The 50,017-nt window shown below is 31.6% G+C and carries 39 protein-coding genes; 37 read left to right on the plus strand and 2 right to left on the minus strand.

The window, feature by feature from the left end; translation table 11 throughout:
* The first annotated feature begins 196 nt into the window (after positions 1-196).
* The 15 genes from C7958_RS12595 to C7958_RS12665 all read left to right on the plus strand — a co-directional run bounded on the left by C7958_RS12595 (position 197) and on the right by C7958_RS12665 (position 14,387).
* Positions 197-1,474, plus strand: a complete 1,278-nt coding sequence (locus tag C7958_RS12595) for an ABC transporter substrate-binding protein (RefSeq protein WP_111573034.1) — start codon at positions 197-199, stop codon at positions 1,472-1,474.
* A gap of 55 nt (positions 1,475-1,529) precedes the next feature.
* Positions 1,530-2,411 (plus strand): carbohydrate ABC transporter permease, encoded by an 882-nt coding sequence (locus C7958_RS12600; protein WP_208320765.1) that lies wholly within the window; start codon positions 1,530-1,532, stop codon positions 2,409-2,411.
* 17 nt (positions 2,412-2,428) lie between these two features.
* Complete coding sequence (locus tag C7958_RS12605; protein WP_111573035.1) at positions 2,429-3,256, plus strand: carbohydrate ABC transporter permease; 828 nt, start codon at positions 2,429-2,431, stop codon at positions 3,254-3,256.
* 80 nt (positions 3,257-3,336) lie between these two features.
* Positions 3,337-4,761 (plus strand): L-fucose/L-arabinose isomerase family protein, encoded by a 1,425-nt coding sequence (locus tag C7958_RS12610; protein ID WP_111573036.1) that lies wholly within the window; start codon positions 3,337-3,339, stop codon positions 4,759-4,761.
* Positions 4,762-4,869: 108 nt separating this feature from the next.
* Positions 4,870-4,974, plus strand: coding sequence for a LacI family DNA-binding transcriptional regulator (locus C7958_RS16145; protein WP_111573037.1), 105 nt, complete (start codon positions 4,870-4,872; stop codon positions 4,972-4,974).
* A complete protein-coding gene (locus tag C7958_RS12620; RefSeq protein WP_111573038.1) occupies positions 4,967-6,259 on the plus strand; it encodes an apiosidase-like domain-containing protein in 1,293 nt (430 codons plus the stop codon). The genes C7958_RS16145 and C7958_RS12620 overlap by 8 nt, the downstream gene beginning before the upstream one ends.
* Before the next feature lie 22 nt (positions 6,260-6,281).
* Positions 6,282-7,118 (plus strand): transketolase, encoded by an 837-nt coding sequence (locus tag C7958_RS12625; protein WP_111573039.1) that lies wholly within the window; start codon positions 6,282-6,284, stop codon positions 7,116-7,118.
* Positions 7,111-8,043, plus strand: coding sequence for a transketolase family protein (locus C7958_RS12630; RefSeq protein WP_111573040.1), 933 nt, complete (start codon positions 7,111-7,113; stop codon positions 8,041-8,043). The genes C7958_RS12625 and C7958_RS12630 overlap by 8 nt, the downstream gene beginning before the upstream one ends.
* Before the next feature lie 21 nt (positions 8,044-8,064).
* Complete coding sequence (glpK, locus tag C7958_RS12635; protein WP_111573041.1) at positions 8,065-9,555, plus strand: glycerol kinase GlpK; 1,491 nt, start codon at positions 8,065-8,067, stop codon at positions 9,553-9,555.
* Between the two features lie 160 nt (positions 9,556-9,715).
* Complete coding sequence (locus tag C7958_RS12640) at positions 9,716-10,741, plus strand: LacI family DNA-binding transcriptional regulator (protein ID WP_111573042.1); 1,026 nt, start codon at positions 9,716-9,718, stop codon at positions 10,739-10,741.
* 21 nt (positions 10,742-10,762) lie between these two features.
* On the plus strand, positions 10,763-10,963 hold the full coding sequence (locus C7958_RS12645; protein WP_111573043.1) for a hypothetical protein: 201 nt from the start codon (positions 10,763-10,765) through the stop codon (positions 10,961-10,963).
* Positions 10,964-11,190: 227 nt separating this feature from the next.
* A complete protein-coding gene (locus tag C7958_RS12650) occupies positions 11,191-12,090 on the plus strand; it encodes a DUF4351 domain-containing protein (RefSeq protein WP_111573044.1) in 900 nt (299 codons plus the stop codon).
* A 347-nt stretch (positions 12,091-12,437) separates the two neighbouring features.
* On the plus strand, positions 12,438-13,517 hold the full coding sequence (locus tag C7958_RS12655) for a hypothetical protein (protein ID WP_111573045.1): 1,080 nt from the start codon (positions 12,438-12,440) through the stop codon (positions 13,515-13,517).
* Positions 13,510-14,070: a replicative helicase loader/inhibitor gene (locus tag C7958_RS12660; protein WP_111573046.1), complete on the plus strand. Its 561-nt coding sequence runs from the start codon at positions 13,510-13,512 to the stop codon at positions 14,068-14,070. The genes C7958_RS12655 and C7958_RS12660 overlap by 8 nt, the downstream gene beginning before the upstream one ends.
* Positions 14,067-14,387, plus strand: a complete 321-nt coding sequence (locus C7958_RS12665; protein WP_111573047.1) for a hypothetical protein — start codon at positions 14,067-14,069, stop codon at positions 14,385-14,387. Before C7958_RS12660 ends, C7958_RS12665 begins: the two co-directional genes overlap by 4 nt.
* A 39-nt stretch (positions 14,388-14,426) precedes the next feature.
* On the opposite strand, the gene C7958_RS12670 is transcribed toward C7958_RS12665, so the two are convergent.
* Positions 14,427-14,582: a YvrJ family protein gene (locus C7958_RS12670; RefSeq protein WP_111573048.1), complete on the minus strand. Its 156-nt coding sequence runs from the start codon at positions 14,580-14,582 to the stop codon at positions 14,427-14,429.
* 311 nt (positions 14,583-14,893) lie between these two features.
* Between C7958_RS12670 and C7958_RS12675 the strand changes: the two genes are divergently transcribed.
* From C7958_RS12675 to C7958_RS15695, 16 genes are all read left to right on the plus strand, one after another.
* Entirely contained in the window at positions 14,894-18,673 is a 3,780-nt protein-coding gene (locus C7958_RS12675; protein WP_111573049.1) for a hypothetical protein, read from the plus strand.
* A 64-nt stretch (positions 18,674-18,737) separates the two neighbouring features.
* Positions 18,738-22,301 (plus strand): YobI family P-loop NTPase, encoded by a 3,564-nt coding sequence (locus C7958_RS12680; RefSeq protein WP_111573050.1) that lies wholly within the window; start codon positions 18,738-18,740, stop codon positions 22,299-22,301.
* Between the two features lie 96 nt (positions 22,302-22,397).
* The gene (locus C7958_RS12685; RefSeq protein WP_111573051.1) at positions 22,398-22,730 is read left to right on the plus strand and encodes a nucleotide pyrophosphohydrolase; all 333 of its coding nucleotides are present in this window, start codon (positions 22,398-22,400) and stop codon (positions 22,728-22,730) included.
* Between the two features lie 26 nt (positions 22,731-22,756).
* A complete protein-coding gene (locus C7958_RS12690; protein ID WP_111573052.1) occupies positions 22,757-25,360 on the plus strand; it encodes an McrB family protein in 2,604 nt (867 codons plus the stop codon).
* An 86-nt stretch (positions 25,361-25,446) separates the two neighbouring features.
* Positions 25,447-27,915, plus strand: coding sequence for a restriction endonuclease-like protein (locus C7958_RS12695; protein ID WP_111573053.1), 2,469 nt, complete (start codon positions 25,447-25,449; stop codon positions 27,913-27,915).
* A gap of 566 nt (positions 27,916-28,481) precedes the next feature.
* A complete protein-coding gene (locus C7958_RS12700; RefSeq protein ID WP_111573054.1) occupies positions 28,482-30,074 on the plus strand; it encodes a P-loop ATPase, Sll1717 family in 1,593 nt (530 codons plus the stop codon).
* Positions 30,075-30,143: 69 nt separating this feature from the next.
* Positions 30,144-30,293 (plus strand): hypothetical protein, encoded by a 150-nt coding sequence (locus C7958_RS15690; RefSeq protein WP_166668540.1) that lies wholly within the window; start codon positions 30,144-30,146, stop codon positions 30,291-30,293.
* Positions 30,294-30,521: 228 nt separating this feature from the next.
* Positions 30,522-31,490, plus strand: a complete 969-nt coding sequence (locus C7958_RS12705; protein WP_111573055.1) for an AAA family ATPase — start codon at positions 30,522-30,524, stop codon at positions 31,488-31,490.
* 22 nt (positions 31,491-31,512) lie between these two features.
* Positions 31,513-34,089: a S8 family peptidase gene (locus C7958_RS12710; protein ID WP_111573056.1), complete on the plus strand. Its 2,577-nt coding sequence runs from the start codon at positions 31,513-31,515 to the stop codon at positions 34,087-34,089.
* A gap of 63 nt (positions 34,090-34,152) precedes the next feature.
* On the plus strand, positions 34,153-35,091 hold the full coding sequence (locus C7958_RS12715) for a DUF1848 domain-containing protein (RefSeq protein ID WP_111573057.1): 939 nt from the start codon (positions 34,153-34,155) through the stop codon (positions 35,089-35,091).
* 253 nt (positions 35,092-35,344) lie between these two features.
* The gene (locus tag C7958_RS12720) at positions 35,345-36,349 is read left to right on the plus strand and encodes a LacI family DNA-binding transcriptional regulator (RefSeq protein ID WP_111573058.1); all 1,005 of its coding nucleotides are present in this window, start codon (positions 35,345-35,347) and stop codon (positions 36,347-36,349) included.
* Positions 36,350-36,492: 143 nt separating this feature from the next.
* Complete coding sequence (locus C7958_RS12725; RefSeq protein WP_111573059.1) at positions 36,493-37,707, plus strand: ABC transporter substrate-binding protein; 1,215 nt, start codon at positions 36,493-36,495, stop codon at positions 37,705-37,707.
* 68 nt (positions 37,708-37,775) lie between these two features.
* Positions 37,776-38,651 carry a carbohydrate ABC transporter permease gene (locus tag C7958_RS12730; RefSeq protein WP_111573060.1) on the plus strand — a complete coding sequence of 292 codons (876 nt, stop codon included), beginning with the start codon at positions 37,776-37,778 and terminating at the stop codon, positions 38,649-38,651.
* 19 nt (positions 38,652-38,670) lie between these two features.
* Complete coding sequence (locus tag C7958_RS12735; protein WP_111573068.1) at positions 38,671-39,507, plus strand: carbohydrate ABC transporter permease; 837 nt, start codon at positions 38,671-38,673, stop codon at positions 39,505-39,507.
* A gap of 23 nt (positions 39,508-39,530) precedes the next feature.
* Positions 39,531-40,640, plus strand: coding sequence for a glycoside hydrolase family 172 protein (locus tag C7958_RS12740; RefSeq protein ID WP_111573061.1), 1,110 nt, complete (start codon positions 39,531-39,533; stop codon positions 40,638-40,640).
* Positions 40,641-40,781: a hypothetical protein gene (locus tag C7958_RS15695; RefSeq protein WP_166668541.1), complete on the plus strand. Its 141-nt coding sequence runs from the start codon at positions 40,641-40,643 to the stop codon at positions 40,779-40,781.
* 323 nt (positions 40,782-41,104) lie between these two features.
* On the opposite strand, the gene C7958_RS12745 is transcribed toward C7958_RS15695, so the two are convergent.
* Entirely contained in the window at positions 41,105-42,127 is a 1,023-nt protein-coding gene (locus C7958_RS12745) for a LacI family DNA-binding transcriptional regulator (RefSeq protein WP_111573062.1), read from the minus strand.
* 292 nt (positions 42,128-42,419) lie between these two features.
* On the opposite strand from C7958_RS12745, the gene C7958_RS12750 reads away from it, so the two are divergent.
* The 6 genes from C7958_RS12750 to C7958_RS12775 all read left to right on the plus strand — a co-directional run bounded on the left by C7958_RS12750 (position 42,420) and on the right by C7958_RS12775 (position 49,728).
* Complete coding sequence (locus C7958_RS12750) at positions 42,420-43,337, plus strand: glycoside hydrolase family 130 protein (protein ID WP_111573069.1); 918 nt, start codon at positions 42,420-42,422, stop codon at positions 43,335-43,337.
* Positions 43,338-43,354: 17 nt separating this feature from the next.
* On the plus strand, positions 43,355-44,293 hold the full coding sequence (locus C7958_RS12755; protein WP_111573063.1) for a DUF1861 family protein: 939 nt from the start codon (positions 43,355-43,357) through the stop codon (positions 44,291-44,293).
* A 114-nt stretch (positions 44,294-44,407) separates the two neighbouring features.
* Positions 44,408-45,667, plus strand: a complete 1,260-nt coding sequence (locus C7958_RS12760) for an extracellular solute-binding protein (protein ID WP_208320767.1) — start codon at positions 44,408-44,410, stop codon at positions 45,665-45,667.
* Between the two features lie 63 nt (positions 45,668-45,730).
* The gene (locus C7958_RS12765; RefSeq protein ID WP_111573064.1) at positions 45,731-46,606 is read left to right on the plus strand and encodes a carbohydrate ABC transporter permease; all 876 of its coding nucleotides are present in this window, start codon (positions 45,731-45,733) and stop codon (positions 46,604-46,606) included.
* Positions 46,599-47,435: a carbohydrate ABC transporter permease gene (locus tag C7958_RS12770; RefSeq protein ID WP_166668542.1), complete on the plus strand. Its 837-nt coding sequence runs from the start codon at positions 46,599-46,601 to the stop codon at positions 47,433-47,435. The genes C7958_RS12765 and C7958_RS12770 overlap by 8 nt, the downstream gene beginning before the upstream one ends.
* A 259-nt stretch (positions 47,436-47,694) precedes the next feature.
* Complete coding sequence (locus tag C7958_RS12775; RefSeq protein WP_111573066.1) at positions 47,695-49,728, plus strand: sensor domain-containing diguanylate cyclase; 2,034 nt, start codon at positions 47,695-47,697, stop codon at positions 49,726-49,728.
* Positions 49,729-50,017: the final 289 nt, after the last annotated feature.

A 50,017-nucleotide genomic window follows, 5' to 3' on the forward strand; every position in this document is an offset into this window, starting at 1 on the left:
AGCTACAGATTGACTCACAGAGAAACCATTTTTGGAAAATCTTAGGTGTAAAATCTTATTTAACGAAAAGTGTAAAATCTTATTTGACATTCACATCAGAACTTTTAATACTAAATTATATTAATAATAGAAGGGGGGATATCAGCTATTAGATAAGACTGTAGGTTTTAATACCAAAACTCAAAGGAGGAAAAAAATGTTATTAAAAGAAAGAAAATTATTATTTGTCTCAATTTTTGCTTTATTGCTGCCGGTGATTTTTTTTGCTACTAATGTGAGTGCTCAAGAAGAAGTAGAATTAAGGGTTATGACAGTATGGGGAGGAGAGCAGAAAGAATATTTAGATGATTTGTTTGCAAAGTATAGTGAAACTCATCCGAATATAACAGTAAAACATGAAGTTTCTGCTGGTTCAGGTGCTGCAACATATCAAGAAGTTTTAAAAACTGGTTTGAATTCTGGGACAGGACCTGATGTGTTTTTTGAGTGGGCAGGTACTTTATCTGGGACAATAATTGATTCTGGATATGCAGAACCGTTAGATAGATATTATGAAGAATATAATTGGGATGACCGTTTTATTGATTGGTCTGTTGGTTCTTTAACAAGAGACAAAGTGACATATGGAGTTCCCTTAACTGCTCGTGGAATGACTTTCTGGTATAATGTAGAAGTTTGGGAAAGTTTAGATTTAGAGAAACCAGAATCATATGAGGATCTTGAAGCAATTGCTAAAAAAGCTAAAGAAAATGGAATATACCCAATTGCTTTAGGTGGTAAATTTAATTGGATGACGATGAGACTGTTAGATTATCTAATTGAAGTAACTACTGGGCCAGAATTACATGACCAACTTAATAAATTAGAAACTAGCTGGGATCGACCTGAGGTAATTGAAGCTTTTAGTTTATTTAAAAAATGGGTAGATAATCAATGGATAACTCCTGGATTTTTAAATGTTGCTCCTGCTGATTCACGTATTCCTTTCTGGAATGGCCAGGCGTTAATGATTTTTGAAGGTAATTGGATGCCACCAGAAACAGAAGCAGCTGGATACGATACTGCAAATCTCAATTTCTTCTTTGGGCCTACAGGCCATGAACCATTAAGAATTACTGGTTTTCCTGAACAATTCATGATTAATTCTGATAGTGAACATAAAGATGAAGCAGCAGAGTTTATAAACTGGTTTACAAGTAGAGAAGTACAGGAAGCTAATTATGGTACTGCTATTACTGGAACAGCTGTGGAGGGTGTTACAGCTGATCCAGAAGAAAGACCACGTTCTTATCAGTTCAAAGAAGAGCTGGTAAAATTAAAAGAAGTATTCCCACCAACAGATCAGGTTTTTAAATCTGAATTGTTACATGAATTCTTTCAAGTTCAAAATGGTCTTGTAACTGGAGAGTTCACTCCAGAGTCTGGTGCAGAATATTTTCAAGAACAATCTGAAGAATGGAAAGAAAATAACTAATTAATAATTAAAGAGGCCCTTTGAAAAGGGCCTCTTACTAAAAGGGGGTAGAAGTATGGATTTTAAAAAAAGAAATATGAGCTTGAAAAGACTTTTATTTATTTTACCTGCATTACTAATTTATTTAGTATTTATGGTTTATCCAATGGTTAGGTCTTTAATAATTAGTTTACATAAATGGGATGGCTTGTCACCTGAAATGAACTTTATTGGAATAAAAAATTATATTGATTTTTTTAAAGATCCTGTTTCGTATACAGTATTAAAAAACAACTTATTATTAATGATAGTTTTATTGATAGTTCCTGTTATTTTAGGTCTTGTTCTAGCTGTTGCTTTAAATAAGAAATTACCTGGAAGAATAGTTTACAGGACAATATATTATTCTCCTTATGTTTTACCAATGGTAGCAGTAGGACTAATTTGGTCATGGATATATGATCCTATGTTTGGTGCACTTAACTCAATATTAAAAAGTGTTGGCTTAGGTCAGTACGTACAAGGATGGTTAGGACAACCCAGTACAGCTTTCCCGGCCATTCTAGTTACAATTATCTGGAGAAGTGTTGGTATGCCGATGCTCTTGTTTTTAGCAGGATTGCAGGATATCTCGCCACAACTTTATGAATCAGCAGAAATAGATGGAGCAAATAAATTTCAGCAGTTTATTTATATAACTATACCACAGTTAAAACAGTCATTTGCAATAGTAATTTCTTTATTGATTGTTGGTTCCTTAAAACAGGCTTTTGGTATTGTGTATGCAATGACTTGGGGTGGGCCTGGGAGAAGCACTCAAATTCTATCTGTCTGGATGTATTTTAATACCTTTTTATATGAAAAAGCAGGATATGGTTCTGCAATTGCCTGGATAATGACTATTATAGCTATGTTAATTATTATTCCATATATTAGGATTATGACAAAAAACACTTAATTGAAAGGAGGATTGTAATGAATAATGATAGATTAGAAAAAATATTATTATACATTTTTTTAACTGCTCTATTAATATTATGGATAGCACCATTTTTTATTGTTATTTTAACAGCTTTAAGGACGCAAAATGATCTTTTAACAAATGGTGTTTTTTCAATTCCTGAAAATATTATTTTTGATAATATTTTAAATGCTTGGAATAAGGGTAATATGAGTACTTATTACAGAAATAGTATAGTTCTTACTTTATTAAAAGTTCCAACTGGAGTTATTATAGCTTCTTTAGTTGCATTTCCACTTGCAAAATGGAAATTTAAATTTAAAGAACCTTTATTTATACTATTTTTAATTGGTCTTGCTGTTCCAATCCATGTTACTTTATTACCAAATACAATAACTTTAAGCAAATTAAATCTATTAAATACTTTACCTGGGTTGTTTTTTCCTTATATTGCTTTTGGTTTACCAATGCAGATATTAATTTTAAGAGGATTTTTTAGCACCATACCAAATGCATTTTTAGAAGCAGCTTATATAGATGGGGCAAGTGAATTTATAGTATATAGAAGAATCATGTTACCTTTAGCAAAACCTGCAATAGCTGCACTTGTTATTATGGATTTTTTGGCAACCTGGAACGAATTTACAATGGCATTAATTTTTATCCATTCAGAACAATGGAAAACTGTTCCCTTAGGATTAATGGGATTACAGGGACAGTTTAGTTCGAATTATCCTACTGTTATGGCAGCAACACTGGTTGCTATAATTCCAGTAATATTGATTTATATGTTACTACAAAGATTTTTCGTTACAGGTCTTGGTGGTGGTATAAAAGGATAAAAACATTGATTTTGAGATTATTTAATTTAGAAATTATATAGTTGAAATTCATTTTAATAAATATATATGGAGGTTAAATTATGACTGAAATGGCTATGGGAGTAATTATAGGGAATAGAGATTTTTTTGCAGATGAATTATGTGAGAAAGGGAGGAATGATCTGCTGCCAATCTTAAAGGAAATGGGTATCGAACCAATTCTTCTGGATGAAGATGAGGGTGTATACGGCAGCATCCAGGATAGAAATGATGCCAAAAAAAGTATTGAGTTATTTAAAAAGCAGAAAGACAAAATCAAAGGAATAATTGTCAGTCTACCTAATTTTGGTGATGAAAAAAGTATTGTAGAAACAATTAAAGAAAGCGATTTAGAGGTACCAGTTTTAGTTCATGCATTTCCGGATAGAATTGATGGACTTGATTATATTAACAGGCGGGACAGCTTTTGTGGGAAAATATCTGTCTGTAATAATTTAAAACAATTTGGAATTAATTTCAGTCTGACAGCAAGTCATACTTTAGCCCCAGATTCTAAAGAATTCAGGGCTGAGATAGATAAATTTATTGGTGTTTGTAATGTAATTGATAAATTAAAAGGAGCTCGAATTGGCTTAATAGGTATTAGACCTGCTGATTTTAACACCGTTCGTTTTAGTGAAAAGATTTTACAGAGAGATGATATTTCTGTGGAACCAATATCAATGCTTGATTTTGTAAATAAAGTCGAAAAATTAGATAAAGATAATAAAGAAGTAGTAAGTTCATTAGAAGAATTAAAGTCTTATATGGATACTTCGAAAGTTCCAGAATCAGCTATGATCAAAATGGCTAAGCTGAATGTTATATATAATAGATGGGTTAACGAAAACGAAATTGATGCAGTTGCTTTTCAATGCTGGGATTCTCTTCAGAACTCACTGGGGATTAATCCCTGTACTGTAATGAGTATTTTTTCAAATAGGGGAATTCCTTCAGCCTGCGAAAGTGATGTAATGGGAGCATTAAGTATGCTTGCTTTACAGGCTGCTTCCGAAAAACCAAGTGGAATTGTTGACTGGAATAATAATTATGGTGATGATCCTGATAAAGCAATTATTTTTCACTGTGGTAATTTTGCTAAAGATATTTATAGTTGTAAGGGTAATAGTTGTCCTCAGGTGAATTATCCAGAAATTTTAGGTTCAACTTTAGGACAGGAAAATACTTATGGTTCTATTGATGGTGAGATTAAACCAGATAGTATTACTTTTGCCAGAGTTCACACCAATGATAATAAGGGGGAAATCGAGGCTTATTTAGCTGAGGGAGAAATTACTGATGATTTGTTGGATACTTTTGGTTCCAGGGGAGTTGCAGAAGTAGAAGGTCTCCAGGATTTAATGAATTATATTTGCCAAAATGGTTATGAACATCATGTAGCAATCAACCTTAGTCTTGTATCCGATATCTTAGAAGAAGCAATGACAAATTATTTAGGGTGGAAAGTATATAATCACAAAAAATAATTTTGTAGTCTTAAAATCCCCTCTTGTTGATTTAGAAATAAATTTTTGTTTAGAAACTAATATTCAGTTTAATATTAGTTTTTAAAGTTCTAAAATGAGGGGATTATTATGTCGAAAATAAAATTAGATAATATAGCAAAATATACAGACGTCTCAAAAGTAACCGTCTCTAATGTTTTGAACAATAAAAGGAGTGTATTGAACTATGACTAAATTAAAAATTGCTGATAATAAAGAATATTTTTTAGATGAAAATGGAGATAAGTTTTTCTATCTAGCTGATACTGCCTGGTGTGCTTTTACCAATGCTAGTATAGAGGACTGGGAAGAATACTTAGATTACAGAGCTCAACAGGGTTTTAATGTATTACAAATAAATATTTTAAGACAGTGGGATGCAAGTGGTTCCAATCTTGAGAGAGAACCTTTTGAAGTTAAATCAGATGGAACATATGATTTTTATAATTATGATGAAAAATATTTTAATAATGCTAAGAAAATGCTTGATATGGCAAGAAACAAAGGCTTTATTCCTGCTCTTGTTGTTCTCTGGTGTGACTATGTTCCAGATACTTGGGCAGATAAAAGGGAAGTGATAGACAATCAGGTAATGCCAAAAGATGCAGTTGCTCCTTATGTTAGCTTTGCAGTTGAACAGTTTAAAGAGTTTAATCCAATTTATTTAGTTAGTGGAGATACTGATTTCCCATCAAAAAAAGCTAATGAGTATTATATGGAGGCATTTAAAGTTATAAAAGAAAAAACTCCTGAAGCTATTACAACACTTCATCTTGGAAGCAAGCCTCAAGATGTACATCAAGATTTTGTTGAATCTGATTATCTTGATTTTTACATGTATCAATCAGGTCATGGATTTAAACATATTGATTTTGAAGGTAGTTTAAGTTATGGGTTAGCAAAAAAGTTCCTTAACAAACCAATAAAAAGGCCTATTTTAAATGGAGAACCCTGTTATGAAGGTATGGGTATTGATGGTAAAAGTGGTAGATTTGACGAATACAATGTTAGAAAAACTGTCTGGCAGAGTATTCTCTCGGGTGGAAAGGCTGGGGTAACATATGGTGCTCATGGTGTGTGGAGTTGGCATACAAAAGGACAGATTTTTGCTGCAAAAGATCACTGGGGGGAACCATTTAATATAAAAGAAGCGTTTAGATTAGAGGGAAGCTGGGATGCAGCATTTGCTAAAAATATATTCGAAAAACATGATTTGTTTGAACTTAGTCCAGCAAATGAATTATTGAAAAACAAGGATTCAGAAATTAGAATATCTGCTAATAAAACTAAATTTGCTATGTACCTGCCATACAGTGTTAATATTATATTAAATAAAAATTTGAATAACTTTGATTTAACAGTAATTGATTTGAAAAATAAAAAATATATAGAGCTTGATGTTAGTTGTGAAGCAGAAAGATCTATTATTGAAATGTATCAAGCTAATAGAGATATTTTAATAATTGGAGAAGAAAACTAGTGCTAAAAGGGAGGTTAGTTAAATGAATAAATTAGTTTTTTTAGAGGAAAAAGCGACACAAATCCGTAGAGACCTACTTAAAATGATTGTTAATGCAGGAACAGGGCACACAGCTGGATCACTATCAAATACAGATATAATGACAGTTTTATTCTATGAAGTGATGGATATGAAAGTTGATGATCCAGACTGGGAAGATAGAGATAGATTTATTTTAAGTAAAGGCCACAGTGTAGAATCATATTATACTATTTTAGCTGATAAAGGTTATTTTGATAAAGAAGAGTTAAACACATTTTGTCAGTATAAATCAAGACTGATTGGTCATCCAAATAATAAAGTTCCTGGGGTAGAAATGAATACAGGTGCCTTAGGTCACGGGCTGGCAATTGCGACAGGGATTGCTAAAGCGGCTAAAATGAGCAAAAAAGATTATAAAGTTTATACTTTGATGGGAGATGGAGAACAGGCAGAAGGATCTGTCTGGGAAGCTGCAATGGCTGCTTCTCATTTTAAATTAGATAATTTAGTTGGAATAGTTGATAGAAATAATCTCCAGATTACTGATAATACAGAAAGAGTAATGACTCTGGAACCACTAGCTGAAAAGTGGAAAAGTTTTGGCTGGGAAGTAATAGAGGTTGATGGACATAATTATCAGGAACTGATTGATGCTTTTTCAGAAAGTAAAAAAAATAATGGAAAACCTACTTTAGTTCTTGCTAATACAATAAAGGGTAAGGGAGTTTCATTTATGGAAAATAAAGTAGAATGGCATCATGGATTACCGTCAGCTGAAGAATTAGCTCAAGCTTTAGAAGAACTAAGTTCCCAAAAAGAGGTGAAACAAAATGTCTAAAACTGCTAATAAAAAAGTTGTTTGTCAGAAATTAATAGAATTTGCTGAAAAAGATAGTGATATTGTGGCTTTAACCAGTGATTCAAGGGGCTCAGCTTCTATGACTGAGTTTGGTAATCAGTTACCAGATCAGCTGGTAGAGGTTGGGATTGCCGAGCAGAACATTGTGGGTATGGCAGCTGGCCTTGCTGCCGGGGGAAAGAAACCATTTATTACCTCCTATGCAGCTTTTGTTACAATGAGAGCAATTGAACAGGTTAAGGTAGATGTTGCTTATTCTAATGTAAATGTAAAAATTATTGGAATTAGTGGAGGAGTAAGTTATGGCCCACTTGGTATGTCACACCATACTTTACATGATATCGCTGTTATGCGGGCGATTCCCAATATAAAAATGGTTATGCCAGCTGATAGATATGACACTGAAAAATTGATGGAAGAATTGGTTGATTATCAAGGTCCAGTTTATGTTAGAGTCGGCAGAAATCCTGTGGAGGATGTCCATAAATCAGCTGATTATGAATTTAAAATTGGTAAGGCAGATCAGTTAAGAGATGGTAGTGATTTAACTATAATAGCTACTGGAGAACTTGTTTCTACAGCTTTAAAAGCTGCTAATTTATTAAAAAAAGATGATTTAAGCTGTAGGGTTATTAATATGCACACTTTAAAACCTCTGGATGAAAAAGCCATTATCAAAGCAGCTGAAGATACTGGTAAAATTGTAACAGTTGAAGAACATAGTATTTATGGAGGTCTGGGGTCGGCAGTCAGTCAGGTTGTGGCCGAAAATCATCCAGTGCCTGTTAAAGTTTTTGGAATTCCAGATGAGCCGGCAGTAACCGGTTATCCAGAAGATATTTTTAACGAATATGGTTTAACCCCTGCCAATATTGCGGAAAAAGCAAAAAGAATGTTCAATTAGTTAATAAAAGGGGGAAAACTGATGAGAAATAAAGAATATTTATTGGCCGTAGACCAGAGCACTTCTGGAACCAAAGCTTTAATCATAAATAAAAAAGGTAAAATTATCAAAAAAGATATGCTGGAACATCAACAATTCTATCCACAATCAGTTTGGGTGGAGCATGATCCGGAAGAAATATATCAAAATACAATTAAGGTAATAAAAAAAGTGATAAATGATTCTGAAATAGCTTCTGGACAGATAAAATCTCTTAGTATTACCAATCAGCGAGAAACAGCAGTTGTCTGGGATAAAGCCACTGGTAAACCAGTCTATAATGCGGTTGTCTGGCAGTGTCAGCGGGGCGAAAAAATCTGTAATGAATTAAAAGAAAAAGGTTATCAAAAATTATTTAGAGAAAAAACAGGACTTCTAATTGATCCTTACTTTTCTGCTACGGGAATTAAATGGATTTTAGATAATGTTAAGGGTGTTAGAGAAAAGGTAGAAAATGGGGAAGTGGTTTTTGGAACAATTGACAGCTGGTTAATTTATAAGCTGACAAATAAAAAAGTACATGCTACTGATTTTTCAAATGCATCAAGAACTATGCTATACAATATCAAAGACCTTTGCTGGGACAAAGAAATAATGAAGATCCTGGATATTCCGGAGCAGATGGCACCTGAGGTAAAATATTCTGATGAAATATTTGCCTACACTACACTGAATGACTTTTTAGATCAGCCAATACCTATTGTAGGAGTGCTGGGTGATTCTCATGCTGCTTTATTTGGTCAAAAATGTTTCGAAAAAGGAATGGCAAAAGTTACATATGGTACCGGGTCCTCGATAGCCATGAATATTGGTGATGAATATAAAATTTCTGATAAAGGAATTGTAACTTCAATAGGTTGGGGGCTTAATAATAAAATTGAATATATATACGAAGGTAATATTCACTCTACAGGAGCCACTATCAAGTGGATAGTAAAAAACTTGAAATTGATTTCAGATGAAAAAGATTCGGAAAAAATTGCTTTAGAACTTGAAAATAATGGTGGAGTGTATTTCATCCCTGCATTTGTTGGGCTGGGAGCTCCCTACTGGAAGAATGATGTTAAGGCAGGGATTGTCGGTATCACCTTTGAGACCAGAAAAGAACATATTGTTAGAGCTGCCCTGGAATCGATAGCTTATCAGATCAAAGATGTTGTTGACCTGATGACAGAAGAAGCTGAAATTGAGATTAAGGAAATTAAAGTTGATGGGGGCCCAACTCAGAATAAATTTTTAATGCAGTTTCAGTCAGATATGCTTGGGGTACCAGTTTATAAAAGTGAATTTGAAGAGCTTTCTGCAATTGGAGCTGCTTATTTAGGTGGATTAACAACAGGATTTTGGGAATCGCAGGCTGAACTTAGATTATTAAATGAAAATGCAACAGTTTATAAAAGTAATTTGAAAGACAAGCTAAAAAGCAAATATTATAAAGATTGGCAAGAAGCTTTAGCTAAATTAATTAACTAACTGTAATAGGGTTGGGCTTATATTTTATCTTGAATCTCTTTCTTTGATAAAATTTACTAAATTTACTAAAATTTTAGCTTATTTAATTGATTAATTTAGTAAATGCAGATATAATTAAAGTAATAATATAATTGCCTAGTTCAGAAAGAGAGGGTTAATAATGGGAAAAGTGAAATTAGATGATATTGCAGAAGTCGCTGGTGTTTCAAAAGCAACAGTATCAAATGCATTGAATAATAGAAAAGGTGTTGGAAAAGAAACTAAAGATAGAATTATAGAGATAGCTAATGAACTTGGATATAATAAGACAAATAGTTCTACATCAAAAGCTCCGAAATCTATCAGAATAATAATGTATAAAAAACATGGTTATGTTGTTTCGGATACACCATTCTTTTCTAATTTGCTAGAGGGTATACAAAAAGAATGCCGGGATGAAGGATATGAAATGATGATTTCTCATTTATCTAGAAATGAAGAAAATTATAAAAAAATAATAAATGATATTAGTAATGATAGTTCTTCAGGGTATTTAATATTAGCAACAGAAATGATAGAAGAAGATCTAAATGATTTTGATTTATTAAATAAACCTGTAGTATTACTTGATAGTTTCTTCAAAAATAGAGACTATGACCAGGTAGTGATTGATAATTATAGCGCTTCCTATAAAGGAACTCAAAGGCTTATAGAAAAAGGACATAAGAATATTGGTTATTTACACAGTTCTGTATATATAAATAACTTTTATTATAGAAAATTAGGATTTGAAGATGCTATAAAGGAATCAGGGATTAAGATTAATGAAGATTATCAATTCAGGTTAGAGCCTACAATTGAGGGATCATATCAACAGATGAGAGAAATTTTATTGACACAAAATCCTGAGCTGCCCACTTCTTTTTTTGCTGATAATGATATTATAGCTTTTGGTGCTGTAAAAGCACTAAAAGAATATGGTGTTAAAATACCGGAAGAAGTCTCTGTGATAGGATTTGATGATATGCCATACTGCGAAATATGTGAACCTAAAATGTCTACAGTTAAGGTGCATAAACAGTATTTAGGAGAAGTAGCAGTAAAAAGATTAATTGAAAAGATAGAACTAGATGACTGGGTAAATCAGAAAATAGAAATAAGTACAGAACTTGTTGAAAGAAATAGTATAAAAAATATTAATACTTAAAAATAAATAAAGGTGGTTAAATTGAATTATAGTATTCCAGATAAAAAGAAAGCAAGAGTAATTGTTAATACTGATGCCAAAAATGAAGTAGATGATCAAGATATGAATTATATACATACAGGTAAAAATCGGCCTATTAGAGTCTATGAAAACCTTGACTCACATTTCATTTTAGGTGATTTTTATGCTAAACTGGCTCATTTTAATAAAAATCGGGGCTAGGAGTACAATTTAATAGAAAGTTTAAAGCCGGGATCCTTCCACAGGATCCCGGCTTTTTTGAAACTATTAGAAAGATGGCTGGACTCAATAATCACTGCATTTCTGCTGCAAAAGTTATTAAGAAAGTAATTATATTGGTTATTCAAAACTATAATATCTAACTTTATTTCCAAATTATTCTATGATATACTTTATATAGTATAAATATTAGAAATGGAGGAAAATTAATGCAGCATTTTGATGTGACGGCTCACAACTATGATTTTGTGTTTAAAGACTCTTTTAATCTCTTTAAAAATGATATTGCTGATTTTTTAAAGGTCGAGATGCCTGGAATTGCTTCCTATCTGGAAACTGAGTTTACAGAAGTGGAAACAAATACAGAAAGGATGGATTTAAATTTCAAGCTGGAAGATGGGTCAATCCTGCATTTAGAAGAAGAAATTGAGGTTTCTGTTGACGATCTGATTCGTTTTGCTTCCTATGACTTAAAGTTGTATAATAGATATAGAGATAGGATTCGGACTATAATTTTATGTATTAAGGGATATCCCGCTTCAGAGGCAGCTTTTAATGCCGGCAGTCTGGGATATAATACAACTGTTGTTAACATGTCTGATAAAGATGGTAAAGAAAAGCTGAAAGAATTAAAAGATAAAATAGAAAAGAAGGAAAAGATAAATTATCTTGACTTAATATTTCTTCCGCTGATGAAGAGTGACCAGAAGATGGTTAAGAGGGTTAAAGAAACTATTGAACTGGAAGATAAGCTGGATGCCGATCAAAAATTTAAGAATAATCTAGCTGCACTAACTATTGTTTTATGTGACAAATTTTTAAGCAGTGAAAATATGATAGAACTATGGAGGGATCGCAAAATGGTTAAATTTTTTAAATATGTAGAAGAGCAGGGCAAGAAAAAAGGAAAAGAAGAAGGCAAAATTGAAGGGAAACAGGAAGAAGCACGATTAATCCTGATGAGGCAAATCAAGGCTAAATTTGGTGATACAGATAATGAAATTATTAAGTTAATTAATAGGGCTGAGCTGAGTAAAATTGAAGATTTAAGCGAGAAAATAATAACTTCAGATTCAACAGAAGATATAATAGACTTTTTGAAACATTAATAGAAGCAAGTAAACAAACCGGCCGGGATTAAAACCTCAGCCGGTTTTATTTATAGAAAGTAATAGTTGAATTTTGAGAATTTTTAATAGAATACTGCAGAAATTTCAGGGCCAGGATCTTATCATAAGATCCCGGCTTTTTTAGGTTAATAAAATATTTTAGGAGATTTTAAAGAAATTAAATTAATATTTATAAAAATAAGTAAAAATTTGCAATATTTTGACTTGAAATAATATACTAATAATGGTATAATACCATAAATTAACATAGTAATAGTTTTTTAACAAATAAAGATTAGAAAGGAGGTTTATTTTAGTCGACTGGCAAACCAAACAGGAGGTAGCAAATGAAGTTTAATAAGGTAGATACGAGTTTCTGGATTGACGAGAAAGTAAGAGCCTGGGATGATAAAACTAAATTTCTGGCACTATATATTTTAACTAATCAACATAGATATTCTGAAGGTTTATATAGATTACCAAAACATTATATTGCCGGAGATCTGTCAATTTCGATTGAAGAAGTTGATCAACTGCTAAATAATTTGATTGGTAATGAATTTATAGCTTATGATGAAAAAAATTCAATAATTTTAATTAAAAGAGCTTTAAAATATTCTCCCCTCATAAACAAGAATCATCAAAAAGCTGCTCTAAAAAAATTAACTGAACTGCCTAAATCATATTTGTTTAACGAATTCTTAAAGCTGGCTGAAAAACATAATAATACTTTTGCAAAATACTTAAAGAAAGAACTGGCGGAGTATTTTATTGATCAAGATCCTGATGTGACGGGCGATTCCGATGCTATCAGTAATGGTATTGCAGATGGCATTGATGATGCCGTTAATGATGGCATGGGTGATTCTCTAGAACTAGAACTAGCTCCAGCTCTAACTCCAACTCTAGAACTAGCTCAATTTAATAAAACATTCGATTCGGATTCAGAAATGGAAATCATATTTATTGAAAATAATTTTGATGGAGATAATACTTCAAACTTGAATAATGATTCAGCAGCTGCAGCAGAACAGACTAATTTTGAAGCAGAGAAACTTACCAAAAAATTAATAGACTTAATCTTATCCAATAATTCCAGAGCCAGGGTGCCGGAGAAGAACATAGAGAATAAACTTTTTAGAAAGTGGTTAGATTCTATTGAAAAACTAAATCGACTGGGTCCTGTAGGGGCTAAAGAAGAAGAAAATAAGGGTTACAGCTGGCAGGAAATTGATGAGATTATTGAATTTAGTCAGCAGAATGACTTCTGGAAAAGTAATATTTTAAGTGCACAAAAGTTACGAAAACAGGTGATAGTTCTGGAAAATCAGATGCAGAGAAATGGATATCAGGATCAGGCGGAAGCTAAAATGGATATGCTGGCAGAATTATATGCAGAGGCAAAAGGGGATGATTTGGATGGATAAAAAAGAAATTATTAAACTGCTTACTTATTTAAATCACTGTTATCCCGGGAAATTTAAATTTCCTAAAAAAGCAAAAAGAGAAAATGAAATGCTGATCGAAGTCTGGTATGATCTGCTCAAATTTTATGATAATCAGTGTGTGATCACTGTTTTAAAAAAATTAATAATCAACAATGGGCACTGGCCGCCTTCGGTTGGAGAGATCGTAAAAGAAGTTGAAAGCTTAAAACTGCCGGCTGAAGCCAGAATTACTGCGGGTGAGGCCTGGAGTCTGGTTTTGAGGTCTGTCAGGAGATATGGTTATTATCGAGCGGGAGAGGCAATGAAGTCCTTACCGCCTAAAGTTAGAGAGACTGTGGAACATTTTGGTGGTTTTACAGCAATCTGTCATAGTGACTGCAATAATAATTATGTACGCAGTCATTTTATGAAGCTTTATCAGGAAGTTAACCGCCACAATGAGGAATTAATGTATTTACCTGCTGCAGTTAGAGATGAGCTGCTTGAGGCAGCTTCTAAAAATGAAAATCAAAATAAGGAGTGGTTGCTGTGAGACGTGAGGAATTGGTTAAACTATTTGAGGAAAAAGTCAAAACAGAAAGAAAAATTCCTACTGCCAGAGATATAGATCAAGATCAGAAATTTCCTTCTTATAGGAAATTCAAGAAAAGTTTCGGCAGCCAGAGAATCAGGCAGGCAGAAGAACTGAGGAAAATAGTTGAGCGTTATAAGTTAAAGTTTAAAATAGATGAGCTGTTCTGTGAGGACTGTAAATTCAACAAATTTGAGTGTGGTAATAATATTGAAGACTGCAAAAGTAAGGGTGAATTATATATTAGAATCTTAAAACAAGAATTAAAAAGTCATTAAGCCGTCTCCGGTCTCTGTGTAAAAGCAGGGGCCGTTTTTTTAGTGTTTAAAGTGTTGATCATTGTCGTTAAGCATGATCAAGGTGTCGATTGATTCCTTTAATTCTTTAATTAAAGGTTCAAACCTGACTAAAAGATAAATTGATAAAACCATTGGAAATCCATAAGAACTGATTAAGTTGAATATTTCTTTCATGAGAGCCTCCCTTCTAAGCTTTTCATCTAAACTAATTATATCATAAAAAGTGAGCAGCTGAGTTGGAATATGGCAGAATTTGTCGACTTGTGAATAAAGGAAAAACAGTATATTTCAAGAAGTATGTAGTTAGATGTAAAAAATTAATTTAAACAAATTATATATGGGGGAGATAATAAAACCTTTGATTATGGCAGGGGAAGACACCAAGATCTAGAATAATATTTTAAGAAATCGTTAAGCTTTTAGGAAGGTGCTCTGTTTTTAACAGAAGACTAGGTAATTATTTTTTAATTCTGTGAGGTTATAAAATGATTGAAATAACTGGAAATGATATAAAAAAATTAAATGATACAGATCTCAGAACTTTAATTGGATTATTATGTGAAGAAGAATTAGAAAGAAGTAATATTTCACGTAAAGGTGTTACCTGGGGTGGACATCAGAATGCCAGAGATGGTGGTGTAGATGTTAGAGTTAAAGTAAGTTCTGAAATTAATCAAGATAGTTTTATACCAGCCGGAAACACTATCTTTCAAGTTAAAGCTACTGATATGCCTGCTAAAGAAATAATAAAGGAAATGTGTCCTAAAGGTAGATTACGAAAAACTATCAAAAAATTATCAGATGACAATGGTGCTTATGTAATTGTCAGCAGCAAAGGCTCAGTAGCAGAACCTGCTCTTGAAAATAGACGTGAAGCTATTAATAGTGTTTTATTAGATTTCAAGAAAGGTCATAATATTAAATATGATTTTTATGATAGAAACCGAATTGCAAGTTGGGTTAGAAGTTATCCCGCTTTGATTTTTTGGCTTAGAGATAAAATTTCAGCCCCAGTGAATGGATGGCAGGGGTACGAAGGCTGGATAAATTTGTCTGGTAATAAATATATTGTTGATGAGAAAGTTCGTTTGTTTAATAATACTAAATCAAGTTCAGACAGACTTCCAATAGTTGATGGGATTAATCTTATAAGAGAAAAGATGCAGCAAAATGGTCTTGCAATTAGATTAGTTGGGCTTTCCGGAGTAGGGAAAACGAGTTTAGTTCAGGCTCTATTTAATGAAAAAATAGGGAAAAATCTTCTAGAAAAAACTAAAGTAATTTATACTGATTATAGTGACAAACCAGAACCACCACCTAAAATATTTGCTCAGCAATTAATTGCCTTAAATGAAAAAGTTTATTTAATTATAGATAATTGCCCCCCTGATATTCATAGAAAATTAACAGAAATTTGCTCAAACAGTTTAATAAGTCTTTTAACTGTTGAATATGATGTTAAAGAAGATCTTCCTGAAGAAACTGAAGTCTTTTATTTAGAACCTGCTTCAGATGAATTAATAGAGAAAGTAATTCTGAATCAATATAAAGAGTTTAGAAGACTAGATGCCAGAAGAATTGCTGAATTTTCTGGTGGAAATAGCCGGATTGCTAAAGCATTAGCTAATGCTTTAAATAAAGATGAAAATATTAGTGAGTTAAAAGATGAAGTTTTATTTAATAGATTGTTTAGGCAGCGAAACGAAAAAAATAATAACTTACTTGAAGCAGCCGAAATATTGGCTTTAGTTTATTCATTTAGTATAAAAAATATGGAACGAAAAGATAGTGAACTAAAGATTTTATCATCTTTATCAGAATTTAGTTCTGTAAAATTATGTAGATATGCTAATCAGCTCCAAAAAAGAGGTTTAATTCAGGAACGTGGTCAATGGCGAGCTGTCTTACCACGTGCCATTGCAAATAGATTAGCAAAAAGAGCATTAGAATATCTACCTAAAAATATTATTTATAATAAGCTCAGTAAATCAAATCGATTATTAAGATCATTTTCCCGGAGACTATCTTATTTAAATAATACCAGAGGAGCAAAGCAGATAGCTAATTTTTGGCTGGCAAAAGGTGGTATATTGGCTGATTTAACAAGTTTAGATAAAATTGAGGTAGAGATTTTAAAAAATATTAGTCTTATAATTCCAGAGAACATTTTATTAAAATTTGAAGAGTTGTATTTTTCAGAACAAAAAAATAAATTTTTCAACAGCGAAAATGATTATGCTTATGAATATGCTCAAATTTTAATCTATATTTCTTATAAAGCAGAATATTTTAATAGAGCAGTTAAAATTTTAATATTATTTACTTTAAATGAAAAGCCAAATAAAAATTATAAATCAGTACGAAAATTATTATTTTGTCTTTTTCATATTCAATTATCAGGTACACATGCTTCACCTGAGCAAAGATTATCAGTAATTAAAGATTTAATAGAGTCTAAGTCAGATAATAAAGTTAGTTTGGGTCTTGATTTATTTAAGGAAGCTCTTAAAACCAATAATTTTATGTACTTATTTAATTTTAGTCCTTTTATAGGAAATAGAGATTATGGCTATTATCCTAAAACAAAAAAAGAAGTTGAACAGTGGTATAAAAGTCTCTTGAAGTATGCGGTTAAAATCATAAATTCCAATGACAGTCTATCTAGAAAAATTGAAGAAATTTTAGGAGATAGCTTTAGAAATCTTTGGGGAAATATCTGTTTATATGATGAATTAGAGTCTTTAACACAGGAAATTAGAAAAAATAATTTTTGGCGAAGTGGGCTAAATGGTATAAATCGGACTCTGAAATATGATCAAGAAAGAATGGATGATACTGCTATAGAAAGATTAAAAAAATTAAAAAGTTTGCTTGAACCTGATACTCTAGAAGAAGAAGTAGAACTTTTTCTGTTTTCTAGACATGGTATCGATTTATATGGAGCAGACAATGGTTTAGAAATCGCAGATAGAAGAAAGTTAGTAAATAAAAAAGCTAAAAGCCTCGGAGTGCGAACCGCCGGTAATATTGAGCTTTTAAAATCCTTGCTTTCTAAATTATTATTTGAAAGATCTATTAATGCAAATAGTTTTGGTCAGGGATTAGCTTTAGGTGCAGATGATCCCGAATTTTTATGGGCAGTTTTTAAATCTGAAATAAAAAAAGGGGAAGTTTTGAAGTGTAAGCTTCAATTGTTAAAAGGGTTTTTAAATGAACTTGCAGATATTAATTATAAATTAACTAATGAAATACTAAATAATTCTTTAGAGGATGAGGTTTTAGCAGAGATATTTCCAAATTTACAGATGAGTTATATTTTTGATAAAAAAGGAGTAACTAGATTAAAAAAATCACTGAGTTTAAGTATGGCACCAATTGAAGAGTATCAGAGTTTAACTTACAATATTGGCATTTTTAATGATAAAGATCTAGCAGAAATTATTCAAATGATCTTAAATAAAGCTGAAAATGTGCAAATTCCTATTGAGATATTTCATAGTAGATTATCTGTGCCTAATAAAAATGCTGAAATTAGTGATAATTTAATTAATACTGCTCATCAAATTCTCTTAAATTATTCTTTTGAAAATAGAAATGATCATGGATTAGACTTTCAAATTTCAGATATAATCAAGAGAGCTTTAAATAATGAATCTAGTAAAACGGTGGCTAAAATAATATGTGAAAAATTAAAGGTTAATTCTATTAATTTTAAAATTGGATTATCTGATTATAATAATGTTATTACTGCTTTAGCACAAGTACAACCCCAAACTTTTTTAAATCAGTTTATTGGAGATAGTGAAGATGAAAATCGAATAAATTATGGCTGGAGAAACTTATTATCTTTTCAAGCTAATCCTTTAGATCAAATTGATAACCAGTTAATAATTAGTTGGTGTGAAGAAAATAAAAAAGATAGATATCTAAATATCATTGGATTCATTGATTTATTTGAAAAAGATAAGGAAGATGATTCGCTGCGATTATCTGATTTAGCAAATTTAATTATCAATAATGTTCAAGATAAAATTGAAATTTTAGAAAAAATAAGCAAAAATATTATGCCAGCCACTTGGACTTGGAGTGGTTCAGAATATGTAGTTATAGAAAAGAGAATTAAGGCAATTGGTGAATTAAAATGTCATCAAAATCAGGAGATAGCAATCTGGGCTAAAAGAAAAGAAATAGAACTTACTCAGATTATAGAAAAAGAAAAGCAAAAGGAACGTGAACAAGATTTGTTGTATCCCGCTTTTGAATAAAAAATATTTTGGTATTTTATTTTAAATAAAATAATTTTAGAGAAATCAAAGGAGTATTAGACTCATGATGACTAAAAATTTTAAATATATAAACTTGGGTCCGCGAGATAATATTGAAAATATTGAATGTTTTAAAGCTATTAAATATGGGATTAATAATAAAGAAATATCTAACATAGCATTAACAGGTCCCTATGGTTCTGGTAAAAGTAGTATTTTGAAAACTTTTATAAGTGAAAATAAAAAAATAAACTTTTTGAACATATCATTAGCATCTTTTAATGAATCTGACCAAAATGATAGTAATCTAAGTAATCTGCTACAAGAAAGCATATTGAAGCAAATATTCTATCAAGTTCAATCTAAAAAAATACCATTTTCAAGATTTGAAATGATTGATAATAAAAGTTCTAAAAGTTTTATTATCGATGTATTTTTATTTTCATTATGGATTATTTCTTTTATTATTTTATTTAAACCAGAATTGGTCATTTCTGAAATAAACACTTTTTTTACCTCAGCTTTTTTAAACAAAAATATAACAAAATATTTTTTTAATATATCATTTTTTGGTTTGTCGTTTTTTTTCTTATATAAACTTTATTTCTTAATATACTCAAAAATTAAATTTATTAGAATAAAATTTTTGGATGCAGAGTTAGAATTGAATAACATGGATGATACCTCTGTTCTTAGTAGAAATTCTAATGAATTATTATACTTATTTGAGGCAACTGATTATGAAGTAGTAATAATTGAAGATTTAGATCGATTTAATAATATTGATGTGTTTACTAAATTGAGAGAACTCAATGAAATGATTAATAATTCTGCTAATATAGAGAGGAATATAAATTTTATTTATGCTTTAAGGGATGATTTATTTAATAGATTTGATGATCGCTTAAAATTCTTTGATTTAATTATTCCAGTTGTTCCAATTGTTAATTCAACTAATTCTGCAAATCAAATAAATTCAATAATTGAAAAATATGATATTGAATTAGCTAATTCTTTTATTAATAAAATTTCCTCATATATAGGTGATATGAGATTAATAAAGAATATTATGAATGAATTTAACATTTATTCAAAAAATTTAGACTCAGATTTAAATAAAGAAAAGTTATTCAGTGTGATAACTTATAAAAATAAATTTCCCAAAGATTTTTCTTCTTCTCTTAAAGGAGAAGGTCTAATTTATAACGCTTTCGATAGAAAAGAAAGACTTAGTCGAGAAGAAATTAAATCTATTAATAAAAGAATTGAATTAAAAAACAGTAAACTTAACAAGGTCAAAGATGAATCGCTAGCTAATATTAAAGAGTTAAGAATTCTTTGTGGGAATCTCATATTATCTAAAAATAATGGCAATAGAATTAATTTTAACAATACCAACAAACAGAACTCTGAATATGTACTAAATCAGTTTCAAGAAAATGCAGTATTCAAACAATTTTTAGAATCAGATCATATTTATTCTTATTCTCGTACGGGAAGAAATATTAGCTCAAAAACCAAAATTAATACTAAAGATGTACTAGATAAAATAAATTATTATGAACGCAAGGAAATAATTGAATTAAAATTAAAAGAAAAGCAGGAAGCTCTAAAAAAAGAAATATCAGTATTAAAAGCAGATAAAAAATATATTGCGGACTGTTCCTTTGTTGAATTTTATAATCAATTTTCTTCTTCAGAGTTTTTTGATGAAGATAAAATTAATAAATATAATGATTTATTAAAGTTTCTTTTAATAAATGGCTATATAAAAGAAAATACTTATGAAAATTATATTTCTTATCTTGATTCAAGTAATATGACAATTAAGGATAATAAATTTATTATGAAAGTTCTGTCAGGTCAAAGTTTGGATTTTAATTATAAATTAACCAAAGTAGATAAAATAGTTGAAAAATTAAATAGTGATCTTTTCCCCAAAAAAGAAATTTTAAATTATGATTTGCTCAATTACTTGATTAAAAATAAGAGTATAAATGATAGTTATAATAATTATTTTGATTTGATACTAAAGCAGCTGGGGGATGGAAGTGAAGTTTCTATAAATTTTATTGAAGGATTTATTAGTTATTCTAAAGAAAATATACTTAGGATTTTTATAAATAAATTGGCGCAGACCTGGGGAAATTACTGGTATTATATTATAAAAGAATCTAACTATACTTCTGAAGAAATAAATGATCACTTGGTTTGGACTGTTAAATATGTAGAAATGAATGACATAATAAATTTAAATAAAGACAATGTATTAAAAAAATATTTTGAAAAACAAAGTGATATTATTAATATTACAGTTGAAAATTCTATTATGGATAAAACAAAAGAAATTATGAATAAATTGAAGATTAAATTTGATTATATTGATTTGAACTTAACTAAAGAAAATGATAATAATAAAATCGAGTTATTCAAATATATATACAAAAATAATTTTTATAAAATTAATATTCCTATGATAACTAAAATTATTAAAAATATAACTCATGAAGAAAGTATTACAGCGGAAATCAAAACAAAAAACTATACTACTATAATAGAGTATAAATTAAAAGCTCTAAATAAATATTTAGAAAGTAACATAAATAAATATATTGAAAATGTCTTTTTGAAATTAGAAAATAATAAAGATGAGAGTCCAATAATATTAATTACATTATTAAATAATGAAGACCTTAAATTAGAAAACAAAAAGAAAATTTTAGATTTGTCAAGTAACAAAATAATTAATTTAGATGAAGTTGAGTATAGAGAAATATTTGATTGTTTACTTAAAAGTAATATGGTTGAATCAAATTGGTTGAATATTTTAGTTTATTATAAGAATATAGGGAAAGAATTAAATAATATTATTGTTAATTTTATTAACAATAATTATCAAACCTTAACTAAACTAGATCTAAAGTATAAAAAATTAAATGATCTGTTAGGGGCGGGTGAAGTGAAATTATTTATTAGAAAGTTATTTGAAAAAAATAACATTTCAATAAATGCTGTTCAAAAAATCACAAAAAATATTAATTGGTCTTATGAAGAACTTACATTTGAGAAGATAGATGGAGAAAAATTGAAATTGTTGATAGAAGAAAATGTATTGATTTTGTCACCAGCTAATTATAGTCAAATTAAATCAGTTATCAATTTAAATGATTTACATATTTTGCTTTTAGAATATAATGAAAAAGAATTTCTAAATAATATTCTAGATTATAGTTTTGAACAGGAAGATATAATTAAAATATTAAATTCAAGTGATCTGAATTTAGAAACAAAAAAGAAATTTATAAATACAATTGACTTTAATATTTTACTTAATATTAAAAATTTAAATTCAGATAATTTAGAGCAGATATTGAATTTGTTAAATGATTTGGTGCTTAAAATAAAAATATTAACTGAAAACGTCCTAGATCTTAGTTTTGATGAGATAACAAAAATGTTAAGAACTATTGGGGAAGATTATTCTGCATTGACTTTTTTAAGAAAAAGACCAGCATTAAACAATAGTAATTATAATGCAGGATTATTAAGTATCTTAGAAGAAAGAGGGTATATTTCATCATATTATAAAAGAAAGGAAAGGTTTGATGTTATTAATAGATACAAATAAATTTTAGACTAGGTGTATAATTTTATAGGGGAATCTAATAATAATTTAGACAATGATTTGAACTCATAATTTAATTATCAGATTGGAGTTAAGAAAATGAACAACAAACTATTAAAAAAAATCTTTAAATTTCGAGATGACCGTAACTGGTCTCAATTTCACAACCCAAAAGATTTAGCTATCTCTATTTCATTAGAAGCAGCTGAATTATTAGAGCTATTCCAGTGGAACAATTCTAAGGAGACAGTAGAAAATAATTATCAAGAACTACAGGATGAATTAGCAGATATATTGATTTATTGTACTTTAATGGCTGATAAATTAGATATTGATCTAGATGAAGCTGTAAAAAAGAAATTAGAAAAGAATGAAAAGAAATATCCTGTAGAAAAATCATATAACTCAAAAGAGAAATATGATCAATTATAATAAGCTTATAATTAAGGAGCATAAAAATGGCTGATAATGATAAAAGAATATATCTAATAATTGGAGAAAAAACAAATTTCAATAGAACTATCAAAAGCTCAGTTGATATCAATGAATTATATGAGAAAAATATGATTTCAGAAGCTATATATAATGATTTAATCTCGATTTATCCTGATGCTAAAATGAAATGCTGGGGATTTCCAGATAACAAGAATAAAGATAATGTCTGGGCCAGGATGAACGAAGAAGATCTTTGTCTAATGTACAATGATGACCAGATTGTAATGTCAGGTATCTTTAAATATCGTTTTCATAATCAAGAAGTAGCAAAGTATATTTGGGAGAGTGATGGAACCCCTTTTGAATATATCTTTTGTTTAGATGATGTTCACATTTTAGAAATTCCTTCAGAAAAAATATTAATAGATGAATTTGGATATAAAAAATCTTTTATCATGGGTGCCAATCCTTTGGCAAATAGCAGACTAGAAAAAGTATTAGATAAATATGGTTCAATAGATAATTTTAGAAGAGAAATAGAAAAAGACAATAGAAATAATATATTATATTCTTCTAACTCCTGGAGAATACTTGCAGAAGATGTTTTTCTTAAAATTATTGATAAATCAGTACTACATAATAATGGAACTGGAATCCCAAGGGATATAATTAAATATTTTGAAATAGAAGATATTGCAGAAGGCGGCAATAGAGAAATTATATTTAATTATAATGATGAAGAGTATTATGCTAGATTTGAACATATAAGCTTAGACCGCTATCGAATCATGTGGAGACAGGACTTTGCTAATATTTTAAAAGACAAACTATCTTTCTGGCATCAAAAATTTGAAGAAGATAGTAGTTATGGAAGTGATCAGGAAAGACCAAAACTTAAATTTCTAAAAAAAAGTAGTAATGAATATGAAATCGAATTAATTAAAGGTGAAGAGACTGATATTACATATGATAAATTTGATCCAAATGTCTGGTGGGTCAATCAAGGTCAAACTATGGAAGCGGAAAAGAATGAAGGAATACTTTGGGCCCCAATAAAAAGCAAAGGTGGTACTACTCAGTATCATTGGGAGACAATGACCGAAGTTAAGTCAGGAGATATTATTCTTCATTATGCCAATGGTTCCTTAAGGTATGTAAGTCAAGTGAAAGAAAAAGCGGTTAAATCAGAAAAACCGGCAAGTATGGAAGCAGATGACTGGAATCGAGAAGGTAGATTAATCAAAACAGATTATTATAAACTTGAACCGGAAGTTAATTTAGACCAATTCAATCAAGAAATAGTAGAATTAGAGATTGAAAAAGGACCAATTAATAAATTAGGTGGAGTTAATCAAGGCTATTTATTTTATTTTAACAAAAAAGCATTAGCAATTATTCAAAATAAAGCTAAAGAAACTAATTGGCCTGAATTTGCTCTTTTAGAGGAGGAAAAAATGCTTCCAGAAACAGATTCGTTAACTGCTAAACAAAAATTATCTCAAATCAAAAATTACATCAAAGCTCAGGGCTATACTTATCCTGATAACTTAATAAAAAACTTTTATCTTTCTTTAAAAACAAAACCCTTTGTCCTGCTGGCAGGTATCTCAGGCACAGGGAAGACCAAGTTAGTAGAACTTTTTGCTAGAGCAATTGGTTGCACATCAGATAATGATCGTTTTAAGCTGATTTCAGTTAAGCCGGACTGGAATGACAGTGCAGATCTCTTAGGTTACAGCAATATTAGAGGAGACTTTCAGCCTGGCCCGACTTTAGAAACAATTAAAAAAGCTGCTGCAGATCCAGCTAACCCCTATTTAGTCTGTCTTGATGAAATGAATCTGGCCCGGGTTGAATATTATTTTAGTGACTTTTTATCAAAAATGGAGACCCGGCACTATGATGGTGATCAGATTAAAACAGATAGATTGCTAAATGAGAATGACTTTGATCCAAATGATAAAAACAATTCTAAATCTAAATATTCTAATCTGCAGATACCGGACAACCTGTATCTTATTGGAACGGTTAATATGGATGAAACAACTCATCCGTTTAGCAAAAAGGTATTAGATAGAGCAAATACAATTGAATTTAATCAGATTGACTTAACAGCCTTTTTGAATGAAGATTATTCAGTGCAGGTTCGGAAATTAAAGGTGAATAATCAATTTCTTAAAACTGAATATCTGAATTTAAAAGATCTGCTGCCTGATAAAAAAGATGAAGTTAGAAGAATAACTGAAGAACTGGAAAGACTAAATCAGATACTTAAAAAGGGAAATCTGCAGGTCGGATACAGAATCAGAGATGAGATCAACTTCTATGTTGTTGAAGCGCTGGATAAAGAACTGCTGGCTGAGAATACTGCTTTCGATAAAGAAATATTGCAGAAGGTATTACCCAGAATTCAGGGTAGTTCAGCTGTTATTAAGGAAATTTTGCTGGAACTATTTGATTTCTTTAGTGGAGCTAATTTCAGCAAAGAAAATGGGCAGCTGTCTGCAAAAATCTGGAACTATTATCAGGCAGAGAAAGAGGATTTTAAATATCCGGAATCTGCAGAAAAAATAACCTATATGCTGAGGAAATTTGAAGAAGATGGTTTTACTTCTTACTGGTTATAGTTTGGACTGCAATACAGACAAGGAATTTAGATGAATTAAGGATATAAAAATATTGAATGAGGCAACAACTATATTAAGGTGATAAAATGGCAGTTAAAAAGATAGATCTAATCACAATTAAAAATGATAAATTTTCTCTAAATATTAAGGGGAAGCCTCTTCATCCTGACCACGAAAAGAAATTCCCGGAGAGAAATAAGGCTCAGGCTTCTTACAGCTTTAGCTCAATTTTAGAAAAAGGATTGGATTTTAAATATTACGATCCGGAAATAGATCAGCTCAAATTGAGCCAGTTTAACTCTATAAAAAGCTACCCCCTCTTTTTTGAATATCAAAACTATGATTTTCACATTGAAGCAGAAACGCCGATTGAGATCTACCATCCTAATCGGGAAATCAGAGAATCACTGTCACATCCAAATGACAAGCCCAATGTACTTTACGGCAGCATTAATTTTGGCAGTGATATCGGCTATTCTGAATTTGAGATTCGCAGTAATTCTCAGGTGATTTTAACCCTCAAACTGGAGGTTTTTCCCAGCAAGATTGACTACCAGCATGACTATAATAAGCTTTTAGAAGAGGTAAATAAGGAAGTATATAATTTAGCCTATGATTTTTTAAGAAAGACCTATCAGGAAATGAAGATATCTGAAAAGCAGAATATCACTGAAGCTGAGTTTTTTGCGATCATTGAAAATATCTTTGAAGATTTATTTAAAGCTCTAAAGAGAATAGAAGAGTCCCCTCATCATCAGATTATTAGAAAGAGAAATGTTCGACCTGCTTCCAGAGTCAAAAAAGTCGGCAGGCAGAGCCTTAAGTGGTTAAATAAAAACAGCCGTCATTATGATCAGGACCTTAAGCTGCCGGAAAAGATGCTGGCAGTAGAAAAGAAGCTGAGCTATGACAATTTTGAAAATAAATTTATCAAGTGGAGTTTTTCAGAACTGATTAAAAGGCTGAAACACTTTAAAGTAAATTACTCTAAATCCAAATCAAATCCGGATCAAAATTTTCTGGCTGAAATCGATAAAATGATCAGAAAACTTAAATTAAAACTTAAACATTCATTTCTGGCTGAAGTTGGTGAACTGCAGAAAATAGATTCCATCTCTCTAGTGCTGCAGATGGCTCCTGGTTACAAGGAATTATATAAATATTACCTAATGCTTTTAAAAGGTCTTTCTCTCAATGGAGATATCTTTCGACTTTCAATTAAGCAGCTTTGGCAGCTCTATGAATACTGGACATTTCTTAAGTTAAACAGACTGCTCCAGGATAAATATAAGTTGATTAAAAATAATATTATTGATTTAGATTACAGCGGCATCAATGTTACCCTTTCTCAGGGAGCAGCGGCTGAAGTCGAATATCAGAATCCAATTACCGGTGAGAAATTCAAATTAAGCTACAATAGATCGAGTGGAGATGGAATCACCACCAACCAGAAGCCGGATAATATTCTTTCACTTAGTAAAAATGATTCTGAGCATCAGTATAAATTCATTTTTGATGCTAAATATCGGCTCAACAACGCAGAAGAGGGAACTAGATATGGTGACAGATACGAAGGGATTCCCGGTCCGGAAGAATCAGATATCAACACCATGCACCGCTATCGAGATGCCGTAGCAGCTGAGATGGGAGAAAACTACCGGCGAACAATGGTTGGAGCTTATGTACTCTTTCCCTACCACGATCAGGAAAAATTTAAAAAGCACAAATTCTATAAGAGCATCGAACAGGTCAATATTGGAGCTTTTCCATTTCTACCTGGCAGCACAGAACTTTTAGCCGAGTTTTTAGAAAATATTATTGACGAATCAGCTCAAAGTAATTTTGACCGCAACCTGATGCCGGCTGCGGCTGATGAATTTAGACCACAGCCCGAATTTAAAGTTGATCTTCTGCTTGGATCTCTGCGCAGTAAAAAGCAGTTTGAGTATTTACTGGCCAATAATCTTTACTATTTACCTTTGCAGCAGTCAGTTTTAAATCATAATTTAGAATATGTGGCAATCTTTCAGAGTAAAGCAAAATTTGGAGAGCAGAGCGGTGTCCGCTATTACGGCAGAATTAAGAATAAAAAGATTGTTAAAAGAGAAGAAATAGATTTTCCTTCCAGCCGCAAAAATATTGGTCAGAATTATCTGCTTTTCGATGTTGAAAGCTGGCAGCAGCTCGGTAAAAAGATTAAATCCGAAGGCTATGGAGTTAGCAGCAGCCATATTTATTCCAATCTAATGCTGCTTAAAAAGGCAGATACTCTGCCTGAGTTAAGTATTCGCTCTTTAAAAGAATGGCGGCTTTGGCTGGAATTAAAGCGGCTCAAGGAAGATATAAAACTGCAATTAAAAAATAATAATCTGGATCAGATCCAAAAAATTGAAGGTTTCAGAGCTGGAAAAGCGAAAATCAAACTTAAAGAAGATATACTGCAGGTAGAACTGAAAGAAAATCAGCTCGAATTTTCTTATTCAGAGTTTATTCAGAATCCGAGATCTGTTTTAAATAAGATAATGGAACTTATTAATGACAGCTCTCAGCACTAATTTTGATTTAGATATAAATTTCAAGATAGTTGAGATTCGGCTGATGGTAGAATGTGCTAAACGCAAAATAAAACTTTTTGACTACAAAAAGCTCGGTCAGAGGGAGCTGCTTGAAAAATAGGATGACAAGACTTTATCTCGGGGAAATTAAAGGGTGAAATTTTTTGTGACCTATCAAATTGTAATCTAGTAGTAGATGATTGATATCTTGCATAATAATTTATAATTAGAACTTACCTTTTCTAAATTAATCTGATAAAATATTAGCAGAATATTTAGGTTTTTGTCAGATGTAAATCATCTGTGACTTTAAAATACTTGATGAAAAATATTCTAGTCTATCTATATTTATAAAATACAGATTCTGATATTACTGATCACTTAAAAGAACATATTTGCTACAATAATCTAACTATAATTATTGCGTTAACTGAAATTGTCGTTGAGAATCTTAATAATGTACTAGAACAAATATATAAAAACAAGAAAGAATTAGATGTGAGGTCCCCCATTAAATTAGAGATAGTTTATTTAATCCATAACACTAAAAAGAGAGAGTGATAACAGTGGAGCAATCTTTTTATAATAATCTAGGTTTTTATACTAATCCTTTTAAAACTACTAATGCCTATTACGAAGAAAATCTTGATAAATATTTTGTTTACCCACCTTTTTTTCAATCTGTTTTAGGAACGCCATCTTCTCCTAGAAGTAATATAATATTTGCCCCCCGTGGTGGAGGTAAGTCTGCTCAAAAAATAATGATAGAAAAAGAAAGCCATAAAAGAGATATTTTATGTATATCACATGATGATTTTAATAATATATTAGACTCAGGTGTAAAAAATGTTACTTTAAATGATCATTTACAAGTAATTATAAGGAAGACAATTATAGGAATACTTATTGCTTTTAATGAAAAGGAAGGGGCACAAATTGATAAATCAGACAAGGAAATATTATATTTATTGTCTAAAAAATATCTTAGTAATTTGTCTCGTTTAGAACTGAAAGAAAATATTTCTTCAATAAAAAATTTTTCTACCCAAGTTAAGGAAGTTTGGACAGGATGTTCTAACTTTGTTAATCAAATTTTTAACGAGTTAATGAAAAAGAAAGTTGATGATTGGAATGGAATTGATTTAAATAAAATAAGTTTGAAAGAAACAAATTTTAATAATAATAAACCAAAAGAAGAATTAAGATTTCTTGGCCAAATTGCTAAAAAAATTGGATTTGAGTCGATATACATATTAATAGATAAGATTGAAGAATATCCTTCCACAAACACTCCCGAAAAGGCTTATGAATTAATAAGTGAGTTGTTGGAAAATCTGGTTATATTAGAAACAGGAAACTTCGCTTTTAAATTTTTTCTTTGGGATAAGATCGAACAGTTATGTATAGATAATAAAATTAGATTTGATAGAATCCTTGATTATAAATTAAAATGGAGCAAAAAGAGATTGAAGGAGTTATTAATTAAAAGAATTAAATACTATAGTAAAGGAAAACACAATAGTTTTGAAGATATTATTGACAGCCAGTTGAAAGATAAGATTAAAACGACTTTTGAAGATAATGAATTGGTTAATAATATAGATGATTTATTGGCAATTTTTGCAATGAATTCTCCTAGAAATTTAATTAGAATATGTGGTACGATTTTAAATAAACAACTAGATTTAAATTCAAACTTATCTACGGTCTCTTATATTAGTTTTGTTAATGGGATAGAAGAAATAAGTAAAAAGATTTCTAGACAATTAATGGATAGTTCTATGATTAACCAAATAATGAAAGTGGGTAAAGTTAGTTTCACTATACCATATATTTCAAATAAAATTTTTAAAATCACTACTCAAGGTGGTGGCAATAAAATTAAACAATGGAGAGATACTGGTCTTGTTATGAAAGTCCCTACTAAATTTAGAGGTAAAACAAATAAGCCTGTATATTTATATGCAATAAATAATTTGATTTTTGCTAAGCAATTATATAAAGATTTAAACATATTCGAGTTTTTTGAAGAGAAAGTAAGGGTTTGTTCCACTTGCAATGAATTTTTATTAAGAGAATGGGACGAAAAACCAGAAGAACCATATGTTTGCCATAAATGCAATAGTGAATTAGATTCTAACCGATTGAAATTATTTTGATAGGCTATAATAGGTATTTTTTAAAAGTTTTTCAAAAAACTTTATATAGAAATAAAGGAGGTGAGATTTTTGGCTGTTAAACATATAGATACTGGAGTAGTACACAAGGGTAGAAAAGGTGGAAAGACTGGTTGTGGAGTTGATACTAGAAAAAAACCAAGTCATTGGGCAAGTACAAGCTCAAGAGTAACATGCAAGAAAGATGGATGTAAAAACTAGTTTTTATGAGGCCAGGTAATGGAAGATATTTTTTGAACAAAACTGTTACCTGGTTTTATAAAACATTTTCAGATCAGAGTAAGTTTATTTTGGAAAATAATTTAATAGATTTTGAAATGTTTAGAAAATCATTCTTAATTTGCAGGACAAAAATATTTGCCATAGAAGTAATATAATATATAATGAATATAAGTCTATAAAATTATAACTTTCAGGAGGTGTTATAAGATGGCTAGAGGTGATTTAGTTTTAAAATTAGTTCAGGCTGGAATGTCTGGAGATAAAAGCCTATTTGAAAGAACTACTAGAGCTATTATTTCGGAAGAAAAAGCGAAAGATCATCATATTCTGGCTTCAAGGATCGAAGAAAAGTTCAAAAATGAGAATAAGAGCACTTCTAATAACAAAAATAATACCTATTATCTTAAAAATAAAAATGCTAAAAATAAGGCTTTGATAGAAAGAATTCCTCGATTTACTTTTGAAGATTTAATATTAGATAACAAAATATTAAATACTTGTGATGAACTGATTGAGGAGCAGCAGAAAGCTAATATACTAAGAACCAACAACGTGGAACCACGACATAGAGTACTTCTGGTAGGCCCACCAGGAAACGGAAAAACTTCTTTAGCAGAAGCAATTGCCGAGGAATTAATGGTTCCCTTATTTATAGTTTCTTATGAACAGCTTATAAGCAGTTATTTGGGAGAGACAGCCAGGAAAATTGATGAATTATTTGAATTTGTCAGCAAAAGAAATTGTGTATTGTTTTTTGATGAGTTTGATGTGCTGGGTAAAGAAAGAGGAGATTCTAGAGAATCGGGAGAAATTAAAAGAGTAGTCAGTTCTTTATTAATGCAGGTCGATGATTTACCAAGTAATGTAGTTGTTGTGACTGCGACAAACCATCCAGAATTATTAGATAGAGCTGTCTGGCGCCGATTTCAAATTAAACTTGAGTTAGATTATCCTGCCAGAGAAGACATTATTAAATGGTTTAATAAATTTGAAAAAAGTATCAATACCAATTTGAAAACTGATAAAGAAATTCTGGCGGATAAATTATTGGGGTTGAGTTTTGCAGAGATAGAACAATTTGGCCTTGATGTTTATCGAAGATTAATCTTAAGTGATAAGTCTCTTAAAAGTATAATAGAAGAGAGGCTAAAGCAAAGGAGTAATCAGCTGAATTAATACATGATTGGAGGAAACCGACTTGCCCCAGAAAAAGTATATTCCTTTTCCTAATTATACAATCAATGGTCGTGAAAGTTTAACTGGAGGAAGATCTAAGATAAAGAGTCCTTCTCGTGAAAAACAAAAAGATAAATTTGATGGTCCTATGAGAGAGTTGACGCGTACAATGGAGTCAAGACTTGCTAAAATAAAAGATGAGACTACTGGCTTAGATCCGGATATGGTTCTGGTATTAGAAACTGTGGGTAGCGTCAGTAATTTTTATACAGCAGTAAAAAATACTCAAGGGTTTAGCTGGTTGGTAGATTCTATTTCAGAGGGTATTGAAGAAAATGAAGAATTTTATAAAAATAGTGCTCCTTCAGGTAAGGAATTAAAATGCAGATTATATATGCTCTTAACAAATAAAACTGCGCTTGACCAGCTGCTTCAATTGTGGGATAAATTTAAGAGAGAAGAAGATCTTCCCCGAGGTAAAAAAGGTTGGAGAGAGATCTTTAGTCATTTAAAGGATATCAGAACCTGGGGTGTAGAGGATAGGCTTGAAGATACTGGTCTGTTAGAAAGATGGAAAGAAGATTTAGAATATCAAGATTCAGTTAAGTTCGAAATAGAATTTTGGTTTAATGATGATCAGCACAAACAGAAATTAATTGAATCTGATTTTAAAAGAAAAATTGAAGAATTTGAAGGTGAGGTTATAGATTCGGCTTTAATTGAAGAGATTAAATATCATGCTTTTTTAGCGAAAATCCCTGCTGTTTCAGCTGAAAAATTAGTTGCTGACTTTAGACAAAATAATGAAAATAAAGTTTTAAAGTCCGAATCTGTAATGTTTTTTAATCCTCTTCCACAGGCAGATTATAAATTTCAGATTGAAGAATTGGAAGAATTAGCTACCGACAATATTGGTACTGCAGAACAAATCGGTATGGAGCCAGTGGTTGCTTTATTTGATGGTTTGCCTTTGCAAAATCATCAATCTATCAAAAATAAATTAATTATTGATGATCCTGAAGATTTTGAGAGTAATTATCTGGCTAAATATAGACTGCATGGTACAAGTATGGCGTCCTTGATTTTAAATGGAGATTTAAATAATTCTTTTCTTAAACATGAAAGGCCTATTTATGTTAGACCAATATTAAAGCCTGACTTAGAAAATAATTTTGATGGTCAAATAAGAGAAACTATTCCTGGAGATAAATTATTTATAAAAAGGATTTATCAGGCTGTAAAAAGATTATTCGAGGAAGGAAATGACGGGGTAGCTTCTGAAATAAAGATCATTAATTTTTCCATTGGTGATAAATATCGTCCATATTTAGATAAGATGAGTTCTCTGGCCCGGCTATTAGATTGGCTTTCCTGGAAATATAAAATTCTTTTTATGGTTAGTGCTGGTAATAAAGTTGAGAATTTTGATTTTGCAGAAGGAGAATCTGCAAAGGATAACTTATTAAAAAATATAAATAAAAATCTAAGAAACAGTAAAATTTTATCACCTGCAGAGTCAATAAATTCAATTACTGTTGGAGCTCAGCATAAAGATTATAGTGAGTTTTCTTTAAATAGTCATATTCACACTGATTTTTTTGAAGATTATAATAATTTACCCAGTCCTATTTCACGCTTTGGCTTAGGTTATAATAGAACAGTTAAACCTGATATTTTATTGCCAGGGGGCAGACAGATATATAATAAGAATTACTTGCCCGGGGGAGATTATAGATTTACTCCTAACTTGTCCACCCGCAAACCCCCAGGCTTAAAAGTTGCTTTTCCCGGATCAAGTCCAGGGTTAAATAATTTTGCCTATACTGCAGGTACAAGTAATGCCAATGCCTTAGCAACTCATAAAGCAGCTGAATTATATGAAATATTAAAAACCAATGAAGAGTTTATTAATATACCAGATGATGAGATTACATCATTAATAAAATGTCTGTTAGTTCATTATGCAGACTGGAATAATGGATATAAGTTATTGGAAGAAACATTGTCTCAAGAAGTAGATATTAATTCTTTTAGAAAACACGTACAAAAATTTTTAGGTTATGGTTTTATTAATCTAGAGCAAATATATGGCTGTACTGAAAGACAGGTGACTTTATTTGCTACATCACAAATCAAGGCTGAGGAGGGGCACCAATATATTTTCCCCTTACCTGAAAGTCTGGAAAGTAAAGCTATTCCAAGAAATCTAATTATTACTCTGGCCTGGTTTAGTCCAATTAGATCTCAGTTTGAAAATTATCGATTAGCTAAGTTATATTTTAAGCCTCCACAAGATGAACTATTATTAGGAAGAAGCCAGGCAGATTGGCGGGCTGTAATGAGAGGGACACTTCAGCATGAAATTTTAACAGGTGATAAAGCCAGTGTTTATTATGAAAGTGATAATATAAAAGTCAGTGTTAACTGCTATGATAAAACAAATGAACTAAATAATAATAATCTTGAGATCCCTTACGCACTTGCAGTTACACTAAAAATTGAAGAAGATATTAATATTTATAATGAAATAGAAGAAAAGGTAAGAATAATTAATAAGCAGAAAGAACAGATTAGACTTAAAAATACAGTGTTTATATGATATGTGATTAGAGTTAAAAATAATCAGTTTTCGATTTTAAAGACATGGGGGCGAGGTGATCCAATGATTATTAGTGCCAGCCGCCGGACTGATATTCCGGCTTTTTACAGCAAATGGTTTATCAACCGCATCAGGGAAGGATTTTTCTTTCAGGTTAACCCCTATAACCAGCAGCAAAAGGGGATCAGTCTGGCTCCAGAAGCAGTAGAGGCCTTTGTTTTCTGGAGCAAATATCCCCGACCCCTGCTGAAATATCTACCTGAACTTGACCACAGGGGTTATAACTACTATTTTCAATTTACTCTCAATAATTATCCTGAGCTTCTGGAAAGCAGACTGCCATCTCTGGAAGCGAGAATTTCAGCTTTTAAAGAGCTGAGCCAGTCTCTGGGCAAAGAGAGAGTTATCTGGCGCTATGATCCGATAATCATCAGCAGTTTGACACCTCCGGCCTATCATCTGCAGCAGTTCAGCCAGCTTGCTGCAGAACTTAAGGACAGCAGCAGTCGGGTGGTAATCAGCTTTCTCGATTTTTACGGTAAAACTAAGTCGAGGCTCAAAAAATTGGAGCAGGAAAATGGAATCAGCTTCCGGGATCTGGTCAAAGCGGAAGCAGAGCTGCTTTCCTTCTGCCGCAGCTTAAAAGAAATAGCAGAGGCTAACGATTTTGAGATCCAGAGCTGTGGAGAAATGAATAATGACTCTGCCCGGATTATCCCGCCTGGAAAGTGTATCGATGATCAGCTGCTTAATCAGCTCTTTGATCTAAAGCTGCCTTCACTTAAAGATCCGGGCCAGCGGCAGAGCTGTCTCTGTATCAAAGCGGCCGAAATGGGAGTCTATAACAGCTGTCAATTTGACTGTGTTTACTGTTATGCCAGCCGGGGTCCGGATAAAATTAGAGAAAGAATAGATCAGCACAATCCTGAGAGCCCGGTCTTAATCGGAGAAGCTCAGCAGGAATTTAAACAGCAGCTTTCGCTTTTTAATAAAAAGTTTTAAGAGTAGGAGAGGAGCATTTGATTCTGGACAATCATTTTACTGATAATATTTTTAAAAGATTACTGATATAAATTCTTGATTCTGGTGCTGGTCAGTTATTTATAAATTTATAATAAAAAAAATTATTTGACAATTAAAAATTATTTCTGTATAATATCTCTATAGTAAACGTTTAGATTGATATAACAATAGTAAACGTTTAGATTACTTATATTATAGTAGTAAACGTTTAGATTAATGAGGGGTTATAAAGATGGTTACGATAAAAGACGTTGCAAATGAAGCGGGAGTTTCCATTGCCACCGTCTCAGCTGTTGTTAATGACAGCCGACCGGTAGCAAAGAGCACGAGAAAAAAAGTTATGAAAATTATTGAGGAAATGGGCTATAATCCAAATCCTGTTGCCAGAGCCTTAAAAAAAGGTAAAACAAAGAGAATTTTATATATGGTTCCTTCAATTAAGAATCTGGTTTTCGCACAGTTTATTGATAAGGTGCAGCAGGCTCTGATTGAAAAAGGTTATGATCTAATTTTGCTTAATAATGAAGCCAGATCTGATTTAACAAAATCTTATTTAAGCATTATTCATCCTTCCAATATAGATGGAGTAATTATGACCCAGACCAGAACCTGTGGTGAGATCATTAAAAAAACCTGTAAAAATAAATCAATTCCTTTAGTTGTTCTCTTTGAACCAGATATTTTTAATGATGTAAGTATGGTAACCAGTGAAGAACAGACTGGTATCGAAAAGGCCGTTGATCATTTATTAGCTAAAAAACATAAAAAGATAGGATTTTTAAAAGTTGAAGACAGCAGAAATCAGATGAAAAGATACCAATCTTTTATTAATAAGTTAGAGAAAGAAAAAGTTGATTTTGATGATAAATGGTTAATTGAATGTGATGACCATGATGAACAGGCCTCATATAAGGCTGTCCACAGTTATCTGGAAACAGAAGAGCTAGAATTTACAGCTTTACTGGCCTGTAATGACTTTTTGAGTCTGGGTGCTATCAGGGCCCTTAGAGATTCCGGATTCAGGGTCCCGGAAGACATTTCGATCATTGGCTATGATGATTCAATTGCAGAATACCTTCATCCAACTTTAACATCTATCAAACTGCCCAAAGAAAATCTGGCAAATAAAGCGGTGGAATTATTATTAAACCAGATTGAACAGGAAGACTCTGCTGTGCAGACTGCAAAATATGAGCAGGATTTAGTGGTCAGGGAAAGTGTAATTAGCAATGATTAATTAAATGATTAATTAAGTGAAAATTAAAGTAAATGTTTATAATTATTTTTATAGTAAACGTTTACTATAATTTATTTTAGAGCAGGAGGTGAGATTTTAAACTTTATTTTAAGCGGAGTAAAATTATAGAGGAGGAAAAAAATATGAGGAGCAATTTATTTTTAGTTATTTTACTGGCCGGACTGATTTTAGCTTTAGTAAATCCAGGGGTTATGGCACAGGAATATGATTTAACTCTGTACAGCATAATGACCACTGATCAGGATTTTGATGACTGGCTGGCTGATTTAGAAAAAGAAACGGGTCTCAAAGTCAATGTAATTGCAGCCCCGACTAATTCTGATACCCGTCAGCAGAAGGTAACTACTGTTTTGTCATCAGGTGACAGCAGTATAGATATTTTAGAAATTAATGATGAAATGTCTTCATCGTTTAAAAATACCGGCTGGTTAGAACCACTTCAGGCTAAAGTACTAACAGATGAAATTATTGACTATTTTCCGGAAGGGTATATGGAAGATATGATTACATCTAGAAGTGGAGATATTGTTGGAGTTCCGGGTTATAGTGGATATCTTGCTTTCTGGGTTGATCAGGAGAAGCTGGATAAGTACGGTTTTGAGACAATAGATACTAAAGAAGATTTTATTGCTTTTGCTAAAGCAGCAAGTGAGGATGGTAATTTTGGCTATGGTGGTTCCTGGGAAAGAACATATGTCTTTAATGAAATAGCCACTTTTGTTAATTTGTTTGGTGGAGATTATTTTGACTGGACTAACTCTGCTAACAGAGAAGCTATTCAGTTTATGTATGATATGGTTCACAAGTGGGAAGTGACTCCGATTGAACAAATAGGAGATAAATATGAACAGATGAATCAAAAGTTTATTGATGGTAAATATGCAATGATATTTATGTGGGGTACAGGAACTGAATATCGAAATGCCGGGCGATATGGGGAAGATCAGATTCACATAGCTATGGTACCGGAGTTTGAAACCAGAAGTATCTTTACAGATTCCTGGAGCTATGTTTTAAACTCAGCCTCTGAAAATAAAGAAGCTGCTTATAAATTTCTTCAATATGTCGCCAGTGAACAGGGGATGCTGAGTGCCTGGGAAAACTTTGATAGATATCCAGCCCGTTCAGATGTGGCAAAAAAACTCCCCGATAATGAAATAACAGAAATGTATAATAGATATAGTGAGGAAGCTGTTGTCCGGGGCAGACCTATGGTACCCCAGACAATGGAATTTATAACTCAAATGGGAACAATTTTTCAGCAGGTAATGCAGAATCAGATTACAATTGATGAGTTTTTAGTTAAAGCTCAGGGCTTTGTTGAAGAATACAAGTAGGAAACTAAAAATAAAGGCAGGATCCAGCTCCTGCCTTTATAAAATTTATTATTTTAAGAGGGGATTTTATGTTTGTACAAAAAGCTAAAAGTAAATTATGGATTGCCTGGATTTTAGTTTTGCCTGTATTAATTATTAGAGGTTTTACTGTTATTTATCCTATTTTTGAAACTATTAGAATAAGTTTTTATGATGTCAGATTATTAAGAGGACTGAATCAATTTGTTGGACTGCAGAACTATTTTAAAGTTTTTACTGATCCCAAAGTATTAGAAACAATTGAGTTTACACTGATTTTTGTTATCTCTTCAATGACTTTACATATTCTTCTTGGAGTTCTGCTGGCTCTGATTCTGAATATGAAGTTTAAAGCCAAAAAATTTCTGAGAACTATAGTTTTAATTCCCTGGGCAATGCCGATGGTTGTTATCGGAATGGCCGCCAAATGGGGATTTAATAATGAGTATGGGCTGGTTAATGATTTTATCAGAAGATTTGTGCCGAATTTTGAATTAAGCTGGCTAATTCATTCTGATACTGCCAGAGCCGCTGTTATAGCAATGGATATCTGGAAAAACCTGCCGTTCTTTGCTATTTTAATATTAGCTGGTTTGCAGTTTATTCCAACCGAACTTTATGAAGCAGCTATGGTAGATGGAGCAACAAAAGTTCAGGCTTTTTTTAAGATTACTCTGCCCTTAATTGTTAAAAATATAATGGTTCTATCTATTCCTTTTACAATGTGGCGTCTGGCATCTTTTGATATTGTTTATTCAATGACCTCTGGCGGTCCTGGTTCTTCGACAGAATTAATTGCCTATCGAATCACAACCGAGGTTTTTACAAATCTCAATTTAGGCTATGGTGCTACCCTGGCAGTTTTATTATTTATAGTAATGGTAGTTTTTAGTACTACCAACTTATATTTCATTAATAAAAAATAGGAGAAGAGAGGTGAGAAAAATGATTACTAGATTTAAGTTAGAAAATATATTTAAATGGATAATTGCCTTAACCGTTTCATTTATAATTTTATTTCCGCTGTACTGGATATTTATCTCTTCAATTACTCCTGCGGGAGAATTATTTCAGAGACCGATAAAATATATTCCGGAGAACCCAACTCTATCTAATTATATTTACTTAATCAAGAATACAGGTCTTTATGATAAAATTATCAGTACCTTTATAATTATTACCACTACCCTATTAATAAGCACCATAATCTGTGTTATGGCAGCCTATAGTTTTGCCAGATATGACAGTATTGGCTTAAAGATTGCATTTTTATTTATTTTATTTTCAATGTTAATCCCGAATGTGGTTACAGCAAGGCCGTTATATGATTTTATGAGAAAGGTAGGCTTATATGATACTTACACCGGTCTAATCATCCTGTATATCAGCAGAGTAATTCCTTTTACAGTCTTAATTCTCAGAAATTTTGTGAGCAATATACCAATTACCATCGAGGAAGCAGCTGCAATCGATGGAGCTGATTTTTCCCAGACGATTTTTCATATTATCTTACCGCTGATGAAACCCGCAATTGCAACAGTTTCAATTACCAATTTTATTATGTGTTTAAATGAGTTTTTTATTCCTTTATTTTATGCCAACAATATTCAGGTATTATCGACGGCAATCACACAGCTGCCCCTGCAGGATAATATGTACTCAGTGCCCTGGGATTTAGTCAGCTCCATGGGCTGGATAATAATTTTACCAATAATAATCTTTGTTTCTGTATTCGAAAAACAGATAATGGAAGGAATCATGGCCGGAGGAGTTAAGGCCTAGAATTTGAGAGGAGATATAGATAAATGATTAATAGTTCATTATTTAATAACCTGGGAACATTACCCCTGGTTAACAATTCAAAAACCAGATCAATTACCGCAGAAAATCCGGAAGGAAAAAAGGGAAGTGGGGGAACTGCTGTCGGCAAACTGGGCAGGTCAAGAAAGGGTTCTCCCTGTATTAAAGGCTTAAAATCAGGTGCCGAAAAAACATTGGCAGAAATAGAGGGTCCGGGAATTATTCAGCATATCTGGATCACAGTTACTAATCAGACTGAAGCGGGCGAATTTGTCCTCAGAGATCTGGTTCTGAAGATGTTCTGGGATGAAGAAGAATTCCCCTCAGTTGAGGTTCCTTTAGGTGATTTTTTCTGCAATGGATTTGCCAGAGGCTGTCTGGTAAATTCTGTCCCCATAGTGGTTAATCCTAAACGGGGAATGAATTCTTTTTTCCCCATGCCGTTTCAGAAAAAAGCTAAAATAGTAATTGAAAATCAGCACCAGGCTGAAATTCCAGCATTTTTTTATCAGATTGACTATTCTCTAGAAGAAAGTTTACCAGAACAGACTGCCTATTTCCATGCCCAGTGGAGAAGAGAAAAAATTACTACTATCAAAGAAGATTATGTTGTTCTGGACAATGTAGAAGGCAAAGGCCATTATGTTGGTACCTATCTTGCGTTATCAGCTCTGGAAAGATACTGGTGGGGAGAAGGTGAACTGAAGATATTTCTAGATGGAGATCAGGAATATCCTACTATCTGCGGTACGGGTACTGAAGATTATTTTGGTGGTGCCTGGAGTTTTGCCAGAAGAGAAGCTGGGAGAACAGTAGAGCAGACTTACAACACCCCATTTATGGGCTATCCCTATTACTCCAGACACGACAGTGTAATAGATAGCGATTATTTTAATGATGACTGTCCCCCGATGCGGGGTTTTTATAGATGGCATATTATGGATCCGATAAGATTCGAAAAAAATATCAAGGTTACCCTCCAGCAGATTGGAGTCTGTGAAAGAGGTCTTTTTGAAAGAAGTGATGATGTCAGCACAGTTGCCTACTGGTATCAGAAAGAACCTCATAACAAATTTGACGAGTTAAAGGGCAGAGAAGATAGATGGCCCAGATAAATGGTCCAGATAGATAAACTGGCTGCTTTAATTTCGGCAGCTTCTGAATCCCGGATTAATTTGATAGATAACAATTTGGCTTCAGAAATATTTAGCAGCAGCAATGTTTTCTGGAGCTCTAAAAAGTTGATTATAGTTTAAATGATGTTTTGTAAAAATATTAATATAATCCCCTTATGATAGAAAGATTAGATAATCAAAATCTGCTCTATCAAAAAGGGGATTTTTTATGTTTAGAAAAAGCAAATATCCAGCTGAAAAAACTTAAAATATTAAGATAATATAAAATAACAGCGATTATGCTAAAACAGCTGTCAAACATGAAGTTTCAGCTTAAGTCCTTTAGAGTTTAGAGGCTTAGCCGCCTTAATAATTTTATATAAAATTATTAAGCTAATAGATATAAAAAAATAATAAAGTAAAAATCAGGAAATGTTATCTTAATTTAATAAATTCATAAATAATTAAGTGCTTTTTCTAATTGTAGTCTCAACAGAAACAACTAGCTTAATAGCTTTTTCATTTCTCCCCTTTATTAGTTCATGTAATCTTTTGCCAGCAAGTGCTCCCATTTCTTTCTTAAAAATAGTTACTGTAGATAAAGGCGGGAGAGTATGCTGGCTCATTTCAATATCATCAAATCCTGCTACTGCAGCATCGTCAGGTATTTTTAAATTTAATTTTCTTAAAGCTCTCAAAGCTCCAATAGCAAGCATATCATTGGCAGCAAAAATTGCTGTTGGTTTTTTAATATTATTATTAAACAGTTTAATTATTTCATTATATCCATCCTGAATATCAAAAGAAGGATGACAGATAGTAATTAATTTGTTATTTATATTTATATTATTTTCTGTTAGCGCTCTTTTGTATCCTTCAAAACGATTATTTAAAGAAGTATGGCTCAAAGGACCACCTAAAAAAGCAATTTTCCTATGACCTTTATCAATTAAATGGTTTACAATTTTTCTTGCTCCTGATAAGTTATCATTTATTACACAATCAACATTTTCATCCCATAAATCATTATCCACTAAAATAACTGGAATTCCGGTGTTTTTTAAATTTAAAATTATTTTTTTATCAATATTATAGCCCACAAACATTAAACCAGCTAGATTATTATCTTTAATTAGTTCATCAATAATTTCTTTATCATTTGAGTATTCTCCAGAAATTGTTTTAAAAAAAAGCTGATAATTATAATCTCTAAAACTTTCTTCAATTCCTTTAATAACCTGCCCATAAAATGGATCAATTATTAAACTGCTTAAAAGTTTATTACTAAAAATGATTCCAATATTACCTTTAACGGTTTTGTCATTTTTTTTATTATATTTTCTGGGAGTATAATTTAGTTCTTCAGCAGCTTTTAATACTTTTTTTCTCGTTTGTTCAGTAATATTTCTTTTATTATTAAATACTCTTGATACAGTTGAAGTGGAAACTTCAGCTTTATCTGCGACATCCTGTATTGTTGTTTTCATATAAATTGACCTGCCTTTCGTTTTTAAGTACTATTAATATTATTCTTGGTTAAATAAAAAATCCCTTTTTTTCAGAAACAATTAGAGATTTTTTTCGTGATAAATTACTTTATTTTAAATAATAATCCTGATTTGGGGGAGTTTGTATCGGTTTTTAGTTAAATTTATAAAGTGCAAAGCAAAAGTTTCATAAATAAATTTCATAAAAATATAAAAAAGTTTCAGAAAAAAGAAGGGATTATTTAAAATGTATTGAATATATAAAATAGACTAAAATTAAGAGGTGATAAAAATTATAAAACTAAAAAGATTAAAAGACGATCCGATTTTAAAGCCAATTGAAGAAAATGAATGGGAAAGTAAGGCGGTGTTTAATACTGCTGCTGTTTATAAAGATGATTTATATTATTTGTTATATAGATCTTCAGACAATGATTTTGAATTGAATAGTAATAAACCAGAGGCATCAGAAAAATTTACTTCTTACATTGGTTATGCAGTTAGCAAAGATGGGATAAATTTTAATAGGTTAATTAATCCTGTTTTTGAAGGGGAAACTCCCCAGGAAGATTGGGGAGTAGAGGACCCCAGAATTACAAAACTTAATGATAAGTATTATATGCTTTATACAGCTTTTGGTGGTAGAGACTGGGATGACTTTAGAATTTCAATGGCCAGTTCCAAAAATTTAATTGACTGGAAACGCCATGGTGTTGTTTTAGACGAACCGAATAAAGATGCAGCTCTTTTTCCAAAGAAAATTAATGATAAATATTTTTTATTACATAGAAGAGTTCCAGATATTTGGCTAGGAGAGTCAGCTGATTTAGATTCATGGAACAATCATCAGGTAATTATGAAAACCAGAGAAAATAGTTGGGAAGAAAAGAAAATTGGAATAGCAGGACCTCCTATTGAAACAAAAAAAGGATGGATTTTAATTTATCATGGTGTAGATAATGATCATGTTTATCGTCTGGGTATTGCGGTTTTAGATTTAAATAATCCAGAAAAAGTAATTTATAGACAGCAGGAGCCAATATTAGAACCAGAAATGGAATGGGAAACTGCAGGTTTAGTTCCAAATGTTGTTTTCAGCTGTGGTGCAGTAGAAAAGGAGAATGAGATTATAGTTTATTATGGAGGAGCAGATACAGTTATTGGTGCAGCCAGCTTTAATAAACAAGATCTTTTCAATCTTCTAAAATAATAAAGGAGCTAATTAAGATGACTAAAAAAAGCTGCAAAAAATTATTAAAAGAATACAAATTAAAAAATAATCAAATAAAAGCTGAAAAAATAAATTTCAGAGGTGTAAATAATTATGATGTTTATAATATAACTGCTCCCTTTATTAATAATAAAGAAGAAGTAATTGCAGGAAGAGTTGAGAAAAGAGACTCTGAGGATGCAAAAGTTTTATTTTTTAAAAAGACAAAAAACGACTGGGAATATGACAGAACTTTAAAAGAATTTCAATTACAAGATCCTTTTATAACCCAGATTAACTCAGAACTAATTTTCGGTGGGGTTAAAATTATAAAGGACAGAGAAGCCCAGAATATTATTAGTTGGAAAACTAAATTTTATCGCGGCAGTTCAATTAATGAGCTAAAATTATTTGCTGAAGGTCCAGAGGGAATGAAAGATATTCGCTTAATTGAATTACCTGATAAAAGAATTGGAGTTTTTACCCGACCACAGGGAGAAATTGGAGGCAGGGGAACCATAGGTTTTACTATAATTAATAATCTTAATGAATTAAATAAAGAAATCATCAATAATGCTGCTTTATTGGATAATCAATTTTTGAAAGAGGAATGGGGCGGAGTAAATGAAGTTCATGTTCTTAAAAATGATCAACTAGGAGTTTTGGGACATATTGCTTCCTTTGATCAGGATGGTAATCGTCATTATTATCCGATCACTTTTGCTTTTGATTATAAAGATAAAAAATCCTCAGATGTTAAAATAATTGCAAAGAGATCTGAACTTCCTGAAGGACCAGCTAAAAGAGATGATTTAAAAGATGTTTTATTTAGTGGTGGTATAATTAGAAAAAATTATAATAAAGCAGAGCTATATTTAGGTGTTAGTGATGCTGAAGCCTATAAATTAGAGATTGCAGATCCTTTTATTGAGTATGAAAATAGTAATCTTTTTTAATTTAATTTTTAAAATTAAAATTTTGTTAATAATTTTGTTAATAATTAATAGGAGGTGAATTTTTTAAACAATTTTTTAGATTAATAGTTAATAAAATCAAGGGAGGACATTAAAGTGAAGAAAATTAAAATATTTGCTTTAACAATAATGATGGTAATATTGGTCGGGACAATGGCACAGGCAGTTACAGTTAATTTCTGGACAGCTCCTAATAGTCAGCAGGAGTCTTTTTGGAGTGATGTTGTTGCGAACTGGAATCAAGAGAATCCAGAAAAACAAATTAATTGGAAGGTTATTCCTGCCGGGAACTCTTCAGAAGAGGTTATATTGACTGCACTGGCAACAGGAACCGGCCCGGATTTTACAACAAATATTTTTACCGGTTTTGCAGCTCAACTGATTAATAATGACTATTTAGTACCGTTTAATAAGTTTGATGGTTTTGAAAAATTATTAGAAAATAGATCCATGGAAAATATAGTTAAAGAAGGATGGGGCTATAATGATAACTATTATGTCCTTCCTCTTTATACTAATCCAATTGCATATTGGTGGAATGAGGATGCCCTGAATAAATTAGGAGTTGAGGTTCCAAGAACATATCAAGATGTAATTGAAATTGCAGAGCAATATAATAACCCTGCTGAAAACAAATATACTTTACTTACTCGCTATAAACCAAATTGGTGGGATAGATGGTATGACTTTGGTTTGAGCTATTATGCGGCAGCTCAGGGAAAACCATACTGGAATTTGGAAGAGGTTTTATTTAATGATGAATATAGTTTAAAATATATGGAGTTTATTGATACTATGGTAGAAAATAATTATTCTCCATTAGAAAATTATCAAGACCCAGTCCAAAAAGGAATTGTATTGGGCAGTATTGAAGGTCCCTGGAATATAAAATATACAGAAAAAACTTATCCAGAATTTAATTATGTTATTGCTCCTCCATTAGTGCCAGATGATTATCCAGAAAATGAAGAAGTTTATACATTTGCTGATACAAAGGGAATAGTAATGTTAACTAAGGATGAAGAAAAGCAGCAGCTTGTCTGGGAGTTTATTAATTGGTATTTCTCTGATATTGAGCACGATGTGAAATGGTTAGAAGTAACTAATATGTTACCTGCAAGAGAAGATGTTTTAGAAAAAGAGCAGTTTGAATTTTATCTATCAGATAATCCTAAACTTGCAGAATATGCAAAATTATTACCTTATTCTATTCCACCTGCATTAAATAGCAAAACAATTGAACTTCAAACTGAACTAAATAGTGTTTTATGGGAACCAGTAATTTATGATAAGAAAACTCCTCAAGAGGCACTTAATGATGCAGAAAAGGCGCTTAATGAAATTATCGATTCTTAAAATAGTAAAAAATAACATAGGGAGTTTTAAAACTCCCTATGTTATTAAATAGGAGGTGGATTTGTGAGAACTGAAAAGGCAAGGAAAAATATTATTGGCTATATTTTTAGTTCACCATTTTTAATATTTACATTAGTAATGTGGTTATATCCTTTTATCTGGGGATTAATAATCTCATTTAAAAAATGGAATTTAATTTCTCCCAGTCAGCCCTGGGTAGGTTTACAAAATTATATAAAAGTAATAAAAGATCCTATGCTGTGGATTATGATCAGAAACTCAGTATATTTTATGTTAGTTTTTATTTCTTTAACAACAGCAACCTCTCTTTTAGTTGCTCTATTGATAAAACAAATACCTAGATTTAAAGGTTTATTTATTACAGGTTTTTTATTGGCATATGTTTCTTCTGGAGTTGCTTATTCAATGGTATTTAATCTCTTATTTTCTGGAGACGGAATGATAAATAACTTTCTGGCCAATTTTAATATTAAAATTGGGTGGTTTACTAATCCTAAAATTGCAATGGCTTCAATTGGTTTAATTGTATGTTGGAAGTTTACGGGTTATTATGCTTTGTTTTTTCTTTCAGGTTTAAATAACATATCAGAAAGCTTATATGAAGCAGCAAAGATTGATGGAGCAAATGCCTGGCAAAGATTTATAAAGATAACAGTGCCAATGTTAAATCCAACATTTGTAATGATTACTGTTTTTGCTACTATCACATCATTTAATTTATTTACTGAGCCTTTTATGATTACCGGTGGTGGACCGATGGATGCAACAAGAACAATGATGTTAGAAATATATAATAGGGTCTTTTCGTTACTTCAAGCTGGATATGGTTCAACACTGGCTATAGTTTCTGGAATTATAACCTTTATTTTTGTCTGGGTATTAAGGCAGATTATTGAGAGGGATGATATTTATGAATAAACTTAAAAAATATAAATTACCAATAATTTATTTCTTATTATTTGTAGGTTTATTATTTTCTCTTTTCCCATATATCTGGATGGTGCTTTCTTCCTTTAAGGTAAGTGAAGAAATATATACACAATTTATACCTACAAAATTAACTTTTGATAATTATAGTTTTTTATTTAGTGGAGGTAGTGGACAGCAGAGGAATTTTCTTTATGGAATAGTTAATAGCCTGATAGTCTCAGTTATACCTACAATAAGTGTAATATTTTTTGGAGTTTTAACTGCTTACGCTTTTAGAAGGCTGAAAATAATGGGATATAAAATTTATGAAAATTTTATTATTTATCAGATGTTGTTTCCCGGAGTCTTATTTTTAGTTCCTTTATTTTTATTAATGAGAGATTGGGGTGTAATTAATACATATACTGCTATGATTTTAAGATATTTAATAGATCCCTGGGCAATATTTATTTATACACAGTTTTTTAAAACTATTCCTGAATCACTGTTAGAATCAGCAAGAATTGATGGAGCATCAGAGTTCCAGATAATATTTAAGATTATGCTTCCTTTATCTAAAACTACTACCGCAATTGTAGCTTTATTTACCTTTATGGCCCGCTGGAGTGATTTTTTATGGCCGCTAATTGTAAATAAGGAATATGGGAAAATGCCTTTAAGTGTACTTTTAGCTCTGTTTACAAAAGGTGGATATCAACAATATCCTGGTGTACAAATGGCAGGAGCAACCCTTTTAACTCTACCCATAGTTATTTTATTTATTGTTTTTAGAAAATATTTTGCTAAAGGAATTAATTTTACTGGTCTGAAAGGGTAAAAAAATAATTGAGCTAGCAAATTTCTATTATCATAGATATTCTATTCTTTTTTAATAATAATAATCCTTCAGGGCCGTTATATGATATAATTTAAATTATTTTTCAAAGGTCAATCCTTTAAGGGATTGGCCTTTAACTGTCTAAGAAAAGAATTGGACAGGATTTTACATATTTATCTAGAATATATATAGATAGCAAAAACTATTAAGAAATTGAGTTTCAGCATTAAAACGGAAGCAGACTGTGGGGTGGGCAATCGTGAAGGAAAGCAGCATGATTATTGATATCATTGAAACACAAATCTGGTGTTTAAAAGATCCTGAGACTTATGGCAGAGTAAATAGAGCCCATGCTGATTTTCTGGGGCTTGCTAAATCGGAAATAGAAGCTGAGAAATTTGATAACTTTCTTTCTCCAGCAGCAGCCCGGATTTTTAAGCAGGGGAATAAAAAGATATTTAAGACAGAGCAAAAAGTTTATACTGAAGAATGGTGGCAGAACAATCAGGGTGAGCGGAGACTGCTGGCAATAACCAGAAAAGCACAATTAGATCATAGTGGGGAAATTGACTGTGTAGTCTGTACGGCTGAAGACATTACAGCCCAGCGGGAAAGAGAGTATATAGTTGAAGAGCTGCACAGAATAGCTGTAGATTTCAAAGAATTAAAAAAGGAAAGAGAAGTCTGCCGGATGGCTGTCAAAGCAGCTGAAGGACTGCTCAACTTTGCTCTCTGCAATGTTATTCTGGTCAAAGGCGATCGATTTGTGCCTCTGGCCTCTTCCAGCAGATTTAAACAGGAAGAAATTTCAGTTTCTGAAAAAAGCATAGCCGCCAGAACTTATCGGGAAGGTAAAAGTTTTATAATTGACGATATTCAAAATAGTTCTGAGACTATCTCTATCAAAAACATCTATAAATCGGGAATGAGTATTCCAATTGGCAGTTTCGGTGTTTTTCAGACAGCCGCTTCTAAAAAGAAGGCTTTTACAGAAAGCGATCTGGAGCTTGCAGAAATTTTAATCTCTCATGTCAGTGCCTCCCTGGGCAGAATCTATGCCCAGCAGAAGCTAAAAGAACAGAAAGACTTTTTATCAACTATTTTAGAGGTGCAGAGCAGCCTCGTTTTATTGATCAATCCGGAGGGAGAAATTATCAGCTTTAACCACAGCTGTGAACAGCTGACAGGATACCAGGAAGCAGAAGTAAAAGGAAAAAAAGTCTGTGATTTGTTTATTAAAGAGTCGGAAAAAAAGGAAGTTATAAATGTTTTTAAGCAGCTTAAAAACAATGATTATCCTGCCAGTCATGAAAACTACTGGCTTACCAGAAAGGGAGAGAAAAAATTAATTTTGTGGTCACATAATCCTATTTTAGATGATGAAAATAATCTAAAATATGTGGTGGCAGCCGGAATGGATATCACCGAAAGAAAAATTCAGGAGGAAAAGATAAAAGAACAGAAAGCCTATTTTGAGCAGCTTTTTAATAATTCTACAGAAGCAATAGTTCTGCTGGATAATAAGCACTGTGTGCTGAAAGTAAACAAAAAATTTGAATCTTTATTTGGCTTTAAACAGTCCGAACTGATCAACAAAAATATCGATGACTATATCCTTCCGGAACAGTGTCTAAAAACGGGGAAAAAATTTACTGAGAAAGTTAAAAACGGTGGCAAAGTTGAAGGGGAGAGTATCCGGAAGACTAAAAGCGGAGAGCAAATAAATGTCCACCTGCAGGGCTTTCCCATCAAATTAGAAAATGGGCAGATAGGTATTTACGCCTTATATCGAGATATAACTGAAAGAAAAAAGAAAGAAAAACAGATCGAGTATCTTTCGTTCCATGATGAGCTGACCGGGCTGTATAACAGAAGGTATTTTGAAAACGAATTAAAAAGATTAAATTCTTCCCGCCAGCACCCAATAACGATTGTAATTGGTGATTTAGATGGCCTCAAGATTATAAATGATACTTATGGCCACCAGAAGGGAGATCAATATATTGCCAGTACAGCAAATATTCTAAAAAAGACGGCCAGGATAGAGGATATAATTGCCCGGATTGGTGGTGACGAATTTGCCCTGATTTTACCACAGACTGCGGCAGAAGAAGCAGAAGGTTTCTGCCGGAGGTTAAAGCTGAATATTCAGGAGTTTAATCAGCAGCAGCAGCTGGAAAAGCCCCTCTCAATTTCTTTTGGATTTGATGTAATGCAGGATAACAGCAGTGACCTGGCCAGGATTTTTAATCAGGCAGATCAGAATATGTATTTAAATAAAGGAAGAAAATGATTTTAAGAGGGCCTTAACAGCTTCCAGGCAGTTATTTTAAGAAGTGTTAGTTCTATTTATTAAAAGTTTAAGAATTTAGCACCTGCTGTTAAAATTAAGGAAGAAATTAAAACAGAAGCAGCAGGAGTTTTAAGCAGAGGCCCAGAATATAATTAATAAAGGGTAGTGATAATTTAAATTTATATTTATAAATTATGGTTGTATAATTAATGTTGTGAAGAAAAAACTGTAAATCTAAAAAAATCTAAATAAAAAAGGCATTTGCCTGGCTCCGTTGAATTAATTAGTT

The organism is Halanaerobium saccharolyticum (assembly GCF_003259895.1).
GTDB classification, from domain to species: domain Bacteria; phylum Bacillota; class Halanaerobiia; order Halanaerobiales; family Halanaerobiaceae; genus Halanaerobium; species Halanaerobium saccharolyticum_A.

What these genes read in the sequence shown, in the direction of transcription:
- C7958_RS12595 (WP_111573034.1), top strand. Translation starts at nt 197, where the DNA reads ATGTTATTAAAAGAAAGAAAATTATTATTTGTCTCAATTTTTGCTTTA.
- C7958_RS12600 (WP_208320765.1), top strand. Translation starts at nt 1,530, where the DNA reads ATGGATTTTAAAAAAAGAAATATGAGCTTGAAAAGACTTTTATTTATT.
- C7958_RS12605 (WP_111573035.1), top strand. Translation starts at nt 2,429, where the DNA reads ATGAATAATGATAGATTAGAAAAAATATTATTATACATTTTTTTAACT.
- C7958_RS12610 (WP_111573036.1), top strand. Translation starts at nt 3,337, where the DNA reads ATGACTGAAATGGCTATGGGAGTAATTATAGGGAATAGAGATTTTTTT.
- C7958_RS16145 (WP_111573037.1), top strand. Translation starts at nt 4,870, where the DNA reads ATGTCGAAAATAAAATTAGATAATATAGCAAAATATACAGACGTCTCA.
- C7958_RS12620 (WP_111573038.1), top strand. Translation starts at nt 4,967, where the DNA reads ATGACTAAATTAAAAATTGCTGATAATAAAGAATATTTTTTAGATGAA.
- C7958_RS12625 (WP_111573039.1), top strand. Translation starts at nt 6,282, where the DNA reads ATGAATAAATTAGTTTTTTTAGAGGAAAAAGCGACACAAATCCGTAGA.
- C7958_RS12630 (WP_111573040.1), top strand. Translation starts at nt 7,111, where the DNA reads ATGTCTAAAACTGCTAATAAAAAAGTTGTTTGTCAGAAATTAATAGAA.
- glpK (WP_111573041.1), top strand. Translation starts at nt 8,065, where the DNA reads ATGAGAAATAAAGAATATTTATTGGCCGTAGACCAGAGCACTTCTGGA.
- C7958_RS12640 (WP_111573042.1), top strand. Translation starts at nt 9,716, where the DNA reads ATGGGAAAAGTGAAATTAGATGATATTGCAGAAGTCGCTGGTGTTTCA.
- C7958_RS12650 (WP_111573044.1), top strand. Translation starts at nt 11,191, where the DNA reads ATGCAGCATTTTGATGTGACGGCTCACAACTATGATTTTGTGTTTAAA.
- C7958_RS12655 (WP_111573045.1), top strand. Translation starts at nt 12,438, where the DNA reads ATGAAGTTTAATAAGGTAGATACGAGTTTCTGGATTGACGAGAAAGTA.
- C7958_RS12660 (WP_111573046.1), top strand. Translation starts at nt 13,510, where the DNA reads ATGGATAAAAAAGAAATTATTAAACTGCTTACTTATTTAAATCACTGT.
- C7958_RS12670 (WP_111573048.1), bottom strand. Translation starts at nt 14,582, where the DNA reads ATGAAAGAAATATTCAACTTAATCAGTTCTTATGGATTTCCAATGGTT.
- C7958_RS12675 (WP_111573049.1), top strand. Translation starts at nt 14,894, where the DNA reads ATGATTGAAATAACTGGAAATGATATAAAAAAATTAAATGATACAGAT.
- C7958_RS12680 (WP_111573050.1), top strand. Translation starts at nt 18,738, where the DNA reads ATGATGACTAAAAATTTTAAATATATAAACTTGGGTCCGCGAGATAAT.
- C7958_RS12685 (WP_111573051.1), top strand. Translation starts at nt 22,398, where the DNA reads ATGAACAACAAACTATTAAAAAAAATCTTTAAATTTCGAGATGACCGT.
- C7958_RS12690 (WP_111573052.1), top strand. Translation starts at nt 22,757, where the DNA reads ATGGCTGATAATGATAAAAGAATATATCTAATAATTGGAGAAAAAACA.
- C7958_RS12695 (WP_111573053.1), top strand. Translation starts at nt 25,447, where the DNA reads ATGGCAGTTAAAAAGATAGATCTAATCACAATTAAAAATGATAAATTT.
- C7958_RS12705 (WP_111573055.1), top strand. Translation starts at nt 30,522, where the DNA reads ATGGCTAGAGGTGATTTAGTTTTAAAATTAGTTCAGGCTGGAATGTCT.
- C7958_RS12715 (WP_111573057.1), top strand. Translation starts at nt 34,153, where the DNA reads ATGATTATTAGTGCCAGCCGCCGGACTGATATTCCGGCTTTTTACAGC.
- C7958_RS12720 (WP_111573058.1), top strand. Translation starts at nt 35,345, where the DNA reads ATGGTTACGATAAAAGACGTTGCAAATGAAGCGGGAGTTTCCATTGCC.
- C7958_RS12725 (WP_111573059.1), top strand. Translation starts at nt 36,493, where the DNA reads ATGAGGAGCAATTTATTTTTAGTTATTTTACTGGCCGGACTGATTTTA.
- C7958_RS12730 (WP_111573060.1), top strand. Translation starts at nt 37,776, where the DNA reads ATGTTTGTACAAAAAGCTAAAAGTAAATTATGGATTGCCTGGATTTTA.
- C7958_RS12735 (WP_111573068.1), top strand. Translation starts at nt 38,671, where the DNA reads ATGATTACTAGATTTAAGTTAGAAAATATATTTAAATGGATAATTGCC.
- C7958_RS12740 (WP_111573061.1), top strand. Translation starts at nt 39,531, where the DNA reads ATGATTAATAGTTCATTATTTAATAACCTGGGAACATTACCCCTGGTT.
- C7958_RS15695 (WP_166668541.1), top strand. Translation starts at nt 40,641, where the DNA reads ATGGTCCAGATAGATAAACTGGCTGCTTTAATTTCGGCAGCTTCTGAA.
- C7958_RS12745 (WP_111573062.1), bottom strand. Translation starts at nt 42,127, where the DNA reads ATGAAAACAACAATACAGGATGTCGCAGATAAAGCTGAAGTTTCCACT.
- C7958_RS12755 (WP_111573063.1), top strand. Translation starts at nt 43,355, where the DNA reads ATGACTAAAAAAAGCTGCAAAAAATTATTAAAAGAATACAAATTAAAA.
- C7958_RS12770 (WP_166668542.1), top strand. Translation starts at nt 46,599, where the DNA reads ATGAATAAACTTAAAAAATATAAATTACCAATAATTTATTTCTTATTA.